This window comes from Bacillus sp. EKM206B, assembly GCF_011066015.1.
Taxonomy (GTDB): Bacteria; Bacillota; Bacilli; order Bacillales; family Bacillaceae; genus Bacillus; species Bacillus velezensis.
Map to the genome: position 1 here is coordinate 462,599 of NZ_JAAMNL010000001.1, position 57,671 is coordinate 520,269.

54 protein-coding genes and 1 pseudogene (2 of these 55 running past the window's edge) are annotated in these 57,671 nt (G+C 45.9%); 47 read left to right on the forward strand and 8 right to left on the reverse strand.

Annotated elements, in window-relative coordinates:
• The 7 genes from tuaC to G9F50_RS02345 form a co-directional block, all read left to right on the forward strand.
• Positions 1-466 carry the end of a teichuronic acid biosynthesis protein TuaC gene (gene tuaC / locus G9F50_RS02315; protein ID WP_165406489.1) on the forward strand. It extends 731 nt beyond the left edge of the window, so the window shows 466 of its 1,197 coding nt (coding positions 732-1,197); the start codon falls outside the window, past its left edge; the stop codon is at positions 464-466.
• A 4-nt stretch (positions 467-470) separates the two neighbouring features.
• Positions 471-1,811 carry a UDP-glucose 6-dehydrogenase TuaD gene (tuaD, locus tag G9F50_RS02320; protein ID WP_060562490.1) on the forward strand — a complete coding sequence of 447 codons (1,341 nt, stop codon included), beginning with the start codon at positions 471-473 and terminating at the stop codon, positions 1,809-1,811.
• 67 nt (positions 1,812-1,878) lie between these two features.
• Entirely contained in the window at positions 1,879-3,366 is a 1,488-nt protein-coding gene (gene tuaE / locus G9F50_RS02325; RefSeq protein WP_060562491.1) for a teichuronic acid biosynthesis protein TuaE, read from the forward strand.
• Positions 3,363-4,043, forward strand: a complete 681-nt coding sequence (gene tuaF / locus G9F50_RS02330) for a teichuronic acid biosynthesis protein TuaF (RefSeq protein WP_060562492.1) — start codon at positions 3,363-3,365, stop codon at positions 4,041-4,043. Before tuaE ends, tuaF begins: the two co-directional genes overlap by 4 nt.
• Before the next feature lie 23 nt (positions 4,044-4,066).
• Positions 4,067-4,825, forward strand: coding sequence for a teichuronic acid biosynthesis protein TuaG (tuaG, locus tag G9F50_RS02335; protein ID WP_003151380.1), 759 nt, complete (start codon positions 4,067-4,069; stop codon positions 4,823-4,825).
• Between the two features lie 19 nt (positions 4,826-4,844).
• Positions 4,845-6,041, forward strand: a complete 1,197-nt coding sequence (gene tuaH, locus G9F50_RS02340) for a teichuronic acid biosynthesis protein TuaH (RefSeq protein ID WP_060562493.1) — start codon at positions 4,845-4,847, stop codon at positions 6,039-6,041.
• 132 nt (positions 6,042-6,173) lie between these two features.
• Positions 6,174-7,250, forward strand: a complete 1,077-nt coding sequence (locus G9F50_RS02345; protein ID WP_003151382.1) for a glycosyltransferase family 4 protein — start codon at positions 6,174-6,176, stop codon at positions 7,248-7,250.
• A gap of 98 nt (positions 7,251-7,348) precedes the next feature.
• Here the strand turns inward: G9F50_RS02345 and G9F50_RS02350 are convergent, their stop codons facing one another.
• Positions 7,349-8,569, reverse strand: coding sequence for an LCP family protein (locus G9F50_RS02350; RefSeq protein ID WP_012118574.1), 1,221 nt, complete (start codon positions 8,567-8,569; stop codon positions 7,349-7,351).
• A gap of 4 nt (positions 8,570-8,573) precedes the next feature.
• Positions 8,574-9,221 (reverse strand): YigZ family protein, encoded by a 648-nt coding sequence (locus G9F50_RS02355; RefSeq protein WP_007614107.1) that lies wholly within the window; start codon positions 9,219-9,221, stop codon positions 8,574-8,576.
• A 222-nt stretch (positions 9,222-9,443) separates the two neighbouring features.
• Between G9F50_RS02355 and degS the strand changes: the two genes are divergently transcribed.
• The 26 genes and pseudogenes from degS (at position 9,444) to ftsX (ending at position 31,851) form a co-directional block, all read left to right on the forward strand.
• Positions 9,444-10,607 carry a two-component sensor histidine kinase DegS gene (gene degS, locus G9F50_RS02360; RefSeq protein WP_007407484.1) on the forward strand — a complete coding sequence of 388 codons (1,164 nt, stop codon included), beginning with the start codon at positions 9,444-9,446 and terminating at the stop codon, positions 10,605-10,607.
• Positions 10,608-10,683: 76 nt separating this feature from the next.
• Positions 10,684-11,373, forward strand: a complete 690-nt coding sequence (gene degU, locus G9F50_RS02365; RefSeq protein WP_003219701.1) for a two-component system response regulator DegU — start codon at positions 10,684-10,686, stop codon at positions 11,371-11,373.
• 97 nt (positions 11,374-11,470) lie between these two features.
• On the forward strand, positions 11,471-12,319 hold the full coding sequence (locus tag G9F50_RS02370; RefSeq protein WP_003151387.1) for a DegV family protein: 849 nt from the start codon (positions 11,471-11,473) through the stop codon (positions 12,317-12,319).
• 107 nt (positions 12,320-12,426) lie between these two features.
• Positions 12,427-13,811 (forward strand): annotated as a pseudogene (locus G9F50_RS02375) (ATP-dependent helicase ComFA).
• Between the two features lie 57 nt (positions 13,812-13,868).
• Positions 13,869-14,153, forward strand: coding sequence for a late competence protein ComFB (gene comFB, locus G9F50_RS02380; protein WP_003151389.1), 285 nt, complete (start codon positions 13,869-13,871; stop codon positions 14,151-14,153).
• Positions 14,154-14,158: 5 nt separating this feature from the next.
• Positions 14,159-14,848, forward strand: a complete 690-nt coding sequence (locus G9F50_RS02385) for a phosphoribosyltransferase family protein (RefSeq protein WP_197714552.1) — start codon at positions 14,159-14,161, stop codon at positions 14,846-14,848.
• A gap of 73 nt (positions 14,849-14,921) precedes the next feature.
• Entirely contained in the window at positions 14,922-15,341 is a 420-nt protein-coding gene (locus G9F50_RS02390; protein ID WP_025285352.1) for a TIGR03826 family flagellar region protein, read from the forward strand.
• Positions 15,342-15,410: 69 nt separating this feature from the next.
• Positions 15,411-15,677: a flagellar biosynthesis anti-sigma factor FlgM gene (gene flgM / locus G9F50_RS02395; protein WP_003151393.1), complete on the forward strand. Its 267-nt coding sequence runs from the start codon at positions 15,411-15,413 to the stop codon at positions 15,675-15,677.
• A gap of 14 nt (positions 15,678-15,691) precedes the next feature.
• Positions 15,692-16,174, forward strand: a complete 483-nt coding sequence (locus tag G9F50_RS02400; RefSeq protein ID WP_003151394.1) for a flagellar protein FlgN — start codon at positions 15,692-15,694, stop codon at positions 16,172-16,174.
• Positions 16,175-16,189: 15 nt separating this feature from the next.
• Positions 16,190-17,707 carry a flagellar hook-associated protein FlgK gene (flgK, locus tag G9F50_RS02405; protein WP_032869556.1) on the forward strand — a complete coding sequence of 506 codons (1,518 nt, stop codon included), beginning with the start codon at positions 16,190-16,192 and terminating at the stop codon, positions 17,705-17,707.
• A gap of 11 nt (positions 17,708-17,718) precedes the next feature.
• Positions 17,719-18,636, forward strand: coding sequence for a flagellar hook-associated protein FlgL (gene flgL, locus G9F50_RS02410; RefSeq protein WP_007407477.1), 918 nt, complete (start codon positions 17,719-17,721; stop codon positions 18,634-18,636).
• 90 nt (positions 18,637-18,726) lie between these two features.
• A complete protein-coding gene (locus G9F50_RS02415; RefSeq protein WP_007407476.1) occupies positions 18,727-19,296 on the forward strand; it encodes a DUF6470 family protein in 570 nt (189 codons plus the stop codon).
• Positions 19,297-19,325: 29 nt separating this feature from the next.
• Positions 19,326-19,757 carry a flagellar assembly protein FliW gene (fliW, locus tag G9F50_RS02420; protein WP_007407475.1) on the forward strand — a complete coding sequence of 144 codons (432 nt, stop codon included), beginning with the start codon at positions 19,326-19,328 and terminating at the stop codon, positions 19,755-19,757.
• Positions 19,751-19,975, forward strand: coding sequence for a carbon storage regulator CsrA (csrA, locus tag G9F50_RS02425; RefSeq protein ID WP_003151402.1), 225 nt, complete (start codon positions 19,751-19,753; stop codon positions 19,973-19,975). Before fliW ends, csrA begins: the two co-directional genes overlap by 7 nt.
• A 144-nt stretch (positions 19,976-20,119) precedes the next feature.
• Positions 20,120-21,115 (forward strand): flagellin N-terminal helical domain-containing protein, encoded by a 996-nt coding sequence (locus G9F50_RS02430; RefSeq protein ID WP_022553864.1) that lies wholly within the window; start codon positions 20,120-20,122, stop codon positions 21,113-21,115.
• A gap of 250 nt (positions 21,116-21,365) precedes the next feature.
• Entirely contained in the window at positions 21,366-22,886 is a 1,521-nt protein-coding gene (locus tag G9F50_RS02435) for a flagellar hook-associated protein 2 (RefSeq protein ID WP_060562496.1), read from the forward strand.
• A gap of 19 nt (positions 22,887-22,905) precedes the next feature.
• A complete protein-coding gene (gene fliS / locus G9F50_RS02440) occupies positions 22,906-23,307 on the forward strand; it encodes a flagellar export chaperone FliS (RefSeq protein WP_003151407.1) in 402 nt (133 codons plus the stop codon).
• The gene (fliT, locus tag G9F50_RS02445; RefSeq protein ID WP_007407472.1) at positions 23,307-23,651 is read left to right on the forward strand and encodes a flagella biosynthesis regulatory protein FliT; all 345 of its coding nucleotides are present in this window, start codon (positions 23,307-23,309) and stop codon (positions 23,649-23,651) included. The genes fliS and fliT overlap by 1 nt, the downstream gene beginning before the upstream one ends.
• A 9-nt stretch (positions 23,652-23,660) precedes the next feature.
• Positions 23,661-24,038 carry a DUF8042 domain-containing protein gene (locus tag G9F50_RS02450; RefSeq protein ID WP_003151412.1) on the forward strand — a complete coding sequence of 126 codons (378 nt, stop codon included), beginning with the start codon at positions 23,661-23,663 and terminating at the stop codon, positions 24,036-24,038.
• Positions 24,039-24,232: 194 nt separating this feature from the next.
• On the forward strand, positions 24,233-24,799 hold the full coding sequence (hpf, locus tag G9F50_RS02455; protein ID WP_003151413.1) for a ribosome hibernation-promoting factor, HPF/YfiA family: 567 nt from the start codon (positions 24,233-24,235) through the stop codon (positions 24,797-24,799).
• Between the two features lie 166 nt (positions 24,800-24,965).
• Entirely contained in the window at positions 24,966-27,491 is a 2,526-nt protein-coding gene (secA, locus tag G9F50_RS02460) for a preprotein translocase subunit SecA (protein WP_007407469.1), read from the forward strand.
• Between the two features lie 74 nt (positions 27,492-27,565).
• Positions 27,566-28,667 (forward strand): peptide chain release factor 2 gene (gene prfB, locus G9F50_RS02465; protein WP_096034905.1). Its coding sequence is split into 2 segments (ribosomal slippage): positions 27,566-27,637 and positions 27,639-28,667, totalling 1,101 coding nucleotides; the frame shifts between segments, so codons are not numbered across the junction.
• A gap of 170 nt (positions 28,668-28,837) precedes the next feature.
• Positions 28,838-29,686: a YitT family protein gene (locus G9F50_RS02470; RefSeq protein ID WP_007614078.1), complete on the forward strand. Its 849-nt coding sequence runs from the start codon at positions 28,838-28,840 to the stop codon at positions 29,684-29,686.
• Between the two features lie 35 nt (positions 29,687-29,721).
• Complete coding sequence (gene cccB, locus G9F50_RS02475; protein WP_003151417.1) at positions 29,722-30,063, forward strand: cytochrome c551; 342 nt, start codon at positions 29,722-29,724, stop codon at positions 30,061-30,063.
• A gap of 218 nt (positions 30,064-30,281) precedes the next feature.
• Positions 30,282-30,968: a cell division ATP-binding protein FtsE gene (ftsE, locus tag G9F50_RS02480; protein ID WP_007407465.1), complete on the forward strand. Its 687-nt coding sequence runs from the start codon at positions 30,282-30,284 to the stop codon at positions 30,966-30,968.
• Complete coding sequence (gene ftsX / locus G9F50_RS02485) at positions 30,961-31,851, forward strand: permease-like cell division protein FtsX (protein ID WP_007407464.1); 891 nt, start codon at positions 30,961-30,963, stop codon at positions 31,849-31,851. The genes ftsE and ftsX overlap by 8 nt, the downstream gene beginning before the upstream one ends.
• 46 nt (positions 31,852-31,897) lie before the next feature.
• On the opposite strand, the gene G9F50_RS02490 is transcribed toward ftsX, so the two are convergent.
• Complete coding sequence (locus G9F50_RS02490; protein WP_060562497.1) at positions 31,898-33,304, reverse strand: right-handed parallel beta-helix repeat-containing protein; 1,407 nt, start codon at positions 33,302-33,304, stop codon at positions 31,898-31,900.
• 209 nt (positions 33,305-33,513) lie between these two features.
• On the opposite strand from G9F50_RS02490, the gene ctpB reads away from it, so the two are divergent.
• The 5 genes from ctpB to G9F50_RS02515 all read left to right on the forward strand — a co-directional run bounded on the left by ctpB (position 33,514) and on the right by G9F50_RS02515 (position 39,033).
• On the forward strand, positions 33,514-34,872 hold the full coding sequence (ctpB, locus tag G9F50_RS02495; RefSeq protein WP_373271682.1) for a carboxy-terminal processing protease CtpB: 1,359 nt from the start codon (positions 33,514-33,516) through the stop codon (positions 34,870-34,872).
• Positions 34,873-35,244: 372 nt separating this feature from the next.
• Complete coding sequence (gene swrA / locus G9F50_RS02500; protein WP_014305920.1) at positions 35,245-35,598, forward strand: swarming motility protein SwrAA; 354 nt, start codon at positions 35,245-35,247, stop codon at positions 35,596-35,598.
• A gap of 74 nt (positions 35,599-35,672) precedes the next feature.
• Positions 35,673-36,863: a cell division topological determinant MinJ gene (minJ, locus tag G9F50_RS02505; RefSeq protein WP_007407459.1), complete on the forward strand. Its 1,191-nt coding sequence runs from the start codon at positions 35,673-35,675 to the stop codon at positions 36,861-36,863.
• A 278-nt stretch (positions 36,864-37,141) separates the two neighbouring features.
• Positions 37,142-38,209, forward strand: coding sequence for a DUF3810 domain-containing protein (locus G9F50_RS02510; protein WP_060562498.1), 1,068 nt, complete (start codon positions 37,142-37,144; stop codon positions 38,207-38,209).
• Between the two features lie 50 nt (positions 38,210-38,259).
• Positions 38,260-39,033, forward strand: a complete 774-nt coding sequence (locus G9F50_RS02515; protein ID WP_042635520.1) for a thioesterase II family protein — start codon at positions 38,260-38,262, stop codon at positions 39,031-39,033.
• 585 nt (positions 39,034-39,618) lie between these two features.
• Here the strand turns inward: G9F50_RS02515 and G9F50_RS02520 are convergent.
• The 3 genes from G9F50_RS02520 to G9F50_RS02530 all read right to left on the reverse strand — a co-directional run bounded on the left by G9F50_RS02520 (position 39,619) and on the right by G9F50_RS02530 (position 44,125).
• Positions 39,619-40,956, reverse strand: a complete 1,338-nt coding sequence (locus G9F50_RS02520) for an MFS transporter (RefSeq protein WP_007407455.1) — start codon at positions 40,954-40,956, stop codon at positions 39,619-39,621.
• A complete protein-coding gene (locus G9F50_RS02525; RefSeq protein WP_060562499.1) occupies positions 40,929-41,552 on the reverse strand; it encodes a TetR/AcrR family transcriptional regulator in 624 nt (207 codons plus the stop codon). Before G9F50_RS02525 ends, G9F50_RS02520 begins: the two co-directional genes overlap by 28 nt.
• Positions 41,553-41,623: 71 nt before the next feature.
• Entirely contained in the window at positions 41,624-44,125 is a 2,502-nt protein-coding gene (locus tag G9F50_RS02530) for a PEP/pyruvate-binding domain-containing protein (protein WP_060562500.1), read from the reverse strand.
• A 301-nt stretch (positions 44,126-44,426) separates the two neighbouring features.
• On the opposite strand from G9F50_RS02530, the gene G9F50_RS02535 reads away from it, so the two are divergent.
• The 3 genes from G9F50_RS02535 (at position 44,427) to uvrA (ending at position 49,705) form a co-directional block, all read left to right on the forward strand.
• Positions 44,427-44,663 carry a CsbA family protein gene (locus G9F50_RS02535; protein ID WP_003151438.1) on the forward strand — a complete coding sequence of 79 codons (237 nt, stop codon included), beginning with the start codon at positions 44,427-44,429 and terminating at the stop codon, positions 44,661-44,663.
• Between the two features lie 175 nt (positions 44,664-44,838).
• Entirely contained in the window at positions 44,839-46,824 is a 1,986-nt protein-coding gene (uvrB, locus tag G9F50_RS02540; RefSeq protein ID WP_003151439.1) for an excinuclease ABC subunit UvrB, read from the forward strand.
• A gap of 7 nt (positions 46,825-46,831) precedes the next feature.
• Positions 46,832-49,705, forward strand: a complete 2,874-nt coding sequence (uvrA, locus tag G9F50_RS02545) for an excinuclease ABC subunit UvrA (RefSeq protein WP_060562501.1) — start codon at positions 46,832-46,834, stop codon at positions 49,703-49,705.
• A gap of 25 nt (positions 49,706-49,730) precedes the next feature.
• Here the strand turns inward: uvrA and G9F50_RS02550 are convergent, their stop codons facing one another.
• A complete protein-coding gene (locus G9F50_RS02550) occupies positions 49,731-49,991 on the reverse strand; it encodes a hypothetical protein (RefSeq protein WP_012118557.1) in 261 nt (86 codons plus the stop codon).
• A gap of 197 nt (positions 49,992-50,188) precedes the next feature.
• On the opposite strand from G9F50_RS02550, the gene G9F50_RS02555 reads away from it, so the two are divergent.
• The 6 genes from G9F50_RS02555 (at position 50,189) to G9F50_RS02580 (ending at position 56,902) form a co-directional block, all read left to right on the forward strand.
• A complete protein-coding gene (locus G9F50_RS02555; RefSeq protein ID WP_003151444.1) occupies positions 50,189-50,515 on the forward strand; it encodes a hypothetical protein in 327 nt (108 codons plus the stop codon).
• 24 nt (positions 50,516-50,539) lie between these two features.
• On the forward strand, positions 50,540-51,637 hold the full coding sequence (locus G9F50_RS02560; protein WP_007614045.1) for a DUF4097 family beta strand repeat-containing protein: 1,098 nt from the start codon (positions 50,540-50,542) through the stop codon (positions 51,635-51,637).
• A 4-nt stretch (positions 51,638-51,641) separates the two neighbouring features.
• Positions 51,642-51,836 (forward strand): PspC domain-containing protein, encoded by a 195-nt coding sequence (locus G9F50_RS02565; RefSeq protein WP_007407447.1) that lies wholly within the window; start codon positions 51,642-51,644, stop codon positions 51,834-51,836.
• On the forward strand, positions 51,837-52,196 hold the full coding sequence (locus G9F50_RS02570; RefSeq protein WP_007407446.1) for a phage holin family protein: 360 nt from the start codon (positions 51,837-51,839) through the stop codon (positions 52,194-52,196).
• 93 nt (positions 52,197-52,289) lie between these two features.
• The gene (locus G9F50_RS02575; protein WP_060562502.1) at positions 52,290-56,159 is read left to right on the forward strand and encodes a metallophosphoesterase; all 3,870 of its coding nucleotides are present in this window, start codon (positions 52,290-52,292) and stop codon (positions 56,157-56,159) included.
• Positions 56,160-56,326: 167 nt separating this feature from the next.
• On the forward strand, positions 56,327-56,902 hold the full coding sequence (locus G9F50_RS02580) for a TetR/AcrR family transcriptional regulator (RefSeq protein ID WP_015418312.1): 576 nt from the start codon (positions 56,327-56,329) through the stop codon (positions 56,900-56,902).
• Between the two features lie 145 nt (positions 56,903-57,047).
• Here G9F50_RS02580 and G9F50_RS02585 read toward each other — a convergent pair whose 3' ends face one another.
• On the reverse strand, positions 57,048-57,671 hold the 3' portion of the coding sequence (locus tag G9F50_RS02585) for a GntR family transcriptional regulator (RefSeq protein WP_012118554.1). Its footprint extends 108 nt past the window's final position; 624 of the gene's 732 nt are visible here — the last part of the coding sequence; its start codon lies off the right edge, out of view — the gene reads right to left on this strand; its stop codon occupies positions 57,048-57,050.

Below are 57,671 nucleotides of genomic sequence, written 5' to 3' on the forward strand. Positions count from 1 at the left end.
GGATGAAAGATATGAAGCCGTCTTTGTCGGTGATGGTCCCGCCGCATCTTCATTGCGTGAAGCCGCTCATATCGTCACGGGGCAAGTGCCGAACGACAAGGTACAGGACTATCTGCTGGCTTCGGATGTAATGGCGCTGCCGTCCTACAGCGAAGGCATGCCGACTGTGGTCATTGAGGCGCTCGCTCTGAAGGTGTCGGTGATCTGTACCGATGTCGGAGGATTGGCTTCTTTATTCGGGAAACACCGGGGGTTGCTGATCAAGCCGGGTTCACCTGAGACGCTGGCAGAATCGATTCTGCAATATGACGAAGGAGAGGCTTGGACGCCGCAAACAGCCGAGGAACTTTATCAAACCGTCCGCACGTATTTTGACGCAAGCCAAAACGCGAAAGCGCTGAAAGAGAAATACCGATCCGTAATGAACCGGGCCGGGCAAGAGGAGAACCTTTCGAAAGAGGGATGAAGCTGTGAAAAAAATCGCTGTATTAGGAACAGGGTATGTAGGTCTTGTATCTGGAACTTGTTTTGCGGAAATCGGCCATCATGTGACTTGCTGTGACATCAATGAAGCGAAAATCAGAAGCTTGCAAAACGGAGTCATCCCGATATATGAACCAGGGCTTGAGGAATTAGCCGAAAAAAACGTCAGTGCCGGGCGCTTATCCTTTACGGCCGGCATTGAGCCGGCTGTGAAAGCCGCTGATATCATCTATATCGCCGTCGGTACGCCGATGTCAAAGACGGGTGAAGCCGATCTGACCTACATTAAGGCAGCGGCGCAAACAATCGGAGAACAGCTGAACGGATACAAAATCATTGTCACCAAAAGCACTGTTCCGGTCGGGACAGGAAAGCTCGTTTACCAAATCGTCAGCGAAGCGTCAAAGGGAAAATATCTGTTTGATGTCGCGTCAAATCCTGAATTCCTCCGCGAAGGTTCGGCGGTGCGGGATACGATGCAGATGGAGCGGGCGGTCATCGGCGCCACAAGCGAACATGCCGCTTCGGTCATTGAAGAGCTTCATAAGCCGTTCCGTACGAAGATCGTAAAGACCAATCTTGAAAGCGCGGAAATGATTAAGTATGCCGCAAATGCTTTTTTAGCCGCCAAAATATCTTTTATTAACGATATCGCCAATATTTGCGAACGTGTCGGGGCGGACATTTCCCACGTGTCAGAAGGCGTCGGTCTTGACAGCCGGATCGGGAATAAATTTCTCCAGGCGGGCATCGGATTCGGCGGATCCTGCTTTCCGAAGGATACAACGGCTTTATTGCATATCGCAAACGCCGCCGGCTATCCGTTTCAAATGATGGAAGCCGTCATTGAAACCAATCAGAAGCAGCGGGTCCGTATTACGGAAAAATTGAACCGCGCCATCGGTCCCTTAAAAGGGAAAACCGCGGCCGTACTGGGGCTGGCCTTTAAACCGCACACAAATGATGTCCGCTCCGCCCCGGCTCTTGATATCATCGCAAGTCTTAAAGAGCAGGGCGCTCACGTGAAAGCGTATGATCCGATCGCGATTCCCGAAGCGTCAGCGATATTAGGAGACGGCGGCATTGAATATCACACAGAGCTGTACAGTGCCATCAAAAACGCGGACGCATGCCTGATTACAACAGATTGGCCGGAAGTCAAGGAGATGGATCTTCAGAGAGTGAAGCAGCTGCTCAAACAGCCGGTCATCATTGACGGCAGAAATATGTTTCCGCTGGAGTATATGAGGATTTCAGGATTCACTTATCATTCCGTCGGACGTCCGGCGGTTCATGCCGATCGGCAAATAAAAGAACTGGCAAGATAGAAAAAGATTTGTCTTCAGGCTCTCGGCAGCCCGGCTCGGCTGCCGGTTTTGGAAAGGGGTTTGCCATGTGAGTATCAAACGTTCAGCGGCACATGTTCTTGTGCTGCTTGCCGCTCTCATTACAGGAGGATTCATCATGCTGGAGGCGGTCAGGGCGGATGCCGGCTTCGGAAAAATCACCGTGCTGCTGTTTGCCGCCATGATCGGTATTGCCGGACTTGCTTTGCTATCCGCCTTTACAACAAACGGTCAGATGTTTATGGGGCTCATTTATATCCTGATCGCGTGTACATTTTTAAACCAGGCCTTCTTTGCGGTCCATCTCGGATTTTTCAGCTTATTTATATACCGGCTGTTATTAATCGGAGCAGGCGCCCTTCACATCGCCGGCATCCTGACAAACCGTCATCATATTGACAGATGGAATCGGGTGAATGTAAAAGGGGTTCTGATGTTTTTCGCCTTATGGTTTACATACGGTCTCCTATCGTTATTGTGGGCAAAATCCGTGACGTACGGGATTAAATATTTAGCTTTAATGGGAATGGGCATGTTTTTGATTTATCTTATTGTCATGTTCATTCAGCGCTTTGATCAGCTGATGGTTTTTTACGGCATATGGCTTGTGATGACCATTTTTGTGATGGCGATCGGCTTTTACAACCATTTTACACACCACCATCTGCCGAGCTCCACGCTTTATAACGGCCCGCAGTACAAACAGCATTATCCGACGTCCGTTTTCTTTAATCAAAATGATTTTGCTACCTTTTTGTGCATCAGTTTCTTTCTGTATGCGGCGGCGGTGAAAAATATGAAAAACGGCTATGTGAAGGCCGTCAGCCTGCTCTTTGCGATCTGCGCTTTGTATTTAATCATTTTGACCGGTTCGCGCGCGAGTCTGCTGGGCATATGCGCGGGGGCGGCTGTATACGTCTTCATCCTGCTGCCTTCCCTGTTGAAAAAACTCGCGCTGTACGCAGCGGGAGCGGGTGCGGCGCTGTTTGCGGTTTTATTTGCGGGCCGTATCACCAATGCCGTCTTGAATCTGTTTTCAGCTCCGCAAGCGATGCCGGGACAGCAACCGCTTCCTTCCAACCTTGCGAGGGCGAATCTTTTAAAAAACGCCTTTCACTATGTGATTGATTCCTGGGGGTTCGGAGTGGGTGCCGGAAACGTCTCTTACTATTTAAAAGCGGAGCCCGTTTATGATACGGGCGGCGTAGTTGAGGTGCACAACTGGCTCGTCGAGATTATGGCGAACTTCGGCGTGCTTACGATGCTCGGTTACCTGACAGTCTATTTGTTCCTTTTTTGGACACTTTATAAATGTCATGAAAGAAAATCGGAAAATCAGTCAAGACTGATCACAGAAGGACTTATCACGGCGATGGCCGGTTTTTTGGTAAGCAGCATCAGCCCAAGCTCCGTATCAAATTTATTTTTCCACTGGGTATTTCTCTCGCTCGTGATCGCGGCGGTCAATATATTGAGGCGTTTACAAAAGGAGCCTGCCGTCACGGCGTACTATGAAAAACAGGGAGATGCGAGATGAAGGATATGTTGACAAGAATAACCCGGCGTATCAAAAAGAATATCATTTGGATCATTGCGCTGCCCGTTGTGTTAGGGGCGGCGGGATATGTATTGCCGTCAAAAATCAGCGGAAACGGCAGTTTTACATCAGAAGCCGCGATCGCCCCGGGAAATTATGATCATCCGCTTTATAACAATACAAAAGAAATCCCGCTCCTTTTGACGAGCGATGCCTTTTTAAAGCAGGCTTTGCCTGATAAAACAGACGAAGAAAGAGCGGCCGTGAAAAGTAAACTGACTGTCGAAACACAATCAGATTCATTGATCACGGTCAGCTACAGCGGCCAAAACAAACAGGAGACCGAATCGGTGTTTCAAGCCGTCATAACAACTTTTCTGAAGAATGATCAGGACCTGTTTGAAAAACGGGCAAAAGTAGTGCGGCAGAGTATTGCTGCGCTTGAAGGAGAAACCGTCAGCGCGGACGCCAAAGTGGATAAGGAACGATTTTTATACGAATTGAAAAATACGCAGCTGAACCTGAAAGCGGCCGGCATCATCAATTCAGAGCCGATGAATGAAACGGCGGGACAAGGCATGCCGCCGAAAAAGAAAGCGGTTCTGGGCGTTTTAATCGGCATTGCAGTTGCATTTATGTTCATTGTCATTCCTGAGTTTTTTAGAGAGTCCTTGTAAAAATCTGCGATGGAGATGTGACCATGACAAACTGGAAACCTTTCGTATCTGTCATTACACCGTCTTATAATGCAAGTGAATATATCGAAGACACGATTCAGTCTGTTTTACATCAAAGCCACCCGCATTGGGAAATGATTATCGCGGATGATTGTTCAACGGACGGAACGAGAGATATTTTACGGCAATATGAACAAAAGGATGAGCGGATCCGCGTCGTTTATTTAGATAAAAACGGGGGAGCCGCGGCTGCCAGAAATACAGCCCTTAAACATGCCAAGGGCCGTTATGTCGCATTTCTGGACAGCGATGACAGATGGAAAAAGGAAAAGCTTCAAAAACAGCTTGCGTTTATGGCAGAGCGGTCCTGCGCTTTTTCATTTACGGGCTACAGCGTCATGGAGCAGGACGGAACGCCGACGGACAAAACGATTCAAGCCCCTGAAAGCCTGTCATATGATGAAGCTTTAAAAAACACGATTATCGGGTGTTTAACGGTCATGATTGACAGAGAGCAGACGGGGCAGATTCAAATGCCTGATATCAGAACGCGGCAGGATTTAGCGACATGGCTTTCCCTGCTGAAAAGGGGATTTACGGCTTACGGCCTGAATGAGTGCCTTTCAGAATACAGGCTTGTGCAGAATTCGATTTCAAGCAACAAGTGGAAAGCCGCAAAAAAAACGTGGTTTGTTTATAGAGAAATTGAGCGCCTGCATTTTATCAAGGCTTCGTGGTGTTTTATGCAATATGCAAAAAACGCGGTCTTGAAAAGACTGTAGGCGTCAGAGGAGCTGGGTGATGAAGGTGGAACCGATTATTCACGTAATCGTCGGAGCAGCAGAATGGGGGCATGACCGGCTGAGATACAGACGGCACCGGCTGGCTGAATTTCTCGCCCGGCAAAAAGAAACGAAAAGCGTCATTTGGGTATGCCCGTCTCCGCGAGCCAATGATGGTCAGATGGCCGGGATCGCCGAGGGAATCCGGCAGTTCACTGTAAAGGATCTCATGCGGCAAAAAGCTTTCCGCTTCGGCAGGTATACAGACATGTGCTACAGGCATAAGCTTTCACCATTGGTGAACATGCTGAAGGAAGAAGGAGAAGGGGCCCGCTGCTGCTTATGGTACACCTTCCCCGGTTTTCCGCTGCTGGCAGATCTGTTTCCTTGGGATGAAGTGATTTACGATTGCAGTGATCTGTGGGCCGCTCCGATCAGCGGCCGGTCCGGGGTGCTGTCAAATGTTAGAAGAAACATCATTAAACAGGCGGAAATGAGAATCATTCAGCGTGCCGATTCCATTACGTGTACATCTGACTGTCTGCACCAGGAGGTCGGAAAAAAGCTGGAGAACCCGCACCAGAAAGTGTTCACCATTGAAAACGGAGTGGAATATGACCTGTTTTCACGGGAAAATAAACAGCCGGATGAAGACATTTTACGGGGACGGAACGGAACGGTTCTCGGTTTTATCGGCGGAATCAAACCGAAGCTCGATTTTGCGCTTATGGCGGAAACGGCAGATGTGAGGCCTGACTGGACGATTTTATTGGTAGGCCCGAACACGGCTCAGGACGATCCGGATTTCAAGTCGCTTCTGAAGCGTCCGAATGTCATTTGGACGGGACCTGCCGCGCCGAATGAGGTGCCGTCCTATATGCAGCTTGTCGACATCGGCATCATGCCGTATAAAAATTCACCTTATAATGACGCGGTATTTCCGCTTAAGCTTTTTGAATTTTTAGCCGCCGGGAAACCGGTTGTCGGCTGCAACCTTTCTTCTACGTCAAAAATCAAAAGGCCTTTCGTCTATGAATACGTTGAAGGGAGTGACCCCGCAGATTTCATCGCGGCCTGCGACGCGCTTCTGGCAGCGGACTGCAGCGGATCATATGAGGCTTTGCGCCGTGAATTGGCCCGGAGACGGGATTGGAATGTTTTATTCGGCCGAATGCTCGAATGCACGGGTATATTGAAAAATGCGCAATCCCATTAAAAGGGAAAGCGCATTTTTTGATTTGCGTGTTTCTTTTTGATGATGCTTGTTATAATAACTAGTAAGAATTATAATGGAAGGAACGGTTCAATATCAGAAAAGACTTCATATAATTCCAAAGGAGACTTCTTTATGCTTGACGAACGCATGTTTCGCATAGTTGTTGCGTTTTTTGTCTCTCTGCTAACGGTTTTAATCCTAACTCCTATCGTAAAAAAAATTGCGATCAAAATAGGTGCAGTTGACCAGCCCAGCAACCGAAAAGTACATGATAAAATAATGCCCCGTATGGGCGGCCTGGCCATCTTTATCGGCGTAGCGGCGGGTGTGCTCGCGGCCGGCATATATAATGAAACAAAAATGACCGCCATTACAGTGGGTGCGTTTATTATTGTTATTTTAGGAATCCTTGATGATAAATACCAATTAAGCGCAAAGGTAAAGTTTTTCGTCCAGCTGGCCGTGGCCATTATGATTGTGAGCACGGGACTGAAAATGGACTTTTTCTCCGTACCGTTTTTAACGGAACGTTTAGAATTGGGATGGGTCGCTTACCCGCTGACTGTGTTATGGATCGTCGGTATTACGAACGCGATGAACCTGATTGACGGTTTGGACGGACTCGCTGCCGGCCTGTCGGTCATCGGACTCTCCACTATCGCCGTTATGGCGTTGTCCGGAGGGAAAATCCTTATTCTGTCACTTTCACTTGTCGTGATAGGAAGCACACTCGGATTTTTGTTTTATAATTTTCATCCGGCAAAGATATTTATGGGAGATACCGGATCGCTCTTTCTCGGATACGTCATCTCAGTACTCTCATTATTAGGTCTTTATAAAAGTGTTACTTTATTCAGTATCATCATTCCGATCATCATTTTGGGCGTGCCGATTTTTGATACGACATTCGCCGTCATCAGGCGGATTTTAAACAAACAGCCGATCTCAGCGCCTGATAAGTCACATATACACCACCGGCTGATGGCCTTCGGGCTGTCACACCGCACGGCTGTCATTATCATTTATTTAATCGGCTTTATTTTCAGCGTCAGTGCCATCCTGCTGAAAAGCGCGACCATATGGCTTTCGCTGTTTATTATTTTTGTATTGATTGTATTTATGCAAATCATAGCAGAGGTCACAGGGTTAGTAAATGAACAATTTAAACCATTTACCAAGTTTTACAAGAGATTGGTAAAGAAAAATTAAAAAGAGCAGATCATGCGAATGGTCTGCTTTTTTGTGGATTCTGCTATTCTCTTATTATATAAAAAAACCCGATCCTGCTCAAAGGATCGGGTTTACTCTTAATAGCCTGTTGTGCCGCCGGACTGTGTGCTGTCCGTACCATTTGCACCGGCAGTACCGTTGGTTGAATCAGTGGTACCGCTTGTTCCTGCGCTGCCGGAAGTCGAATCAGCCGTACCGCCTGTTCCTGTGCTGTCAGAAGTCGAATCAGTCGTACTGTCCGTTCCGGTGCTGTCAGAAGCAGGATCGGACGCCGTGCTGCTTCCGGACGGGTAATCCAGGTGTTTCTGCAATTCCTGCCGTACTTTTTCGAGATTGGTCGGATCGGGCTGGAAATAATACGTTCCGCCCGTAGACGCGGTTCCGCCGCCGCCTAAATATAAATCTGATCCTGTTATGGTCAGTGTATCAATCTTTTTGCTGGTAAAGCCGTTGTAAATCTGCTGAAGGGCGAGTCCTTCAGTGATTCGAATATTCGTTTGGACATTATTGCTTGCTGTTTCAGCGATTTTATCGATTTTAGCAATGTTTCCAGCCTTAGACATTTGGTCGATCAGTGCATTTAGGATTTGCTTTTGGCGGTCATTACGGCCGAAGTCTCCGCGTTTATCCTGCTTTCTCATGCGTGCGTAAGCCAGAGCCTGCTCACCGTTCAAATGCATGTTTCCTTTCTTGAAGTAGATCCGTTTCTTTTTACTGACGTCACTCATCTCGTCGAAGTCAAAAGGCACTTTTACATTGACTCCGCCGACTTCATCAATAACATCCTTAAAGCCGTTAAAATCGACAGTGACATACTTATCAATCGGTATGCCTAATAAGTCTTCGACGGTTGAGACGGTTTCATCCGCCCCGCCTTTAGCAAAAGCCGCATTGATTTTTGATTTTTTACCGGTTGTATCGCCGGCAAGCGTCACCCGCGTATCACGCGGAATACTCAGCATTTTCATTGTTTTATTTCTCGGATCAAGGGTAACGACAATAAGAGAGTCTGATCGTCCGCCTTTTCCGCTTGTGGCATAATTTTCGATCCCCATAAACAAAATGGAGAACGGTTTTTTCTTCATATCGATGACTTTATCCCGAAGTTTTGATTTGTCTCCGCGGGAAAGGGCATCATATGCATTATCTGCCGCATTGATCGTTTTGTATACTTTGTATCCGCCAAACCCGGCAGCGACTAACAAAACGAGGGTAAGCAGCAGCAAAATTCGTTTGAATATGATCTTTCGTTTGCTTTTCTTTTTCTTTCGAACACGCACTCTTACACGTTCAGCCATTACATTAGTCTCCTTTAGGGCTGACGTCTGTTTCTAAATACGTCAGTTCTCCCTCTGTATTCTTACTCTTGCCGTTCGTCAGTTCTGTCATCCATTTTATAAACTCGTCTTTGTCTTTTTCTTCAACGTACGTTTCAAATTCGACATGATCCGCATAATGGATATCTTTCAGTAAAAAAACTGATTCTCTCAGTTCGTTCTCTATCTTGCCGAGCCACGTATAATCCGCTGATGTATGCATAATCCGCATCAGCTTCCGCTCCGTAACTCCTATATGATTTAAGCCTTCAGACACTGACTTCCCATATGCACGAATCAATCCGCCTGCACCGAGCTTTATTCCGCCGAAATACCGGGTAACCACCGCGCAGGTATCTTTCAGACCGCGTTTTTTCAGCACTTCCAGCATGGGGACGCCGGCTGTGCCGCTTGGTTCTCCGTCATCATTCGCCTTTTGTATATGGTCGGTTTCGCCGATCAGATAAGCTGAGCAGTTATGAGTCGCATTCCAGTGCTGTTTTTTTATCTTTTGTATAAATTCCTGCGCTTCCTCTTCAGAAGCAGCACGGCTCAGGTGACAGATAAAACGCGATTTTTCAATCACAATCTCATGTTCACCCGTTTCTTTAACTGTTAAATAGCTGTGCAGCATGATTGCTGGACCCTCCTGACAAGCATTAAAAGACTTGTTTCTACAAATTCGAACAGACTTTAGAATTTTTGCGCATATTTTGGTATCATGAAAGAGTAAGATACTATATAAAAATGTTTTTTTCTAGAATATACGCATTCTTTCATTATAATTCGACATAAATTGCAGTTCAATTACATTTATAATAAAAATACATAACAACACCGTTACGGAGGGAGACAGATGAATAAATCGAAGATGGACTCCAAAGTTTTGGATTCTATACTTATGAAAATGCTGAAAACCGTGGACGGGAGTAAGGACGAGGTTTTTCAAATCGGAGAGCAGTCGCGCCAGCAATATGAGCAGCTGGTTGAAGAACTCAAACAGATCAAACAGCAGGTCTACGAAGTCATTGAGCTGGGCGACAAACTTGAAGTTCATACGCGGCACGCACGAAACCGCTTGTCTGAAGTAAGCAGAAATTTCCATAAGTTCAGCGAAGAAGAAATTCGCAACGCCTATGAAAAGGCGCACAAACTTCAAGTGGAACTGACGATGATCCAACAGCGTGAAAAGCAGCTGCGGGAGCGCAGAGATGATTTAGAACGCCGGCTTTTAGGTCTTCAGGAAATCATTGAACGGTCAGAATCGTTGGTCAGCCAAATAACCGTCGTTCTGAATTACCTGAATCAAGACCTTCGCCAAGTAGGGCTTCTTCTTGCCGATGCGCAGGCTAAACAAGATTTCGGTTTAAGAATCATTGAAGCCCAAGAGGAAGAAAGAAAAAGAGTTTCCAGAGAAATTCATGACGGTCCCGCGCAAATGCTGGCAAATGTCATGATGAGATCTGAATTAATTGAACGGATCTTCCGCGACCGCGGCACGGAGGACGGATTTCAGGAAATCAGAAATCTGCGGCAGAATGTGCGGAATGCCCTTTACGAAGTCAGAAGGATTATATATGATTTAAGACCGATGGCATTGGACGATCTCGGGCTGATTCCGACACTGAGAAAATATCTTTATACAACTGAAGAATACAACGGAAAGGTGAAAATACATTTTCAGTGCATCGGAGACACGGAGAACCAAAGGCTTGCCCCGCAATTTGAAGTGGCGCTTTTCCGTCTCGCTCAGGAAGCCGTCACAAATGCACTCAAGCATTCAGAATCAGAGGAAATTACAGTAAAAGTGGAAGTAACCGCTGATTTTGTCGTTCTCATCATTAAGGACAATGGAAAAGGCTTTGATATTAAGGATGCTAAACAAAAGAAAAACAAGTCATTCGGCTTGCTGGGAATGAAAGAAAGAGTAGATCTGCTTGAAGGAACGATAACGATAGACTCTAAAATAGGTCTTGGGACATTTATCATGATTAAGGTTCCGTTATCTCTCGGCCTATAATTTGTTAAATAGAGCCAAAAGACATATTGACCGAACAGCGGCGTATATAGAACAATAGGATAAGGAGGCGTAGCGTGTGACTAAAGTAAATATTGTTATTATCGACGACCATCAACTATTCCGTGAGGGTGTAAAAAGAATATTGGATTTTGAACCTACCTTTGAAGTGGTAGCAGAAGGTGACGATGGAGATGAGGCGGCTCGAATCGTCGAGCATTATCATCCCGATGTTGTCATAATGGACATCAATATGCCGAATGTAAATGGAGTAGAGGCTACTAAACAGCTTGTTGAGCTGTACCCTGAATCTAAGGTGATTATCCTCTCCATCCATGATGATGAAAACTATGTGACTCATGCTTTAAAAACAGGTGCAAGAGGCTATCTCCTGAAAGAGATGGACGCAGATACTTTAATCGAAGCAGTGAAAGTGGTAGCCGAGGGAGGTTCTTACCTTCACCCGAAAGTAACCCACAATCTTGTCAACGAATTCCGCCGTCTTGCGACAAGCGGAGTTTCTGCTCATCCTCAGCATGAGGTTTACCCGGAAATCCGGAGACCATTACATATATTAACGAGACGGGAATGTGAAGTGCTGCAAATGCTTGCAGACGGAAAAAGCAACCGCGGAATCGGTGAATCATTGTTTATCAGTGAGAAAACAGTGAAAAATCACGTGAGTAATATTTTGCAGAAAATGAACGTTAATGACCGGACACAAGCCGTTGTCGTAGCCATTAAAAACGGCTGGGTAGAGATGCGTTAGTCATGTGTGAGAAGACTTGCCTGTTATGGCAAGTCTTTTTTTACAGCTGCATATCTATTAAAATACTTATTAAGTACTTAATAAGGCAGGTAAAGTGATGAAGATTGCAGTTGTAACAGACAGTACAGCATATATTCCGAAAGAGATGAGAGAAGAACATCATATTCATATGATCCCTCTCCAAGTGGTTTTCGGTGAAAAAACATTCCGCGAAGAAACAGAACTCGACTGGAGAAGTTTTTATAAAGAAGTAAAAAATCATGATGAGCTGCCGACTACGTCCCAGCCTTCTTTCGGTGAATTAATCGCATTGTACGAAGAACTGGGCAAAACATATGACGCAGTCATAAGCATACATTTGTCCAGCGGAATCAGCGGAACTTATAACAGCGCCGCCTCGGCAAACACTATGGTTGATCATATTAAAGTTTATCCCTTTGATTCAGAGATCAGCTGTTTGGCACAAGGTTTTTATGCATTAAAGGCAGCACAGCTCATTAAAGACGGTGTTGACTCACCGGAAGAGATTATAAAAGAGCTGGAAGAAATGAAAAAAACAGTCCGTGCGTATTTTATGGTGGACGATTTATCACACCTCCAGCGGGGCGGGCGTCTAAGCAGTGCTCAGGCTTTTATCGGCGGTCTGTTAAAGGTAAAGCCTATTCTTCATTTTGACAATAAGGTAATTGTTCCTTTTGAGAAGATTCGGACACGCAAAAAAGCGATTTCGAGAATTTTTGAGCTGTTTGGGGAGGATGCAAGTAAAGGAATCCCAATGCGGGCAGCTGTCATCCATGCAAACAGGGAAGAAGAAGCGGCGGATATTATACAGGAGTTAAGCGGTAAATATCCTCATGTCGAATTCTATAACAGCTATTTCGGTGCCGTGATCGGAACCCATTTGGGCGAAGGCGCCATCGGAATCGGCTGGTGCTTTAAAAACTAAGTGAAAATCTCCGTTTTCAAGGGCGGAGATTTTTTTATTATTAAGTTTTCGTGATTCGACAAAAAAATTCCCGGCAGGCATACTTTGAGCAGAAAGGAGGCAGGGAGATGTCCGAAGGTGCTTCAGAATTTTCAGAGGTGCGGGATTTCTTTTACGGCCGGCATTTATTGAGATCTGAGATACCGTTTTCAGATCATCGCATCAAGCGTTTTACAGAAAAAGAATATATAACGGCCGAGCCGTCAATCATCCGCCGGAAAAACCGTTACGTCTGCCAACGATGCGGTCAGTCTGATCAAGCCAGCTTTGCGGCTTTTTGGGCGCCCTCTGCCAAAAGGCAGATTACCTATTGCCGTGCCTGTGTCATGATGGGAAGGGCTGATGAACTGACATCATTATATTCTTGGAATCAAACCCCTGAAAACAGCTGGGAGCCTGTAAAGCTTTCTTGGGAAGGAACACTGACAGACGGACAGAAGCGGGCGGCCGCCGCGCTTACAGATGCGATAAAAGAGAGACAAGAGCTGTTAGTATGGGCGGTTTGCGGATCAGGGAAAACAGAGATGCTGTTTCCGGGTATCGAGTTTGCGCTGAATCACGGTTTGCGCGTCTGTGTCGCGACTCCGCGTACAGATGTCGTACTTGAACTGCTGCCGAGACTGAAAAAAGCATTTGAGAAAGTCGAAGTTTCTGCTTTGTACGGCGGCAGCGAAGAAAAAGGCTGCTTGACTCCGCTGATGATTTCAACCGCTCACCAGCTGATGCGCTACCGAGACATTTTTGATGTCATGATAATAGATGAAGTAGATGCGTTTCCTTTTTCAGCCGATGAGACATTAAGATTCGCTGTTGATAAAGCGAGGAAGAAAAACAGCGCCCTTGTTTATGTAACGGCGACTCCTTCAGACACATTAAAAAAGAAGGCTGAAGCCGATTTGCTGAAAAGCGTCCGCATACCGGCCAGATATCATCGGAAACCCCTTCCGGAGCCGCGTTTTTTGTGGTGCGGAAATTGGAAGAAGAAGCTTCAGAAAGGAAAACTGCCTCGCTCTGTAACGGATTGGGTCCGCCAAAAACTTCAATTACAGCTGCCGGTTTTCTTATTCGTTCCGTCTGTACATGTATTGAAAAAGACAACGGATTATTTTCGGAAATTAAACATACGGGCAGAAGGCGTACATGCGGAAGACACATTCAGAAAGGATAAAGTGAAACGGTTCAGAAACGGCCGGCTTGACCTGCTGGTAACGACTACGATTTTAGAAAGAGGGGTTACCGTGCCCAAAGTTCAGACATGTGTCCTCGGCGCAGAAGCACCTATCTTTACTGAGAGCGCGCTCGTACAGATCGCGGGCAGAACGGGAAGGCATTATAAACATTTCAGCGGTGATGTCGTCATGTTTCATTTCGGAATTACAAACGGAATGAAAAAAGCAAAAAAACATATAGAGCATATGAACAAATTGGCACAAAAAGTAAATTGTTGGACTAGTTAATTTCAGAAAACGTGATACAGTATACTCATACTTTCCTATGAGGAGCTGTCAGCATGCTTGTCAATTCTAAAGAAATCATATTAAAGGAACTTCTCGACCGCCATATGCCTAAGCTTCATATGAAATGCACATGCCGGGTATGCAAAAATGATGTACTGGCACTTTCACTAAACCGGGCTGAACCGGCATATGTTACAGATAAAAAGAAAGTTGCTTATGCAAAAGCAGAGATAGTTGATAAACAGAAAAATACGGCGCTGCTTGTCATTCTGGCTGAATCAGCGGCGATTGTTTCGGTTAATCCAAGCGAGTTCTGTGAAACTCGGGAAGGAGCGTAATATCTCTGAATTGTTTATTGTGTGATTCACCAATTTCAAGTTCATTGACTTGGAGATCTCTGTTTTCTCTGGCGCCGGGGCAAGAGGTATGCAGCATATGCAGCAGCCAATTCGAAAAAATTGAAGGTCCCGTATGCAGTATATGCGGGAGGCCTCAGGAGTCAAATGAAAAATGCGCTGATTGTGCGGCCCGGGAATCAAAAACGGAAAAGCGCTTTTTGCTGCGGCAAAACCGTTCGGTATATTTGTATAATGATGCGATGAAGGACTCATTGGCCCGGTTTAAATTCAGGGGTGATGCGAAAATCATTCAAGCATTTGAACGTGACTTTGCTGCCGGCTTTAAAGCGGCATATCCATCAAATACACATACTCTCATCCCTATTCCGCTGAGCGGCGAACGGCTGGCGGAACGCGGATTCAATCAATCCGAGCTGCTGGCCTCTCTGCTCGGAATGCCCGTCATTTCCCCCCTCATCCGACTGAACAATGAAAAACAATCCAAAAAGAGCAAAACAGAAAGGCTGTCCGCAGAAAAAAAGTTTTCAGCAGCCGAAAACTCCGCCGAAGGTATGAACGTCATCTTAATAGACGATATTTATACGACGGGCGCCACACTGCATCAAGCCGCCGAAGTCCTGCTGACAGCGGGTAAAGCGTCATCGGTCTCCTCTTTTACTTTAATCAGGAGCTAAATCATTCTTTTTTTCTGCCGATATAATTGATAGAAATATAAGGCAGATTAAAGAAGGAATAGGAGTTAATACGATGGGTGAATTGGCGAATTGTCCAAAATGCAATGCTTTATTTTTTAAAACGAACCTGCAGACCGTATGCCAGGCATGTATTAAAGAAGAAGAAAAAGCATTTGAAACCGTCTATAAATTTTTGAGAAAGCAGATCAACAGACAGTCGACGATGCAGCAGATCACTGAGGAAACAGGTGTGGATGAAGAGCTGATCCTTAAGTTTATCAAACAAAAAAGGATTCAGATCAGCCAGCTTCCGAATTTGGCATATCCTTGCGAAAGGTGCGGAAATCCAATCAGGACGGGGAAATTTTGCAAGTCCTGTCAGACAGATATTGAGTCGCAATTAGACCATATGAACCAAAAAACAGCCGCTGAATTCGAAGATAAAAACAGTACAAAAGACACATACTATGCCTATAATACCAAAAACACCTGATTCCCTAAACTAACTGATAACGCAGTCGATAAAAGAATTAGACTGCGAACAGAAAGCGAGAGGAATCCTATGAAAATCAATCAGTACGGAACACAATCCGTTAATCCATACCAAAAAAATTACGAAAAGCAAGCCGTACAAAAAGAGGCTGCAAAGCCGAAGGACAAAGTGGAAATTTCTTCTCATGCAAAAGAGCTTCAAAATGCGTCAGATGCGGTCACTAAAACACGTCAGGAAAAAATCGCTCAGCTTAAAGCGGATATAGAGAGCGGAACATATAAAATAGATTCAAACAGCATCGCTGAAAACATAGTAAATTTCTATAAAAAGCAATAAAAAGGAGAAAGCCAATGTCAGCAAAGCCAATTATTGATCAACTGAAGCGACTTTGCGCACTGCATGAACATCTGCTCACGCTGTCTGAGGAGAAAACGGAAGCGCTGAAAGCAGGTAAAACAAAAGAGCTCTCCAACATATTGACCAAAGAGCAAAAGTATATTCAGGCAATCGGGCAGACTGAGGAAGAACGAATCAGGTTAACTTCTCAGTTTCTCAGCCGCGGTGAGGACAATACAATTGCTGCATGCATCTCCAGAACTTCAGGCAGTGAAAAACAGGAGCTTGAAGGGTTATTTCACTCTTTGTCTGCGCTTCTTGACCGTCTGAAAGAAGTGAATGAGATGAACAAACAGCTCACGATTCAGGCTTTACAATTCATCTCCGGGGCATTCGATATGATCATGCCGGGTGAAAAAGAGAATATGAATTATAAAGAGCCGCAAGCGGCGCGCAAGCCTGTCAGCCGTTTGACATTATTCGATTCAAAAGCTTAGAACGGAGGATTTTCAATGCCATCGACTTTTATGGGGCTGGAAACAGCAAGGCGTGCATTGAGTGCGCAGCAGACTGCATTGAGCACAGTTTCAAATAACGTTGCAAATGCAAATACAGAAGGATACACGAGGCAGCGCGTCACATTACAATCGACGAGCCCTTATCCCGCAGTATCAAAAAACAGTGATCTGACGGCCGGCCAAATCGGAACAGGAGTAAAAGCCGGTTCAGTTGAGCGCGTCAGAGACAGTTTTTTAGACTATCAGTACAGAACTGAAAACACAAAATTAGGGTACTATACAGCCCGTTCCAATTCCTTGTCGCAAATGGAAGGCGTCATGAAAGAGCTTGACGATAACGGATTAAACGGATCGCTCAGTTCGTTTTGGAATGCCCTTCAGGATCTGGCGACGAATCCGGAAAATACGGGAGCGCGCTCAGTTTTGCAGGAGCAGGGGAAATCTCTTGCCGAAAGTTTTAACTATATATCTACCTCTTTGACTAACATTCAGGGTGATATTAAAAAGAACCTGGATAACACAGCGGATCAGGTCAATTCCATTCTCAATCAGCTGAATGACCTTAACAATCAAATTGCAGCAGTTGAGCCGAGCGGTATGCTCCCTAATGATTTGTATGACCAAAGAGACAGATTGATTGATCAATTATCTTCTATGGCAAATATAAAAGTTTCATATAATAAGTCGGGCGGACATGCCTTGGCGACTGCTGAGGGCACGGTTAACGTCGAATTGCTGAACGGAAACAACAATTCTCTCGGTACGCTGCTCGACGGTAACACAAAAACAGTTTCAGAAATGAAAATCAACTACGACAAGGACAGCGGCCTCGTGTCGAGTGTGTCAGTCGGCAGCAATACGGTCAATGCGGATGCATTTACCGGAAAAGGCTCACTTTTAGGTCTTATTGAATCATACGGCTATATGTCAAATGGAGAAGAAAAAGGTCTTTATCCTGAAATGCTGACGGCTCTTGACAATATGGCGCTGTCCTTTGCTGACGCGTTTAATGCAGTTCATGAAAAAGGGAAGACCTATACAGGCGAACAGGGTGCAGCATTTTTTGATTTCAGCGGTGGTGAAGCGGTGCCGGCAAAAGGTGCGGCAGCGAAAATAAAAGTCAGTGACAAAATCCTTGCGTCTACTGATAATATCGCAGCGTCGTTAAACGGAGAAAAAAGTGACGGCACCAACGCGACAAATCTTGCAGCCGTACAGAACAGCAAGCTGACTATTAACGGTGAAACCACTACAATTAATGACTTTTATGAATCCCTTATCGGAAAGCTGGGCGTTAATTCACAAAAAGCGGCCAATCTTATGAACAACTCTGAAAGCAACACCCTTTCAGCCGATGAACGGAGACAATCAGTCAGTGCAGTGTCTTTAGATGAAGAAATGACAAATATGATTCAGTTTCAGCACGCTTATAATGCGGCTGCGCGGATTATAACGATGCAAGATGAAATATTCGATAAAATTATTAACGGTATGGGCACCGGAGGAAGATAGGAGATAAGTAAATGAGAGTAACTCAAGGGATGATCGCAAAAAATTCTCTTCGATTTATCGGCTCAAGTTATGACAAGCTCGATCGGCTTCAGCAGCAAGTGTCTACGGGGAAAAAAATCACGAAAGCTTCTGATGATCCGGTCGTTGCAATGAAGGGAATGCAGTACCGTACTCAGCTTGCGCAGGTAAACCAGTATCAGCGGAATGTTTCGCAAGGCTTTACATGGCTGGAAAACTCGGAATCAAGCGTAAACTCGGAAACGGATATTATGGGGAAAATCCGGGACTTGATGGTTCAGGCGAAAAGTGATTCGAACGGTGAAACAGAATTGAAAGCAATCGGTACAGAAATCGGCCAGCTGAAAAAGCAGCTCGTTTCTGTCGCGAATACTCAGGTAAACGGACGTTACCTGTTTAACGGAACAAATTCAGATGTCCCGCCGATCACTGAAAATGCCGACGGCACATATACGTACAACTATGAGAATTATACAGGTGCTTCGGATGTTAACATCAACATCTCGAACGGAGCAGTGTTGAAAGTGAATTCTGATCCGAACTCAGCTTTCGGAGGCGTCGCACAAAATGGAGATAATGTTTTTGAATTTCTTAACTCCTTAGAAGCTTCTTTAAGCAAAGGCACGCTGTCCGAAGCAGATTCAGATCAAATTCTGTCAGATATTGACGGTTTTACTGATAAAATGAATGCTGAAAAATCCAATATCGGCGCACGCACAAACCGGTTGGAACTCATTCAGACAAGATTGGAATCACAAGCGGCAACCGCTGAAAAAGTATTGTCCGATAATGAAGATGTAGAAATGGAAGATGTAATTGTTGATTATTTATCTCAACAGACGGTTCATAGAGCAGCGCTGTCAGTGAATGCGAATATCATTCAGCCATCACTGATTGACTTTCTGAAATAATATAACTGACCGTCTTCAATATATAAAAAAGCGACTCACACCAGGGAGATCGCTTTTTTTACTAAAATACTATAAATAGGAGGGATCTCTGTGCAGATGCCGAGATTGATTATTGACAGTGTGCCTGCTAAAATCGGTATAACCTTTCAAAAGGAAGAAATCGAGATGGAACAGCCGCCCGCTGACCTGGAAATCGAGCAGCCGCCGGCAGAGCTGAACATTGAAAGCACGCCGGCCAAACTGACGATTGACCAGACGAGGGCGTGGGAGAACTTGAATCTCAAATCATTTGAAAAGCTGAACGCTGAAGCCGCTCAAAAAGGTGCGGAAGCCTGCAGCGAGTTTATCGCAAAAACAGTCAGGGAAGGGAAGGAAATGGCGGCTATCGAAAAGAAAACGGGCAATGTGATGGCCCGGCAGGCAGCAGATGTCAGACCGCCCGATCCATTCGGCGAATTCAGCGACTTTCTGCCTGCGCAGTTTCTCGTCGACATTGACTGCATTCCTTCAAAGCTTACGATTGATATTGAAGCCCGCAAACCTTCAATTGAAGCAGCCGTCAATAAACCTGTATGGAATTATACGCCGGGGAAAGTTCAGATTGATATGATGCAAGACCCTAAGGTGACGATTTCGGTTGACGATGGCAACGCAGAATAAAAGATGAAAGTGGTAAAGGATTGTGAAGCATGATAATTAAAACAAAATATCACGGAGAAATCAGAATAGACGAAGGGCAGATTATCTCATTTGAAAACGGCCTGCCGGGATTTAATGACGAGACTCAATTTGTTGTTCTTCCTTTGTCGGAAGATTCACCGTTTTTGGCGCTGCAGTCTGTCAAACAGGAGCACATCGCCTTTATTGTCGCCAGTCCGTTTATTTTCTTTAAAGGGTACGAATTTGACATTGACCATGCGACGCTTGAACTTTTGCATATTGAAGATATAGAGGACGTCGAAGTGATGGCGATTTTAACGCTGGAAGAGCCTTTTGAAAACACGACCGCCAATTTAAAAGCGCCGATTATCGTCAATAAAAAGGAAATGAAGGCGAAACAAATCATTTTACATGATGCTTCCTATGAAACAAAACATCTGATAGGAGGAGGATCATGCTAGTTCTCTCAAGAAAAGTGAATGAGTCCATTCAGATCGGGCCGGATATTGAAATAAAGGTGATCGCCATCGAAGGAGAACAAGTGAAGCTGGGAATTGAAGCGCCTCAGCACGTAGATATTCACAGGAAAGAAATCTACTTGTCGATCCTGGAAGAGAACAACAGAGCTGTATCTTTTAATACTGATTTATTACTTAACCTATCCTCACAAAAAAAGTGAGGATTTTTTTATTTTCAATATAAACAATAGAAGCGGCCATCCGATATATATAGTGTAGCCAATGAGAGGAAAAATTTTCTTCGGAAATGACGCTGCACAAATGCACAAGGACGTGCGAAAAACAATTCAGGGAGGAAATACACAATGAGAATCAACCACAATATCGCGGCTCTTAACACTAGCCGTCAGCTGAATGCAGGTTCAAACTCTGCTGCAAAAAACATGGAAAAGTTATCTTCAGGTCTTCGCATCAACCGCGCTGGTGATGACGCTGCGGGTCTTGCGATCTCTGAAAAAATGCGTTCTCAAATCCGCGGTTTAGACATGGCGTCTAAAAACGCTCAAGACGGAATCTCTCTTATCCAAACATCTGAGGGTGCATTGAACGAAACTCACAGCATTCTTCAGCGTATGAGCGAGCTTGCTACACAAGCGGCGAACGATACAAACACTGATTCTGACCGTTCTGAGCTTCAAAAAGAGATGGACCAATTATCATCTGAAGTAACAAGAATCTCTACTGACACTGAGTTCAACACGAAGAAACTTCTTGATGGAACTGCAAAAGATCTTACGTTCCAAATCGGAGCTAACGAAGGTCAAACCATGACTTTGTCTATCAATAAAATGGACTCTGAAAGCCTGAAAGTTGGTACGACTTATACAGCTCAAGCTGATGGAACACTTAAATCAGGTGATGGAAATAGCACTGCTACTTGGGCAGATGAAGAAGTAACAGACGGTAAAGTTACAAAAGAAGCTGGTTATTATGATGATAAAGGTGCTCTAGTAGGAAGTGAAAAACTAGAAGAAGGCGAAAAGTTATCTAAAGGTATCGACATCTCATCTTCAGCTAAAGCTGCGTCTTCAGCTCTTACAACAATCAAAACAGCTATCGACACAGTATCAAGCGAGCGCGCTAAACTTGGTGCGGTTCAAAACCGTTTAGAGCACACAATCAACAACCTTGGTACTTCTTCTGAGAACCTGACTTCTGCTGAATCACGTATCCGTGACGTAGACATGGCTTCTGAGATGATGGAGTACACGAAAAATAACATCCTTACTCAGGCTTCTCAAGCTATGCTTGCGCAAGCTAACCAACAGCCTCAGCAAGTTCTTCAATTGCTTAAAGGTTAATGACGGAAAGATCCTGGTTCTCCAGGGTCTTTTTTTTATTTCTTCAGCTATCTCCCCCTTCAGCAAGCCAAAGAACCCTATTGACAAAATGAAACATTATATTTTGCAGTTAAATTATTGAAAACCTTTTAATATGACCGATATAAGAATAAGATCATACATTTATGGAGCTGTGATATGATAAACAGTCGGAAACTCACTGTTGTCATAGAGCCGTATACGACTAAACGCCGAAAAGGAGAGGGTACATATGGTCACAAGAATCACAGGCCTTAATTCCGGTCTTGATGTAGATTCTCTGGTGAAAAAAATGATGGATGCCGAAAAGCAGCCGCTTAATAAATTAAACCAGCAAAAGCAGACGCTTGAATGGAAGCGCGATGCTTATCGGGAAGTGAATACCCAGATTGCCGACATGTATTCTACGACATTTAATAATATGCTGATGTCCACAAACTGGAATAAAAAAACAGTAACAAGTTCGGATTCCAGTGTCAGCGCGGTGGCTGTCAGTGCTGAACAGAATATTTCAACGAGCATGTCTGTACAGCAGCTGGCCACACCGACGACTTATAAATCATCAGGGGCCATCAATTTCACTTCGGGTCAGAGCCAAACATTGAAATTCAATGTCACAAATCCGGGTGAAACGAAGCCGACTGAGGTAAACGTCACGATCGCCGCGACCGATACGATTGACGATGTCATTTCCAAACTGAACAGCTCGGGCCTCGGGGTGACGGCTTTAAAAGAGAAAATTTCCAACGGCACGGATTATGTAGATACGATTGCGTTCACTTCCAATAAAACGGGGGAAGGATTTACTCTTTCAGCAGGTGATGACGCAACCAAAAGCTTTCTGAAAGATCAGCTCGGTTTTGCCGTTGATGATGCAACAAATGAACTGACGGCCAATGCCGAAGGGAAAAACGCGAAGTTTACGTTCAACGGGCTTGAAATGACAAAAACGTCCAATAACTTTACGATCAACGGCATCAAATACACGCTGAACAGCGTGACGGACAGCAATAAAACGGTTACGATTAACAGCACGACTGATACGGACGGCATTTTTAACAACATTAAAGATTTCGTTGATAAATACAATACGTTAATTAAAAGTGTAAACGAGAAGGCGTCGGAATCAAAATACCGTGATTATAAGCCGCTAACCGATGAACAAAGAGAAGCGATGACCGATAAGCAGATTGAGCAGTGGGAAGCAAAGGCCAAAAGCGGTTTATTACGGAGCGACAGCACGCTGCAGAACGGTTTGGCGGAGATGCGGCTTGATCTGTACTCAACGGTTACGATTGACGGGAAAAAATATCAGCTTGCCGATTTCGGAATTGAGACGTCTGATAGTTATACGGATCAAGGAAAGCTTGTCATTAAAGACGAAGCGAAACTGAAACAGAAAATTACCGAGAATCCTGCTCTCGTGGCTAAACTGTTTAATGCAGACAGCCCTGATACAGCGAAAACCAAAAACCCGGAGGAACAGGGGATTGCCCGGAGATTAAAAGACACTTTAAACAAAATGCAGACCCAAATTTCAAAACAGGCGGGTACGGAAAGCTCGGTATCAACCAGCTTTGCCATCGGAAAAAGCCTGAATGAAATAGAAACAAATATTTCCAATATGAAAACGAAGCTGGATGACATCGAAACGAGATATTATAAAAAGTTCAGCGCACTGGATACGGCATTGGAGAAATTGAACAGCCAATCTTCATATCTCACGTCAATGTTAGGATCTTCAACATCATAACCTTGGAGGTTTTATAAAAATGGCAATAAATAATCCTTTTGCTGCTTATCAGCAGACATCCGTCTTTACAGCCGCTCCGGAAGAGCTGACTCTTATGCTTTATAACGGCTGCCTGCGATTCATTAAGCTGGCCAGGCAGGCGATGAAGCAAAACAACCTTGAAGCCAAAAATGAAAATATCGTAAAGGCGCAAAACATCATTCAAGAGCTCAGCATCACGTTAAACCGGGAGATTGAGATTTCTGAACAGATGTCATCCATTTATGATTACATCCGCCGCCGGCTGATCGACGCGAACGTGCAGAATAACGGAGAATTTTTAGATGAAGCGGAAAAACTCGTTACTGAATTTCGCGACACGTGGAAGCAGGCCATGCAGAGTGAACGGAAAAACAGCCATGGCGCGGGCGGCCTTGCCTGATGAACAGCAATGTCTTTTCTTTGTATAACGAAACGAAGAACATGTACGCCGCACTGAAGGACGCCCCGGAAAGCGATGGTCTCATCAGCAGCGTTACGGCATTTACGGAGAAAAGGGAGGAGATGCTTGCGGGCATTAAGCCGCCTTTTTCCGAAGAAGAAAAAACGCTGCTTCAGCAGGTGGCCGCGATGGACCGCCTGATTACCGGCGAAGTGAAACGGATTCAGGATGGTATCCGAAATGAAATAAAAACGCTTAAGAAAAAACGAATCTACCATAATACGTATTTCAATCCGTATCATCAAACGACAAGTGACGGCCGTTATTACGACAAACGCAAATAGGTGAGTGTTTTGAGAAGTTTGAACGATTACCATTTGGTGTCAGCCTATTACCAGCTTCTTTTTACGATTGATGAGGGGCTTTGCTACCTGTTGGACACGCAGGATGATTTTTTTAAGACGGAGGGCGAGCGGATTTACAACGATTTGATTCAGGCTTTTTTTCATCTCGATTCCTCTCATGCGCTTCTGCTGTCTATCATTGAGTGCCGATGCGTGGAGACGGCGATCCGCTCATTTGACGAGATCTTTCAGGATTTCAGCATGTTAAATGATTATGATTTCCCGTCCGCCCCTTTTCAGGAGTTTTTAAAAACCATCTTTCTGCCGCATTATAAGCTGTGGATGGAGCAGACGCACGACTGCATCAAACCGTATGTTCTTCACTAGACCTGCTGCAAGCGGCAGGTCTTTTGCCTGCGTCCTCCGCATATACTTATAATCCTGGCGGAAGCTGCCGGATAAAACCGACACCATTCGTCATCGTTCACCGAATTTACACATTATTTTAACGTTTCAGCAGGGATCAGAAGGGGTAAAAGAGAAATAGTTACATATCCTTAGATAAAGGGAGGCGTTCTTTGATGAACTACAATATCAGAGGAGAAAACATTGAGGTTACACCTGCGTTAAAGGATCATGTGGAGAGAAAAATCGGCAAGCTGGAGCGATATTTCGAGCAGAGCGTCAATGCCGATGTGAACGTCAACTTAAAATTCTATAATGATAAGGAATCCAAAGTTGAAGTCACCATTCCGATGACTGATCTGGCGCTTCGTTCTGAAGTGCATAACGAGGATATGTACAATGCAATTGATCTCGCAACAAACAAGCTGGAACGTCAAATCCGAAAGCACAAAACAAAAGTCAACCGAAAATTCCGCGAGCAGGGTCTTCCGAAACATTATTTCGAGAACGGCAGCGCTGCTGATACGGGCGTAGCGGTTCAGGACGAAATTGAAGATGACAGCCCGGAAATTGTCCGTCAAAAGCGTTTTAATTTAAAACCGATGGATAATGAAGAAGCGATTCTCCAAATGAATATGCTCGGACATAATTTCTTCGTATTCACCAACGCGGAGACGAATCTCACAAACGTCGTTTACCGCAGAAATGACGGCAAATACGGATTAATTGAACCGACTGAATAAACCCATCCAGCCTTCCGTGAACGCGCGGAAGGTTTTTCTCTATCTTTATCTGCAAATTCTTTGGAAATGGCAAAAGGTATGTTATGATAATGAGAGGTATACATGGACAGAAAATTATCATTTATTCCATGCAAAATCTGCATGTGAACATAGAGGAGCGTTATAGATGCTTGGGATTTTAAATAAAATGTTTGATCCGACCAAACGTGCGCTGAACAAATACGAAAAAATAGCAAATGACATTGATGCCGTAAGAGGAGATTATGAAAATCTCTCTGACGAGGCGCTTAAACATAAAACGGCAGAATTTAAAGAGCGGCTTGAAAAAGGAGAAACGACGGATGACCTTCTTGTCGAAGCGTTTGCCGTCGTTCGTGAAGCTTCACGCCGCGTAACCGGCATGTTCCCGTTTAAAGTGCAGCTGATGGGGGGCATCGCCCTTCATGAGGGGAACATCTCCGAAATGAAAACAGGGGAAGGGAAAACGCTGACGTCCACGCTTCCCGTGTATTTAAATGCGTTGACGGGAAAAGGCGTTCACGTCGTAACGGTCAACGAATATCTGGCGAGCCGTGATGCCCAGCAAATGGGAGAAATTTTTGCGTTTCTCGGGCTTACAGTCGGCCTGAACCTGAATTCGATGTCAAAAGACGAAAAGCGCGAAGCTTACGCAGCCGATATCACGTATTCAACGAACAATGAACTCGGCTTTGATTATTTGCGTGACAACATGGTGCTCTATAAAGAACAAATGGTGCAACGCCCGCTTCATTTTGCCGTTATTGATGAAGTCGATTCAATTTTAGTCGATGAAGCGAGAACGCCATTGATTATTTCCGGACAAGCTCAGAAGTCCACAAAACTGTACGTGCAGGCAAATGCGTTTGTCCGCACACTCAAGAAAGATCAGGATTATACGTATGACGTCAAAACGAAGGGCGTTCAGCTGACGGAAGAAGGAATGACGAAGGCTGAAAAAACGTTCGGCATCGACAACCTGTTTGATGTCAAAAACGTGGCCTTGAACCACCATATCAACCAGGCTTTAAAAGCCCATGCGGCGATGCAGAAAGACGTGGATTATGTTGTTGAGGACGGCCAGGTCGTCATCGTTGATTCCTTCACCGGCCGTCTGATGAAAGGACGCCGCTACAGCGAAGGTCTTCACCAGGCGATTGAGGCGAAAGAAGGCCTGGAGATTCAAAATGAAAGCATGACATTGGCGACGATTACGTTCCAAAACTATTTCCGTATGTACGAAAAGCTGGCCGGTATGACCGGTACCGCAAAAACGGAAGAGGAAGAATTCCGAAATATTTATAACATGCAGGTTGTATCCATCCCGACCAACCAGCCGGTCATCCGTGACGACCGTCCGGACTTGATCTACCGCTCAATGGAAGGGAAATTCAAGGCGGTGGCGGAGGATGTCGCCCAGCGCTACATGACCGGACAGCCGGTTCTTGTCGGTACGGTTGCCGTTGAAACGTCTGAATTGATTTCTAAACTTCTGAAAAACAAAGGGATTCCGCATCAGGTGCTGAATGCCAAAAACCATGAGCGTGAAGCTCAGATTATTGAAGAAGCGGGACAAAAAGGCGCTGTCACGATTGCGACCAACATGGCGGGACGCGGAACCGACATTAAACTCGGCGAAGGCGTAAAAGAGCTTGGCGGCCTTGCAGTCGTCGGTACGGAACGCCACGAATCCCGCCGGATTGACAATCAGCTCCGCGGACGTTCAGGACGTCAGGGAGACCCGGGCATCACACAATTTTATCTTTCAATGGAAGATGAATTGATGCGCCGTTTCGGAGCTGAACGGACGATGGCGATGCTTGACCGGTTCGGTATGGATGACTCCACGCCGATTCAGAGCAAAATGGTGTCACGCGCCGTGGAATCATCTCAAAAACGTGTCGAAGGAAACAACTTTGATTCACGTAAACAGCTTCTTCAATATGACGACGTGCTCCGTCAGCAGCGCGAAGTCATTTACAAGCAGCGTTTTGAAGTCATTGACTCTGAAAACCTGCGTGACATTGTGGAAGGCATGATCAAGTCTTCTCTGGAGCGTGCGATTGCCGCTTATACGCCGAAAGAGGAGCTTCCGGAAGAATGGAATCTTGACGGCCTCGTGGAGCTGGTGAATTCAACGTATCTTGATGAAGGCGCACTTGAAAAGAGCGATATCTTCGGAAAAGAACCGGATGAAATGCATGAGATGATCATGGACCGCATCATGACGAAATATAATGAAAAAGAAGAGAATTTCGGCACAGAGCAGATGCGTGAATTTGAAAAAGTCATCGTATTGCGTGCCGTTGATTCAAAATGGATGGATCATATTGATGCGATGGATCAGCTGCGTCAAGGGATTCACCTCCGCGCTTATGCGCAGACAAATCCGCTGCGTGAATATCAAATGGAAGGCTTCGCAATGTTTGAGCACATGATTGAGTCTATTGAGGACGAAGTTGCGAAATTCGTCATGAAGGCCGAGATTGAAAGCAATCTGGAACGCGAAGAAGTTGTTCAGGGCCAAACGACGGCTCATCAGCCGCAGGACGGCGATGAGGCCAAACAAGCGAAAAAAGCGCCGGTGCGAAAAGTTGTGGATATCGGACGCAACGCGCCTTGCCATTGCGGCAGCGGAAAAAAATATAAAAATTGCTGCGGCCGGACAGAATAGTCTCGACTGTATGAAGCGAACATGACCGGGTCTGCGTCTTATGGCGCCCCGGATCTTTTAATGAGGTGAATGGAATGGAATTATCAGAAATCAGGGCAGAGCTCGAAAATATGGCTTCTCGTTTAGCGGACTTCAGGGGGTCTCTTTGACCTCGAATCAAAGGAAGCCCGCATTGCAGAATTAGATGAAAAGATGGCGGAACCGGAATTCTGGAATGACCAGCAGAAGGCCCAAACCGTCATCAATGAAGCGAACGGTCTGAAAGAATACGTGAACTCCTATCATCAGCTGAGCGAGTCTCACGAAGAGCTGCAAATGACACATGATCTTTTAAAAGAAGAACCTGACCAGGACCTTCAGCAAGAGCTTGAAAAAGAGCTGAAGTCATTAACGAAGGAATTGAATGAATTTGAGCTTCAGCTGCTGCTCAGTGAACCATATGACAAAAATAACGCGATTTTAGAACTTCATCCGGGGGCCGGCGGTACGGAATCCCAGGACTGGGGTTCCATGCTGCTCAGAATGTATACCCGCTGGGCGGAAAGACGCGGTTTCAAAGTTGAAACGCTTGATTATCTCCCGGGAGATGAAGCAGGAATTAAGTCAGTCACACTGCTTATTAAAGGCCACAATGCATACGGCTATTTAAAAGCGGAAAAAGGCGTACACCGTCTCGTGCGGATTTCTCCATTTGATTCATCAGGCCGCCGTCACACGTCATTCGTGTCATGTGAAGTCATGCCTGAATTCAATGAAGAAATCGACATTGATATTCGTACCGAAGATATTAAAGTTGATACGTACCGGGCGAGCGGTGCCGGCGGACAGCACGTCAATACGACTGATTCAGCCGTTCGGATCACCCACCTGCCGACAAATGTAGTCGTCACGTGCCAGACGGAACGTTCACAAATCAAAAACCGCGACCGGGCGATGAAAATGCTCAAAGCGAAGCTGTATCAGCGCAGAATTGAAGAACAGCAGGCGGAGCTTGACGAAATCCGCGGCGAACAGAAAGAAATCGGCTGGGGCAGCCAAATCCGCTCGTACGTCTTCCATCCGTACTCCATGGTGAAAGATCACCGCACCAATACCGAAATGGGGAACGTGCAGGCGGTTATGGACGGAGATATCGATATCTTCATTGACGCCTATTTACGTTCTAAACTGTCGTAATCCGGGAACACACCTGCCTTTGGCAAGGTGTGTTTTTTTTATCCGTTCTCTTTTTCCATTTTTCACAACAGCGCTTTAGCAAATTAATACGGTATTTGGCTGTTATTTACTTCTAAGCCGGGAAGACTTAAAATGCTATCGAGAGAAAATCGGAGAACGGAGGATTTTGCATGGATGTGAATCACAATAAGCCGCTCCGTCTGATCAAAGATTATATATACATCATGATCGGCGCGGCGATTACGGGGGTCGTGTTTAACGTATTTTTGCTGCCGAACCGTATAGCAGCGGGGGGAGTAAGCGGGATCAGCACCATTTTAGAAACGTTTGGTTTTGAACCGGCTTACGTGCAGTGGATTATTAACATCCCTTTGTTTATCGCCGGAGTGATCATTCTTGGCGGGAAGTTCGGAATGAAGACACTGGTCGGTTCCATCGTTCTGCCGCTCGCCGTCTATTTAACAAGAGATCTGCCTGCCGCGACGACCCATGAACTGCTGGCGGCGATTTTCGGAGGCGTCGGGATCGGAACGGGAATCGGCATCGTGTATCTCGGCAAAGGCTCCACGGGGGGAACGGCTCTGGCGGGGCAGATCATTCACAAATACACGGGGCTTTCGCTGGGAACGTGCCTTGCCATCATGGACGGATTAATTGTGCTGAGCGCGATGCTCGTTTTCGGAGTGGAGCAGGGACTGTATGCGATGCTCGGGGTATTTATTTCAAGCAAAACGATTGATGTCGTGCAGGTCGGGTTCAACCGCTCCAAAATGGCTTTAATCATTACGCAGCATGAAGAAGCCGTCAGATCGGCTGTGTTTAAAGAAATCGACAGGGGCGTGACGAAGATTTCCGCAGTCGGCGGGTATACGGAACATGACCGGCCGATCTTAATGTGTGTCGTCGGCCAGACCGAATTCACAAAACTGAAACAAATCGTCAAACAAATTGATGAGTCAGCCTTTGTCATTGTCGCAGACGCAAGCGAGGTGCTCGGCGAGGGTTTCAAACGCGCGTAAACGGGGTTATAATAGCGAAGGGGTGCATCTTACATATGAAATCAAAATGGGCGCTGCTGGCGCTGGTTCTGACCATGTCCGTCCTGCTGGCGGCATGCGGCGGATCCAATGAATCGAAAAAAGAAAGCTCTGACAGCTCAGGCGGATCAAAAGCATCTGCGTCAGCAGGAGAAGAGCTTTATCAGCAAAGCTGTATCGGCTGTCACGGAAAAGACTTAGAAGGCGGCGGAGGCCCGAATTTACAGGAAGTCGGCGGGAAGTATGATGAAGCTAAAATTGAAAGCATCATTAAAAACGGACGCGGCAATATGCCGAGCCATCTTGTAAATGATGAGGAAGCCGCGAAGATCGCAAAATGGCTGTCACAGAAAAAATAACAGAAAAACCTTGCCTGTTATAGGGGCAAGGTTTTTTCACGGTCTGGGAATGAAAAGAAACTGTAATAGTAATATGTCTAAATTTGACGTATAATGAAGTGTACTGAGGAAAAGGAACTTTCAGATTTTTCATCTGTTTCCTGGTAAATCGGCCATAAACCGCAGTATTTTTACGAACTCTATGGCTGCAAGACATAATTAAAAGATTAGGTGATTTCATGATAGAGATGAAAGAAGTATATAAATCCTATCCGAACGGTGTAAAAGCGATTAACGGGCTGTCAGTCATGATTCATCCCGGAGAATTTGTATATGTCGTGGGACCGAGCGGAGCCGGTAAATCTACTTTTATTAAAATGATTTACAGAGAAGAAAAACCGACAAAAGGACAAATATTGATTAATCATAAAGATCTCGCGTCTGTAAAAGAAAAAGAGATTCCTTTCGTACGGCGTAAAATAGGTGTTGTTTTCCAAGATTTCAAACTTCTTCCGAAACTGACGGTATTTGAAAACGTCGCGTTCGCGCTTGAGGTTATCGGAGAGCAGCAGTCAGTCATTAAAAAACGCGTGCTCGAAGTGCTCGATCTTGTGCAGCTGAAGCATAAAGCGCGGCAGTTTCCCGACCAGCTTTCCGGAGGAGAACAGCAGCGTGTTTCCATCGCAAGATCTATCGTCAACAATCCTGACGTCGTGATAGCTGACGAACCGACGGGCAACCTTGATCCGGTAACATCATGGGAAGTCATGAAGACGCTGGAAGAGATTAATAACCGCGGAACGACCGTCGTGATGGCGACACACAATAAAGAAATAGTAAACACCATGAAGAAACGGGTCATCGCGATCGAAGACGGAATTATTGTGCGTGATGAGTCAAGAGGGGAGTATGGTTCTTATGATTAAAATTCTCGGGCGCCATTTGCGTGAGAGTTTTAAATCTCTCGGAAGAAACACATGGATGACATTTGCATCCATCAGCGCCGTTACCGTTACATTGATTTTGGTCGGCGTGTTTTTAGTCATTATGCTGAATTTAAACAACATGGCTAAAAATGCTGAAAAAGAAGTGGAAATTAAAGTATTAATCGATCTGACGTCCAATAAGAAAACGCAGGATACGCTGCAGAATGAGATTAAAGACATCTCGGGAATCCAAAGCGTAGAGTTTTCATCTAAAGATAAAGAGCTTGATCAATTGGTCAAAAGCTTCGGCGACAGCGGAAAGGCCATGAAAATGCAAGATCAGGAAAACCCGCTGAACAACGCGTTTATCGTCAAAACGACAGATCCGCATGATACGCCGAAAGTCGCGAAAAAAATTGAGAAGCTGGATCATGTGTATAAAGTGACATACGGGAAAGAAGAAGTCAGCCGTCTGTTTAAGATCGTCGGGGTGTCACGCAACATCGGGATTGCGTTAATCATCGGCCTTCTGTTCACGGCGATGTTCTTAATTTCAAATACGATTAAAATCACGATTTTCGCCAGAAGAAAAGAGATTGAAATCATGAAGCTTGTCGGCGCGACAAACTGGTTTATCCGCTGGCCGTTCTTCCTGGAAGGGCTGCTGCTGGGGGTATTCGGTTCTATCATACCGATCGCTCTCGTGCTGAGTACGTACCAGTCGATGGTCGCTTGGGTGGCCCCGAAAGTTCAGGGCTCATTTGTTTCACTTCTGCCGTACAGCCCGTTTGTGTTCCAAGTATCACTTGTGCTCATTCTGATCGGCGCGGTTATCGGAGTATGGGGAAGTCTGACTTCCATCCGGAAATTCCTTCGTGTATAAATACAAAAGCCAGTCTGATATAGACTGGCTTTTTTTAATGGTTTCGTTACTGAATGACGGGCAGGGCCGGTGATCCGGGCTTTAATGTAAAGTCATAAGACGATTCGTCACGGTACATCGGGTTCGCATAAATGGAATCCGAATCGTTTGCCGTTCCTTTTCGGTAAGCAGAGAATGAGTCGTATTCTCTGTTCTTCCAATTCCAAATGCCGTCTTTTCCGGCTTCTTTGTGATAGACGTTATGATTAACAGTATTGCCTTCGTTTTTCGTATAATCATTTGCGATAAAAATCCGTGAACCGCTTGCCGCCATGATGTTTTTTTCGATCGTGTTCCCTTTTGTGCCGTACTGCAGCAGCAGCTGGCCGCCGTCAAGGTCCTTCGTGTCATTTCGATACATAATGTTATGAGCGATCACCGAATTGATGGTGCCGCCGCGTTTCGTGTCATAGCCTCCGATTGAAATACCGGTGTAAGCATTGCCGTACACCTTGTTATCCGTAATCCGGATATCTCGTGCGTATTTCCCTCTATGTTCGGAAGTGGCTTCAATGCCGAGGTCATTGTTGTAAACGGTGTTCTTCTTAATGTCCACATGTTCTGCGCCGTCAACGTAAATACCGCCCGCTGAATATTCATCTCCGTAAGCGGGATTTCCGTAAGAAGAGTTATGGCTCACCGTATTGTTTTCAATGACGCCGTTTCGCGCATAGTCGTTTTGCTTGGACGTTCCTTCGTATCCGATCACGTCAATCCCGATATTGTTATTGTCCCGAATGGTATTGCCGGCAATCTTAAATCCGTCAACATCCCCGTTCAGCACGACCGCTTCGCTTGCGCCGAGCGTCAGTTTTTCAACCGTATTATTTGTGATGCTGACATCCTTCATGGCGCCTGTGCCGTAAAACGCGATGCCGTGTGCATTTCCCTCATCAGCCGTAGTTTTAATGTTTCGGATATGGTTGCCGTCAATGTTGATATGACTGCTTGATCCGGTGACGCAGATCCCCATGGCAGTCGCATCTTCTGATGATACGGAGAGGTTCTCAAGCGTAACGCCGTGAATGGTAATGTACTGTTTATTGCGGATTTGAATTAACGGAGTTTCAGAATCGCTTTTTGGCGCAGATTTGCCGCTGATTGAGACATGCTCATTCTGATAGTTCCGAAATGTAATCGGCTTTTCGGCCGTGCCGCTGTGCTTTACTTCAAACGTTTCATCGTACGTCCCTTCCCGAATCAATACGGTTGTCCCGGCCTCTGCCTTTTCAGCCGCATGTTTTAATGTGCGGAACGGCTTTTCTTTCGTTCCTTCATTTTGGTCACTGCCTGCGGGAGAAACATACAAGGCGTCCGTCTGCGTTTTTTCATTGGCCTCTGTTTTTGGCCAGACAAAGGCGGTAATGCCTGCGGCCAGAACCGCCGCGGATAAAATCGATAATTTTATTTTCATATCGCATTCTCCTGTATATTTAATGAATTGCATACAAAATATTATACGTTACCCATATATATGTAACAATCTCGCGTTTTCATTTTTTTGTTGCCGTTACATGAATTCTTTGCAATTTACACATACTATCTCCAGGTTTTCGTAAAAGGACTAAGAGGAGGTAAACGATGAAGCAGAAAATGATCGCAGTGATAGCGGCCGTCAGCATCATGTGCGGCGGAGCTCATATTGCCGGGGCGGCACAGCCGAATTCAACAGACGCAGAAAGAAGCCGGGCAATGGAAAAAATCGAAAAAGCATATGAGCTGATCTCGAACGAATATGTGGAAAATGTAGATAAAGAAAAGCTTCTTGAAGGAGCGATTCAGGGGATGCTGTCTACATTAAACGACCCTTATTCCGTTTATATGGACAAGCAGACCGCTAAGCAGTTTTCCGATTCTCTTGATTCTTCTTTCGAAGGGATCGGCGCTGAAGTCGGTATGGAGGACAATAAAATCATTATCGTATCACCGTTTAAGCAATCTCCGGCGGAAAAAGCGGGACTCAAGCCGAATGATGAAATCATCAGCATAAACGGTGAGTCAATGAACGGGAAAGGTTTAAACGAAGCCGTGCTGAAAATCAGAGGAAAAAAAGGATCGAAGGTTTCTATTAAAATACAGCGTCCGGGTACTGATAAACAGCTGTCATTCCGGATTAAAAGAGCGGAAATCCCGCTTGAAACCGTATTTGCTTCCCGCAAAGAATCAGGCGGTCATCATGTCGGCTACATCGGAATATCGACATTTTCCGAGCATACCGCCCAGGACTTCGCCGCGGCGCTGAAAAAGCTTGAAAAACAAGGGATTGACGGTCTCGTCCTTGATGTAAGAGGGAATCCCGGCGGCTACCTTCAAAGCGTCGAACAAATTTTAAAGCATTTCATCACAAAAGACATGCCGTATATCCAAATTGCGGAGCGTAACGGCGATAAAAAACAATATTTCTCAACCTTAAAACATAAGAAGCCGTATCCCGTCAATGTCATCACGGATAAAGGAAGCGCCTCCGCTTCAGAAATTCTTGCGGGTGCGTTAAAAGAAGCGGGACATTATGACGTTGTCGGTGACACTTCTTTCGGTAAAGGAACGGTTCAGCAGGCCGTGCCTATGGGAGACGGGAGCAACATTAAATTGACGCTTTACAAATGGCTGACACCGAAAGGCAATTGGATCCACAAAAAAGGCATTGCTCCGACAATTGCTGTGAGCCAGCCGGATTATTTTGCGGCGGGACCGCTTCAGCTGAAACAGCCGCTTCAGCCTGATATGAACAGCGCGGATGTCAAACACGCCCAAATCCTGCTGAAAGGCCTAGGCTTCGACCCGGGCAGAGCAGACGGCTATTTCAGCAAAACAATGAAAAAAGCCGTTCTGGCGTTTCAAGACCGGTACAAGCTTGATAAAACAGCGGTCATTGATAAAAAGACAGCGGAAAAAATGAATCAGCTGATGAATGAAAAGAAATCTGACGAAAAAAATGATTTACAGCTGCAAATGGCGTTAAAATCATTATTTGTAAAATAAATGAAAAGGAGGCGTTTTTTTCGTCTCCTGTTTCTTTTGTCATGCCCTAAAAATGAACTAAAAGACATATAATTATGTCGGTTTTGACAAGATATTAAAAAAATTTTCACATTTAAACATTTATAAAGGACAAACATTACCCGATATTTATAGAGAAGAGAGACTTTATGCCGAGTTAATATGTATTCAAAATGAAACTTTTGAAAGTTGCCTCAGTCAGTTTTAGTTCTTACAATAAAAGAAGGTTCTAATAGAGAACAGTTTTAGTTTGGCAGCTGCATTTCAGTATCGAAAGCAGAAGTGTTTGCGGCGCTTCAGCACGGCAGCTGTAATCACCCGTGCTTATCTGGATAAAAAAATGGGGGTTCACAATTGAAGAGGGCAAGTATTGTGCGTGAAAAAAAATATTATGAATTAGTGGAACAACTAAAAGACAGAACAAAAGACGTCACATTTTCATCAACAAAAGCACTAAGTCTTCTTATGCTGTTCAGCAGATACCTGGTCAATTACACAAATGTTGAATGCGTTCACGAAATCAATGAAGAGTGTGCGAAGCATTATTTCACTTACTTAATGAAAAACCATAAACGTTTAGGAATCAATCTGACGGATATTAAGCGGTCCATGCTTCTGATCAGCGGCGTGATCGAGGTGGAGGTTGACCACTATCTGAAAGATTTCTCTCTCTCAAATGTAACGCTGTGGATGACGGAAGAGAGATAGACGTTTGAGATATTCAAGCCAATGATTATTTGGTAGAATAGAATTAAAATGTTTGGCTTGAGGCGGTGAAAGCAGTGTCTGTTCAATGGGGAATTGAACTTCTGAAAAGTATCGGTCTGTTTTTTTTGCACCCGATGTTCTGGTTTTTTATCATCATAAGTCTCGCATGCGGATATTTGCGGATCAAACGTGAACGCCATACGTTTCATACAAAAATCGCGGATATGTATGACGAGCTTATCTTTACATACATAAAAGGACTTATACCGGGTATTCTTCTCTCCATATTATTTTTTGGACTGGGAATTTCGATTCCATTCGGTCTTCTCGGCATAATCGCGGCCGTGACGGCTTTGGCTTCGCTGACGTTCCGTATGAATTGGCTGTCATCAGCTTATATTGTCAGCGCCGGCATGTTCATTGCGTTTCTCCTTCAGTATACCCACACAGTGCCGTTTGCGGATCGGTTTCCGCAGGCATTCGGCGTGAATTGGGCATCGGCGGCCGTGTTTATGGGCCTTTTGATTATCACGGAGGGAGCGGCTGCCTGCCGTTCAGCGCATCTGAAAACATCTCCGGCGCTTGTCGTCAGCAGCAGAGGACTGCCCATCGGCCGACAATTGGCGAATCGCGCATGGCTGCTTCCGCTTTTCTTATTGGTGCCGGGCAGCGGGCTTGAGTCACACCTTTCTTGGTGGCCTGTCTTTACCGTGCCGGGCGGCTCTTTCCATTTGATCTGGATTCCTTATATCGCCGGCTTCGGACAGCGTGTGCAGGGGTCACTTCCGGAAGTCAGCATAAGGATAACGGCGAAACGTGTCATGATTCTCGGGGTTATCGTGACCGCATTCGGGGCAGCGGCCCTTTGGTGGACTCCGCTTGCCGGAGCTGCCGCTTGTATTGCGGTGCTCGGACGCCTGTTTTTATCATTAAGACAGCGGCTGAACGATAACGCGGCTCCGTTTTATTTCTCTAAGCGGGATCAGGGCTTAATGGTGCTCGGCATCATTCCGAATACACCTGCGGACGATCTTGAGCTGAAGATCGGTGAGATTATTACGAAAGTAAACGGCATCCCCGTGAAGCATGTGTCGGATTTTTATGAAGCACTTCAAAAAAACCGCGCATTTGTAAAAATGGAGATCATCGGCCTGAACGGTGAGATCCGGTTTGATCAGCGCGCGTCCTATGAAGGCGAACACCATGAATTAGGTATTTTATTCGTGCAGGATGAACACGAGCACGAAGAAATGACAGCATTATAATGTGATTTTTCATAATTATTCGGAATAGTTTCAAGAACTCCTAAACTAGATTTCAAAATAAAACAGCTAAGAAAATTATATTTTCTTAGCTGTTTTATTTTGAAATAATAAAAAAATAAATGAAGGAGAGGTATGGCTTATTGGAAAGGTTATTGCTAACTCCAAAACCTTTAGAAGATGAATCTTTAGCAGGATATATATTAAGAATAACTGATTATAATGGTTATGTTGGATAGGGGGAGTACATTATAAAAAAGTTTTTACTTAAGAGATTACCGTTGATTTCACTTGGAGTTATAGCTTACATACTGACAAAATACGCGCAGAACCATCAGGATTGGGCGGAGAAATACAGTAGGTCTGTATATCCGTTATTGTCAAAAACAGTAGGACTTGTACCTTCTTGGGTCACGTTTTCTGTTAGTGAATGGCTCGTCGTGTTGGTTGTGTTACTTTTTCTATTTTATATCGTTTATTATGTGCGCAAGGTTATCATGAGTAAAGGTGCACGTAGGATGGTAGTTTATCGTGGTGCTCTAGGAATCGTTACGATCTGTAGCGTGATATATTTTTGTTATACTATTTTGGGTGGAATAAACTATTACAGATATTCTTTTTTGTCTTATACCGAATATAAAGAAGAGAACTACAGCAAGGAGGAACTGGTCAAATTGAGTAAGTCGCTTGCCGTTGAAATGGAATTGGCAAGGGAAAAGTTAGCGGACACTGATCTTTTGGCTCAAGTACCAGAGGTTTTTGATTATTATGCACAACACGCAGTGTTCTCGATGCAAATGTTATCAAAGAAATATCCTGTTTTGGAGCATTCGTATTCAACACCAAAACCAGTGGTGATGTCAAAACTAATGTCGCATGCAGGGATACATGGTATTTTTGTCCCTTTTACTTATGAATCCAATATCAATGTTAATGTGCCCGTTTTCTTGGTGCCTGCTACTATGGCACATGAATTGGCACATCAGAGTGGTTTCATGCATGAGGATGAGGCAAATTTTATAGCATATCTGGCATGTAAGCAGCAGGATGATCCAATGATACTTTACAGTGGTTTTTTTCTAGCATTTGATTATTCTATATCTGAGCTAAAGAAAGTGGATCCAGATCAGGCGTCTGATATAATGTCCAGTCTGTCCAAGGCGGTGCAGCATGATATAGAACAAAATGAGCAGTACCGGGATAAGTATGAGGGTGTTATTTCAAGTATTTCAAGAAATGTAAATGATGTATATCTGAAGGCAAATAATCAGACAGACGGTTTGAATAGCTATAGTGATATGGTGAATTTGTTGCTGGCAGAGCAGCGAGAGATAGAGAAGTACAATTAAATGTATTTTGAATACTTATAGGTTTATATAGTAATGATAGTGGGCTCAAGTTGAACATAGGAGTGAGTGAAATAAATAAAATAAAAGTATTTCCTATTCCATATGCTGGAGCGTCGGTAAATGCATATTATGAATGGAAAAAACTACTGCCGGATAGATATGAATTGTGTATATGTGAATTGGCTGGAAGAGGAACTCGATTCACAGAGCCTTGTTACCAGTCTGTTGGTGAAGCAAGTGAAGATATCGCCAAAAGAATAAGTGAACAATTAGAATATGACGATGAATATGTTATATTTGGACACAGCATGGGAGCCTTATTGACTTATGAGATATATTATAAACTTAAGCAAATGGGAACTAAGGAACCAAGGCATCTGTTTTTTTCTGGGCGAGATGCTCCACATATTTTTGAAAAGAGAGAAGACATTGAAAATATGACTAATGAAACTTTCTTGACAAAGGTGGAACAATATGGGGGAATACCAGAGGAGTTTTATACAAAAGAGATTATGGATATGTTTCTTCCGATTTTGCGAGCAGATTTTATAATTTTGGACAATTATAAGTTTCAGCCCAAAGCAGAAAAAATAAGTTGTGGAGTAAGCGTTTTTTATGCGGATAGCGATTTTTCGACTCATATCAATGAAATGCATAAATGGAGTGAAGTTGTTGAAGGAAACGTGAAATTTCATAAGTTTAAAGGAGAACATTTTTTTTTGAATCGGTATCCTAATGATATTGTAAATACTATTGTTAAAGATACAGAGACTCAAAATATTTACCAGGCCACCCACCTGGATCGCCTGGAAATACGGGGGTAATCTCCCCCATTAATTCTATTTTGAATTAATTCAAATGAGAGAAACGTTAAAGTCTCAAGTAGTGGTGTAAAAAAGAACTGTGCCTTTTGACAAGGGAAGCCACGGTATGATTCTACTAAAGTGACGCGACTCAACTTTAGAAGGAGGATCAATGTGTTTTGAAATATTATATTTAAAATAAATTTTATCAGTCTGAGAATCCTTCAATGATTGTTACTTAATTTTGCTTAATTATAAAAGTAATATTCAATAATTGTTTTAGGTAGGTTTTAGTAAGGAGAATTATGAAAAAAATTAAGAAAAAACATTGGAAATAATAAGCTTTCAGTTTTATTAATTATGAAAAATCACATATAAAAAGCCTGGTGCCGCTAACAACACAGCGGCCGGGCTTTTTTTACGGCCGGATTACGATGTCAGCGCCGAACTTGATCGGAACTCTCAGCCATTTACATTCACCTTTTCTCTTGTAAATCAAAAGATTCTCATAGAGCAAACGGCATTGCGGTGACACTTTGAGAGAGAAAATGAAGAAGGAAAACTAGAAAAGGTTCCGGAAAGCAGATGCTTACGGAACCTTTTTCGTTATGCCGAATGGCTTTTTTTCGTCTGAACGGTTTCCCCGGACTTGATACCAAGCGATACGAACAAGCCGATCACAGAAACTCCGATCAATATGATAAACAGAATATGAAACCCGGAGATTAAACCGATCAGCGCTGAAGAAATAATGCTTCCGAAATAACGGAAGGTGGAGAAAATCCCGGATGCGATGCCGGACATGCCCGGTTCTACCGTCGCAAGAGAAGATACCTGCATGCTCGTCAGCCCCGCACCTGACGCGATGCCTCCGACAATAAGCGATGCCATAAGAAACGGAACGGAATGGGAATAAACCAAAAGCAAAAATAAGAGATTGGCTACGGCCATCAGCCCGAAGGACAGAAAAATCATTCTTCGCGCGCCCCATTTCTGATGCAGCTGAGCTCCGCCCCAGTTGCTGGCGGACATGAAAACAGAAAAGACTGACAGCGCCATGCCGCTGTGTGACGTATTCATGCTGAAGTGGCCGGTCATAAAGAGCGGCATAATCAATAACACGGCGTACATCATTAAATTGCTTAACAGAACCGACAGATTGGCGCTCGTAAAGGTCGTGTTTTTAAACAGGTCAAAATCAATAATCGGATGTTTCGTGCGCAGCTCCCGCCTGAAAAATAGCGGAACAAATACGAGAATGAGCAGTGCGTACACCCAATAGCCCAAAGAGCTTTCATTTTTCGTCAGAAGAATAATAGATACAATGCTTCCGGCAAGCAAAACGGACCCGATGATATCAAGCGGAGCGTCAGACGTTTCTTCTTTATATTTAGGAAACATCACTAATGCCGTCACGAGTGCGATTGCAAGAAACGGAATGTTGACCCAAAAGATCGAATGCCAGCTGAAGCTCTCAATTAAAAGAGAGCCGATAAACGGACCGAGAGCCGCGCCCAGCCCGGCACCGAGGCCGAAAAAGCCGAATACTTTCGGAAGCCGTTTTTCCGACACGACATGGCGGATGATGGCGATGCTGTTTGGCGTAAGCAAAGCGCCGCCGGCAGCCTGAAGCGCCCGGAAGAAAATCAATAAGAAAAGACTTGGCGAGAGGGCGCACCCCAATGATGCGATGAGAAAAAGGCCGACGCCCCATAAATACATTTTTTTGTTTCCGTACATATCACCGAGTTTGCCGGCAATGGGCTGTGTCACGGCCATCACGATTAAATACACGGTCACTACCCATGTGATGCTGGCAATTGATTCGCTGAATGAGCGGGAAATGGATGAAAGGGCGACTGCGATCATCGTAGAATTGATGGGAACGAGTATGGCTCCCAGCAAAAGCGAAACGATCAGCGCCCATTCTTTCTTTGAACCCATCCTTCATCCTCCTTGGAGCCGGAAAATGACCGGCCGGTAATGCCTTTCATGAAAATCTCAGTGCTGTGTTTCAGCATCGTTTCCTCAGAGAGAGTGATGACTCTTTTCCCCAGCTGCAGCCGGTGTATAAAATAACCGAAAATCATCGTCATAAAGACGTCTGCATTAGCTTCTTCGCTGCCGGGGGTTATCATATTTTTCTTTGTCAGCTCCTTAAAGTAAACGATTAAATGCTTTTTCACGGATTGCGGATATACGACAATATCCTGCAGGACGTCTTCGAATAGTTCCGGTTCGCGCAGGCAGATGCGGAATACTTCTTTTTTTTGTTCCAATTGCTGCAGAAGGGTCGCGGCGAAATGAAGAAGATCCTCATACAGATCGCCTTCCGCCTTGGTGATCATGCTTTCCGGAACCGGCGTCTGCTGTTCAATCATGGCTTTCATTAATCCTTGTTTGTTTTTAAAATTACGGAAAATCGTTGCTTCGCTTACTTTTGCTTTTTCTGCGATTTCTTTTGTTGTCGCTGCGCGGTATCCTTTTTGGATGATCAGATTCATCGCGGCGTCAATAATTCTCTTGTTCGTCGTTCTCAACATGTTTCACCTCGCGTAAATACTGGCAGGACAAGTATACACCCGCCCTGCCCGTCAATAAAGAGGGAAACCTAGCATGAAGCGCGTTTGACAATCGTAATCTTGCCGTTTGTCCCGTCCACCGTGACGATATCTCCGTCGTTGAGCCTGTCAGTCGCGGCACGTGTGCCGAGAACGGCCGGGAGCCCGTATTCCCTCGCGATGATCGCCGCATGTGACAGGATGCCGCCCGTGTCCGTAATGACGGCCTTTGCATCCTGGAACAGACTGGTCCACAGCGGTGTCGTCATTTTGCAGACAAGCACGTCTCCTGTTGAAAAACAGGAAAATTCACTTGCGTCACGAATGACTTTCACCGGGCCGCTTGCGATTCCGCTTGACGCCGCAAGTCCGTAAATTTGATGTTCAGTGTTTTTTTCATCTTCTGTGATGGAGCCGGTAATCTGTTCAGCCGTTTTCAGCTGTTCCGAAGTCGGAGTCCCGAGATAAGCGGGGGCTTCAAGCAATTGATATTGCTGGAAGAGCTGTTTTCGTTCAGCGGCTTTTTCCTGCATCGGAACCGGCGACACGAGCGCTTTCTCGACTTCATCGCTGTATAAGTACCACATATCCTCCCGATCATCGATTACGCCTTGTTTTTGAAGCAGCTCGCCGATTTTCAGAAGGCAAAGGCGCGCTTTGGCGTCCAGCATCGCATCAATATAAAAATGGTGATCATCTTTGATGACGGATGAAGACAATGTCCACTGATAATAGCGGTCAAACGTCTCCCGGAAGCCGTCATCTTCAATTCTATCCATAAAGTCGGCGTAGAGCTGTTTTCGTTTTTCTATCGTTTTATGAAACTCACTGTCAAAATCGTATCCGTTCCGGACATAGTTCTGAATGTTGGCCAAAGCGAAATAAGGGTTTTCCGCCCAAGTTTCTTCAATCAGATCATGACTTTTCACAGATCTCCAGCCGTATTCCTGTAAAAATTCACCGACTTGTTCGAGAAAGCGTTTTCCCTCATTTGATTGCAGAAGCGTCTGATGCAGCTCATCGGCATGAGAAACCGTAAAAACGCGCCGCAGCTCAGGGCTGTCTTTTACTTGTCCGGAAAGCAGCCAGAGCTGTCTGTCGGTCTCCAATGACTTATTCATGACGCCAGCCAGCATTTCGTACAGAAGGGAGGTGTTTTCTTTCTCAACCTGTCCGTACATAGATTCCAGCATCATGTTTAACGCAACCTGCGGAAAGATAATATTGAAATGTTCTGCGTATCCTTTTAAATAGAAGTCTTGCAGGTTTCGGAACGCATCAAGGGCAGTCTCCGGCGTATGGTCTGTATGCGCCAGTTCGTCCAGCTTTTGATAAAAAGGCAGAAAGGTTTCCTGAATAATATCGTACATGCGGTCAGCCAAGACGGGGAAAAGCGCTTCTAACTGTTCTGCAGGCAGCTTGTCGTCCGTCTTATGCTGTCTGGAAAAAACACGGCCCTGATGAAGTTTGACACGCTCGATTTCGATGCCCATTACAGGGAATGCCTTCGTGCTCTCTTTGAGGCCGTATTCCAAAGCCGGCACAATGAGTGAGGCGAATAACGGGCTGACGGGGCCTTCTATATTGGCCTCCATATTGAGCCAAAAATCTTTCTGATCCCGGGGCGTCATGATAAATTCCCGTTCTTCGTCTGCCGCTTTCTGATCCTGCACGATCGTTGTAATCGGCCTGGCCTGAAGCAGATACAGCTTATTTTCGGCAAATCCGAATTCAAGATCCACGGGATAACCGTACAGTTCTTCCGTCTTTATCGTCAGCATGGCAAGCTCTTTGACGCTCTCGTCATCAAGGCAGAAGCGGCTTCTCATGTCAGCGGACGTCTCTTTTTCCGTCACGCCTTCGTCTTTAGAAACGATATACATTTCTTTTAAGCCGATTTCTTTTTCAATCTGAAATGTATCTTTATTGACGATAAATGTGTCGGGCGTCACGCTGCCGGAGACGATTGCTTCTCCGAGACCGTAGCTCGCGCTGATCATCAGCTCTCCGTCATCGTGCGTGACGGGGTTGCGGCTGAAAATGACCCCTGAAACCTCGGAATTGATAAGCCCTTGCACGACAACGCCCATTAACGGTTCTGCGGTGTCATTGTTCATTTTCTCTTTATAACCGCTGACCCGCGCCGAGAAGAAGGAAGCCCAGCATTCTTTCACTTTTCCGAGAAACTCTTCTTCTGTTTTGATATTTAAATAGGTTTCGTACTGGCCCGCGAAAGAAGCCCCTTCAAGATCTTCGGACGCGGAGGAGGAGCGTACGGCGACAGAGGCGTATGATTCTCTCAATTCATAAAACGACGCGGTCAGTTCCTCCCGAAGCTCTTTTGAAAACGTGCCGTTCATAATGGCGCGCTCCATCTGTTCCTGATCTGCTTGAAGCCCGTTGTCTTCCATAAAACGTGTCAGGGCATTCGTCTGAATGATGAAACCGCCGGGAACGGGCAGCCCGTTTTTCGTCAGTTTAATCAGGTTCATTCCTTTTGCTCCTGCAGAGCGGCTCGATTCTTCCGCTTTTTGAAATCGCACTGAATACATGCGGTATGACCCCCTTTTTTTCTTCATCCAAGAAAAATGATAGTAAACACTATCATTACATTGTAAAGAGGGAGGAAGAAACTGTCAAAGATACAAAGACCTAAACCTTCTCATCCTTTCGGCTGAAGAAAGGTAATTCGATTCATCTGGTTAATGGTTCAATGGATTTATATTCACATTTTTTTTGACAGATGATTGAAGACTGCTGAAAAAGGGTATTGTGATAGCAGGGGAACGATTGTCCGATTCTTCATTTTTTACTATAATCAGATGAGATGAAGAATTCCCGAGGAGGGTTTTTGTGATTACAAAAGCCGTTTTTGCATTATGTTTCCCTTTTATGCTGGTCGTCCTTTTTACGCGCGTCACGTTTAACCACTATGTGGCGATCGCTCTCACAGCAGCACTGCTTTTCGCATCCTATTTAAAGGGTTACACCGAAACGTATTTTATCGTTGGATTGGATGTCGTATCGCTGGTGGCCGGAGGGCTGTACATGGCCAAAAAAGAAGCAGACAAAAAGAAAGACAATGCCTGACATGGTGAATATGAAATAGAATGCCTGCTTTTACGCCATAAAAGCAGGTTTTTTATACAAAAATTGACTTGGTAAAAATAAACCATCGAACTTTAGTTCGTATTTTTAGTGATTTTGCCCGTCATTGTGTTACTATATCAATAGGAAGATTTCGTAAAGAAACGGAGGCTTTTTTGTGAAAGATCGTTTTGAGTTAGTCTCGAAATATCAGCCCCAGGGAGATCAGCCGCAAGCGATTGAGAAGCTTGTCAAAGGCATACAGGAAGGCAGAAAACACCAGACTCTCCTGGGTGCGACAGGGACGGGCAAAACCTTTACCGTGTCCAATCTGATTAAAGAAGTGAATAAACCGACACTGGTCATTGCCCATAACAAAACCCTTGCCGGACAGCTGTACAGCGAGTTTAAGGAGTTTTTCCCGAACAACGCTGTCGAATATTTTGTCAGCTATTACGATTACTATCAGCCGGAGGCATACGTGCCTCAAACGGATACTTTTATAGAGAAAGACGCAAGCATTAATGATGAAATTGATAAACTGAGACACTCCGCGACATCCTCTCTGTTTGAACGGAGAGATGTCATTATTATTGCGAGTGTGTCATGCATATACGGTCTCGGTTCGCCTGAAGAATACCGGGAAATGGTCGTGTCGCTCAGACCGGAAATGGAGATTGAGCGGAACGAGCTGCTGAGAAAGCTTGTGGATATCCAGTATGCCCGCAATGATATCGACTTTCAGCGCGGGACGTTCCGCGTGCGCGGAGACGTTGTGGAAATCTTCCCGGCTTCCCGTGACGAACATTGTATCAGAGTGGAATTTTTCGGAGATGAAATTGAGCGGATCAGAGAGGTCGACGCTTTGACCGGAGAAATTCTCGGCGACCGTGACCATGTCGCGATTTTCCCGGCTTCCCACTTCGTCACCCGGGCGGAAAAGATGGAAAAAGCGATTCTGAATATTGAACAGGAGCTTGAGGAGCGCTTGAAAGTCATGCACGAAAACGGCAAGCTCCTTGAAGCGCAGCGGCTTGAGCAGCGGACGAGATATGATCTTGAAATGATGCGGGAAATGGGTTTTTGCTCAGGGATCGAGAACTATTCAAGACATTTGACACTCCGTCCGCCGGGCTCTACGCCGTATACGCTGCTTGATTATTTCCCGGACGATTTTATGATTGTCGTTGATGAATCACATGTGACGATTCCGCAGGTGCGCGGCATGTTCAACGGTGACCAGGCGAGAAAACAGGTGCTTGTCGATCACGGGTTCCGCCTGCCGTCAGCGCTTGACAACCGTCCGCTCCGATTCGAGGAATTTGAGAAACACATGCACAATATCGTGTACGTGTCGGCGACTCCGGGACCGTATGAAATTGAGCATACGCCGGAAATGATCGAGCAGATCATCAGACCGACGGGACTCCTCGATCCCCTTATTGACGTCCGGCCGATCGAAGGACAGATTGATGATCTGATCGGCGAGATTCAGGCGAGGATAGAACGGAATGAACGCGTTCTCGTGACGACTTTAACGAAAAAAATGTCAGAGGATCTGACCGATTATCTCAAGGAAATCGGCATCAAGGTCAATTATCTGCATTCCGAGATTAAGACGCTTGAACGGATTGAAATCATCCGTGACCTCCGCCTCGGAAAACATGATGTGTTAATCGGCATCAACCTGCTGAGGGAAGGGCTTGATATTCCGGAAGTGTCACTTGTCGCCATTCTCGATGCGGATAAAGAAGGCTTCCTCCGTTCTGAACGTTCGCTGATTCAGACGATCGGACGGGCGGCCAGAAACGCGGAAGGCCGCGTCATCATGTATGCCGATAAAATCACGAATTCGATGGAAATCGCGATTAATGAAACGAAGCGCCGCCGGGAACAGCAGGAGCGCTTTAACGAAATTCACGGCATTACGCCGCAAACGATCAATAAGGAAATCCGCGATGTGATCCGCGCGACGCAGGCCGCTGAGGATAAAGAAGAATATAAAACAAAAGCCGCGCCTAAACTGGCGAAGATGACGAAGAAAGAACGCCAGAAAGTCGTTGAGCAAATGGAGCACGAAATGAAAGAAGCGGCCAGAGCGCTTGATTTCGAGCGGGCGGCAGAGCTTCGTGATTTACTGTTAGAGCTTAAAGCGGAAGGATGATGAACACATGGCAATTGACCGGATCGAGGTGAAAGGCGCAAGGGCGCACAATTTAAAAAACATTGATGTAACGATTCCGCGGGATCAGCTCGTCGTCGTGACGGGGCTGTCCGGATCGGGAAAATCATCCCTTGCCTTTGACACCATTTACGCGGAAGGACAGAGGCGGTATGTTGAATCGCTTTCTGCCTATGCGCGCCAATTTTTAGGGCAGATGGATAAGCCGGACGTTGATGCGATCGAAGGGCTTTCTCCGGCGATCAGCATTGACCAGAAAACGACAAGCCGCAATCCGCGGTCAACCGTCGGAACGGTAACGGAGATTTATGATTATCTCCGGCTGCTGTACGCGAGAGTCGGGAAACCGCACTGCCCGGAGCACGGCATTGAAATTACGTCGCAAACGATTGAACAGATGGTTGACCGGATTCTTGAATATCCGGAGCGGACGAAGCTTCAAGTGCTTGCGCCGATCATCTCAGGCAGAAAAGGCGCCCATGTCAAAGTGCTTGACCAAATCAGAAAGCAAGGTTACGTAAGAGTGCGGATTGACGGAGAAATGGCCGAGCTTTCCGAGGATATTGAACTTGAAAAAAACAAAAAGCATTCCATTGAAGTAGTCATTGACCGGATCGTTGTCAAGGAAGGGGTTGCCGCCCGGCTTTCCGACTCGCTGGAAACCGCGCTCCGCTTAGGGGAAGGCCGTGTCATGATAGATGTCATCGGTCAGGAGGAGCTGATGTTCAGCGAGCATCACGCCTGTCCGCTGTGCGGTTTTTCTATCGGAGAGCTTGAACCCCGGCTGTTTTCGTTTAACAGCCCGTTCGGCGCCTGTCCGACTTGCGACGGTCTCGGCTTGAAGCTGGAAGTGGACCCTGAGCTCGTCATCCCCAATCCCGAGCTGTCATTAAAGGAACACGCCATCGCGCCGTGGACGCCGATCAGTTCACAATATTATCCGCAGCTGCTTCAGGCGGTCTGCCGCCATTACGGCATTGATATGGAGACTCCTGTCAAAGACCTGCCGAAGCATCAGCTTGATAAAGTGCTGTACGGCAGCGGCAATGAACGGATTTACTTTAAATACGAGAATGATTTCGGACAAGTGCGCGAAAATGAAATTGAATTCGAAGGTGTGCTGCGCAATATTGAGAGACGGTATAAAGAGACAAGCTCCGATTATATCCGTGAACAGATGGAGCAGTACATGTCACAGAAGTCGTGCCCGACGTGCAAAGGCTACCGGCTGAAGAAAGAAGCGCTTGCCGTTTTGGTCAACGGGCGTCATATCGGAACCATTACGGAGCTTTCCGTCGGCGATGCGCTGGAATTTTTCAAAAACCTGACGCTGTCGGAGAAAGATATGCAGATTGCCGATTTAATTTTAAGAGAGATTGTGGAGCGGCTCAGCTTCTTAGATAAAGTGGGTCTTGATTATCTGACGCTGAGCCGGGCGGCGGGCACGCTGTCAGGCGGAGAAGCCCAGCGCATCAGGCTTGCGACGCAGATCGGCTCCCGTTTGTCAGGCGTCCTGTACATTCTTGATGAGCCGTCCATCGGCCTTCACCAGCGTGACAATGACCGTCTGATCAGCGCGTTGAAAAACATGAGGGATCTCGGCAACACACTGATTGTCGTGGAGCATGATGAGGATACGATGATGGCTGCCGATTATTTGATAGATATCGGTCCGGGCGCCGGCATTCACGGCGGCCGCGTCATATCGGCGGGGACGCCAGAAGAAGTGATGAATGATGCGGACTCTCTGACCGGACGCTATTTGTCAGGGGCTCAATTCATCCCGATGCCTCCGGAGAGAAGAAAGCCTGACGGCCGGTTCATTGAAATCAAAGGTGCTTCAGAAAACAACCTGAAAAAAGCGAACGCCAAATTCCCGCTCGGCACTTTTACGGCGGTGACAGGTGTGTCCGGTTCCGGAAAAAGCACGCTTGTGAATGAAATTCTGCATAAGGCGCTTGCGCAAAAGCTTCATAAAGCCAAAGCGAAACCGGGAAGCCATAAAGAAATCAAAGGCCTTGACCACCTTGATAAGGTGATCGACATCGACCAGGCGCCGATCGGCCGGACACCGAGATCAAACCCGGCAACTTATACGGGTGTGTTTGATGATATCCGCGATGTATTCGCGCAGACAAATGAAGCAAAGGTGCGCGGCTATAAAAAAGGCCGGTTCAGTTTTAATGTAAAAGGCGGGCGCTGTGAGGCCTGCCGCGGCGACGGCATCATCAAAATTGAGATGCATTTCCTTCCTGACGTGTACGTCCCGTGTGAAGTGTGCCACGGCAAACGTTACAACCGGGAGACGCTGGAGGTCACATACAAAGGAAAAAGCATTTCTGACGTTCTGGATATGACGGTGGAAGATGCTCTGTCTTTCTTTGAAAATATCCCGAAAATCAAACGCAAGCTTCAAACGCTTGCCGATGTCGGACTCGGGTATGTGACGCTCGGTCAGCCGGCAACGACGCTGTCAGGCGGAGAAGCGCAGCGCGTCAAGCTTGCTTCCGAATTGCATAAGCGTTCCACAGGCCGGACGCTGTATATTCTGGACGAACCGACGACAGGCCTCCACGTTGATGATATCGCAAGGCTATTGGTTGTGCTTCAAAGACTCGTCGATAACGGTGATACCGTTTTGGTCATTGAACACAATCTCGACATCATTAAAACGGCGGACTACATCGTAGACCTGGGACCTGAAGGCGGAGCGGGCGGCGGCACGATCGTAGCCTCCGGGACGCCTGAAGAAGTTGTCGAAGTGAAAGAATCATATACGGGCCGCTATCTGAAACCGGTAATGGAACGTGATAGAAAACGGATGAAAACATTGCTGGCCGAAAAAGAAACGGCAGCCACATAATAGATCAATAAAAACAGCCCAAAACTCACCGGTTTTGGGCTGTTGTGTTACAGGCTTTTTTCTGTTGGGGAAGCTGTTTGCTTAAATGCATTAAGTCCTGCAGAATATGGGTGCTGCTGCTGTCCAGCAGCACTTTTATATATTGGATATCATGGGAAATGGGAAGAGGGGCTGCTTTGATCTGTTCCAATTCAGCCAGCATTTCGCTGTTCATTCTTTTCTGTTCGCGAATTAAATTTCGCAGACTCTCTTCCGTTACTTGGGCGTTTTCGGGATCTTTCTCCATTTGTATGTCCTCCTTGCATACGGTCAGGCTTTGTTACATATTGTAATCGGTTCGGGGAAAAGATTCTATAGTGAAATCTCTGAAATCAAAAATTACGTATAACGAAGCATGTCCTTAGCATGAAAATGAAACCCGCCCATTCGTCATACGTATGTATAAGGAAGGGTTTTTACATCAAGGCACAGGGAGTGTTTTTATTGAACCGAAATCAAGCGATTATCGCATCAATCTGTTATTTCAGCGTGTTTCTCGCGCCGCTCATTCTTCCGATTGTGGCTTACTTTGTCGTCGATGAAAAAGAGACGAAGCGGCATGCCATGCGAGCTCTGATTTCCCATATCATTCCGTTTGCGGGATTGCTGATTGTGACCGCGGGTGTTGTCGGCGGATTGATTACGGCTCAGGGGGAGAGTATGGTGCCCGTTTTTGTTATGATAACAGGAGCAGCTGTTTATTTTCTGATCCTCATCGGAATGGTCATTTGGAATATCGTGCAGGGAATTAAGGTGTTACGCCAGGTGTAAGAAAAGTCGGGGGAGGAGTTTTGTATGAAACAGGAGAAAGAACGGATTTTAAAGCTTGTGGAAGACGGCATGCTGACGGCGCAGGAAGCACTGACGCTCATTGAAAAACTGGATCATGAATATAAAGAAAAAGAAGAGCAGATCACCGCATTATCTGCGGAGGTCCAGGAACCTGCGGAAGATTTCGAAAGCGGGGCAAAAGGAAGCCAAAAGCCGTCGCTCGGGGCGAAGCTGTTCGACTGGATTGATTCTGCAGTCAAAAAAGTGAAGGAAGCGGATCTTGATCTGAATTTCGGCCACGCACACGAAGTGCAGCATATTTTTCAATTTAAAGACAGTGAATTCTCGGCCATTGATATGCAGATCGCAAACGGCAGCGTCAATATCGTGCCGTGGGCGGATGAAGATATCAGAGCGGAGTGCCAGGCGAAAGTGTACCGGGCGGACAGTCAGGAGGCGGCGCGCACCGCATTTCTTCAGCACATTGAGTGTGAAGTGAAGGGCAATAAGTTTTTTGTCCGCACGGAAAAGAAAACGATGAAAACCAATGTCACGCTTTATGTTCCCCAGAAAGAGTACGATAAGATAAGAGTGAAGCTGTTTAACGGACCGATCAGAGGGGAACATTTACATGTAAAAGAATTCTCGGCGAAAACGACAAACGGCGTTCTGTCATTCTCACATTTGACGGCTGATAAAGCGTCGGCGGAAACGGCTAACGGACAAATCAAGCTGGCCGGACATCAATGCGGCGCGATTGAAGCGGAAACGATCAACGGCTTGATTGATTTGCGCGGATCGAGTGAATCCATTGACGTTCAAAGCTTTAACGGCAATATCATGCTTACCGTGACAGCGCCGCACTGCCGCTCCATCTACACGAAAACGACGACGGGAAACGTGGATATCGCTCTGCCTGATGATTCGGCGGTGAAAGCGGAGCTGAAAAGCAATCTCGGCTCTCTCAGCCATGAGCTGATTGATGCGGAAATTTTAAAGGAAAAGAATGATACCATTCAAAAAGAACTGATGCTGGCATCAAATCAAGGCCATGATCAGCATCTCTCGATTTTCTCAGAATCGTTAACAGGAGCCATTAAGCTCAAGCATACTCAGAGGTGATTGGATGAAAAGACTTTACCGTTCAGAAAAAAACCGTAAAATCGCCGGCGTCGTCGGCGGTTTGGCGGAGTACGTCAATATGGATGCGTCGCTTTTACGCATTATCACCGTTGTATTAGCGCTTGTCACGAGCGGAATCGTGCCGATTGTATATATTATCTGGTGTTTTGTTGTACCTTTAGAAGGAGATTTGAAATAAATGATCAAATGGGCAGTCAGCATTTTAGTAAATGCTTTATTATTAATCGTTATCGCGGGATATTTTGATTCCGTCCATATCAGCAGTATCGGAGCGGCTGTCATCGCCAGTGTGATTCTTTCTGTGTTAAATGTGCTGATCAAACCGATCATCGTCATATTGACATTGCCTGTCACGGTTGTGACCCTCGGCCTCTTTCTGTTTGTCATCAACGCCATTACGTTAATGATGACCGCAGCCTTGATGGGAGACAGCTTTCAGATTGATGGGTTCGGCACCGCCATTTGGGCATCCGTCGTGCTGTCCGTTTTCCACTTGCTGATCCAAAAAGGCATATTGGAGCCGCTTAGAAAAAGGTAAAAAACGAGCTGTCCCGAGAGGGCAGCTTTTTTATGTGTGATTTACATAAGCGGCAGCCTCCTGACGCAACATAATGCATAGGGAGGTAATGAGATGAAACTTGTGATGACGCTCTTTTTTCTGATTGGTTTGCTTTGTGTAAGTCCTTCTGCGGATGCGGCGCGCAAAGAATCGGCAATCCCCGTGAATCAGCAGGAATTCGGACAGCCGCCTCATTACATACCGCTTCTGGAGAATCCTCCCCAAATCGAAGTAAAGGCGGAAATGAAAAGAAACCTGTTCATACAGGCTCATGTACGGAATGCTGACTATCAAGCGTTTTCGGCGTTTCTTTTTTATAAACAAAGCAATGAGCTGGGGTTTAAAATGGTGCCGATGGAGCCCGCGCCAGGCGCAATCCGGCTGTTTACGGCCCAGGTTTCAAAACGGGATATCTGGAATGGAGAATTGGAATATTACCTCGTTTTCACCAACGGCAGACAGCGGGCGGAATCGGAGAAAAAGCGGCTGAAGCTGGACGGCTATCAAGCTGATTTGAATCATATTCCCGAGCTGATGATTACGGAGCTTGCGGTTGATACGAAAAATGAAGACGGCGCTGATGCCTATGAATTTATCGAGGTGTATAACACGACGGACAGGCCCATTCATTTTAAAGACTATCACATCCGCTACCGCTATCCGAAGGAAGGGCCGGAATCAGACATGATATGGAGGCCGAAAGAAGATACCGTCATTCCGTCAGGCGGGACTTACGTGTTTTGGCTGAGGCGCGCCGCATCAGAACTGACGATAGATGATTTCAACCGCTATTACGGGACACGCCTGAAGGAGGGAAAACATCTCGCCGTCATCGAAGGGACGGACGGAATGTCCAACGGCCGCCCGCGTACGGTGGTGCTGTCGACAAATACCGGCAAGGATATCGCCTCAGCGCAATACCGGAAACACGCTTTCCGCCGGCTGACTTCTTTGCTGTACAAATACCCGCTGAACGGAACGGGAGAATTGCTGAAGATCTCCACGAGCGAGCATAAGCCGTCACCGGGCTCCGTTTTTCAGGCGCAGATTCCGCAGCAGAAAAGGGTGATAAAACCCGACAAGGAAAAACCGGTCATCGAAGACCTTACAGACAGAAAGCCCGTCCGGCCCGCTGAAAGCATTGAATTAAAGGCTGACATAAAAGACAAAAACCTTGTCAAAACAGCCGCGTTTTATTACCGGACCAATGAGAAAAAACCATTCAAACGAATTCTGGCCGAAAAAGACCGCAACGACAGCTTATACCATCACATTCTTTATTCCCCGGAACTGCTCGGCCAGGATCAGCTTGAGTATTATATCGCAGCCAGTGATGGAGAAAATGAAGCAAAAACGCCCATCAAGATGATTGACATTGAACAGACGAGCAAATCACACGGACTCAGAATGAATGTTGAACCCGAAGATACGATATCCGGCACCTATCTGCTCAAAGCGACTTCCGACGTCAGCGCCGATAAGATCAAGCTGTGGATTGACGGCAAGCGGCAGGAGACCCGGCCGGCGCTGGAAAAAGAGGTCTATTTCGCCTTCGATGCCCGGAAAACGAATCTTTATTTTCAAAACACCGTCATAATGGAAAATGAGGTGCTGCACATTTTTGACGATCCGTCTCACCGCTACAGAACGCACTCGGTTCTCCTTCCGGAACGTCTGCTGCAAAAAGGGGGCAAAACGCAGAAAGTATCCATCCGTTCGGGCTCAAAGGTTTCTCCGTATGACACGGGAGAGAATCGGGATGATTTTGTCGTGAAACATGCCCGTCTGGTGCTTTCGGACGGAACGGTGATCAAAGACGGGAAGACGGATCCGGCTGAGCAGCTGTTTATCGGTGACGGCAGGCGGGCGAATCAGCAGAAGACCTTCTCATTCAGCCTGCCGGATCATTTGTTTACGTCACGGCTGCTGCCGTGGAACACGGCGAAGCTTTCTGAAGGCTATCACCATATTTTTGTTAGCGACGGTGAGGAGCAGCTGAGCCAATCTGTGCGGGTGGACAATACGGGGCCGAAGATTGTCCCGGGTATCAAAGAAGGCGCGGCGCTGAAAGGTAATGTTGAGCTGAATGCGGACATCCGTGACAAATGGAGCAAAGTGGAAGAGGTCAAAGCGTTTTTGGACGGAGAAAGCATTACGCTCCCCCATCACACGTCATCAGCCGATCTCAAGCCCGGAAAACATACCCTTACTATCATTGCGGCAGACCTTGCCGGAAATGAAACAACGTCCGTCCGCACCTTCCATATCAAACGGGAGGAGCCGAACCAGCCGGAGCTTGCCGATCAAAAAATCGGCTCCCACAAAGCAAAGCTGTCCGTCCGGGTAAAAGACCCGACGAAGGATGACATGAATGTATCATTTTATCGCGGCTTCCGTTATACCGCGCGGAATCCGGGCAGCGTGAAAGTGTATAAACACGCCTCATTAACGGAACCGCCGAGGGGCATAAAAGAAAATGAAATGCCGTTTACCCTGCCGGAAATGAACCGCATCTCGGCAAATGACGGAAAAACCGTTTCGGCGGAAAGTATGGAGCGTTTTCCTTATCACCGATTCGAAGTCTCCGTTGACCCGTCTATCGACGAAACGGATCTGGCCGAGGCGGTCTGGAAAGGAAGCTCTCTCCCTGGCCGAAAGGTAACCATGTATATTTGGAATTACCGGACAAGCCGTTGGCAGGAGGCGGACAGCGTTCTTGCCAAAGATAAAAAGCCGTTTACATTAAAAGCCGCCGTTTCCGCAGCGGATGTGGTGAAGAACTCAAAAATGAATGTCATCGTGCAGGATCAAATACCGGCGAAAGGCAATTACACGTTTGTCTGGATGTCGGATACACAGTATTACGCACAAGGGCACCCGCACATTTTTGACAAAATGACGGAGTGGATCAAAGAAAATAAGGAAAAGCACAATATTAAATATGTCTTTCATACCGGTGATATCGTCGATGATTCAATGGTGATGAAACAGTGGAAAAACGCCGATCACTCCATGCGGACGCTTGACAAGGCGGGGATTCCGTACGGAGTGCTTGCAGGCAATCACGACGTCGGCCATAAAGACGGCACATACCGAACCTTCGGGGATTTCTTCGGGAGCCGTCGGTTTGAACAGAACATGCATTACGGCGGATCATACAAAAATAACCGCGGGCATTATGACCTGCTGTCGGCAAGCGGGAACGATTTTATTATGATTTATATGGGCTGGGGCATTGCGGAACAAGAGATTGACTGGATCAATCAAGTGCTAAAGCGGTATCCGGACCGAACCGCCATCTTATGCTTTCATGAGTACTTGCTTGTGAGCGGAAATCGAAGCCCGATCGGGGAAACGATCTATCGAAAAATCGTCAAGCCGAATCGCAATGTGGCGATGGTATTAAGCGGCCATTACCATAACGCCATGAAAAAAACCGATGCGCTTGACGATGACGGAGACGGAAAACCGGACCGCCTCGTCCACCAAATTCTGACCGACTACCAGGACGGTCCGGAAGGGGGGCAGGGCTTTATGCGCATGATGCAATTCGATCAGGCCGCCAATCAGGTTCACATGTTCTCCTACTCGCCGTACACGGATGACATCAATTACTATGACACCGATCTGTTCGCTGATAAAGACGAATTCTCAGCAGAAATGGATTTACAGCCGAAGAGGAAAAGGGTAGCGACCGATTATTTTGAATGCAACGTCTATACGAACGAACTGCTCGGTCATAAAAAACACGTAAAAAGCGGAAAAACCGCAAATTGGGTCTGGGACGGCCTGCAGCCTGATTCCGTTTATTACTGGTACACCGTCTTGAAGGACCCGTACAACGGCAAAACAATATCACCGTTGTGGATGTTCAAAACGGGAAATACGCCGTATCGCCCGGCTCCGGATCAGTTTGATTTCAGGCATGCCTCAAACCCATAACGAAAAAAATACAGCCTGCTGATCGTCCAGAAGAAAATCTGACGGTCAGCAGGATTTTTTCTGTGCGTAAATGGCGGCGCCCTGCTGTGATAAGTGCTTTTGACTTTTTTATGTCCCTTTTCTATACTAAAATCGATTGGTTTTCGTAATATGCAGGAGGAAACATAATGAACAGTAAAACCGGGACAAAAGAAAGAATTATTCAAACCTCTGCATATCTTTTTCAGATTCAGGGATACCATGCGACTGGTTTGAATCAAATTATAAAAGAGAGCGGAGCACCCAGAGGGTCTGTGTATCATCACTTTCCAAACGGAAAAGCAGAACTCGCCATTGCGGCGATCAAATATACGGGAAGATGCGTTGAAAAGCAAATACAGAATAGTATGTCTCAATTCGCGGACCCTATAGAAGCGATTCAGCACTTTATTCATGTAACGGCTGAACAGTTTAATGATCCGCAGAATATTGAGGGCGTGCCGGTTGGATTGCTGGCGGGTGAGACCGCTCTGATCAATGAAACGTTAAGATGCACATGTGTTGAGGTGTTCAAGAAGTGGACGGATGTGTTTGCGGCAAAATTTCTTGAGCATGGGTTTGAACAAGAGGAAGCGGAGAAGCTCGGGGTGACAATCAACTCGATGATTGAAGGCGCAATCATGTTTTCGCTGGCTCATAAAAACAAAGAACCGCTGCTGCTGGTTTCAAAGCAGGTTCCGTATATTGTCCAAAACAGAGGGTAGCATTTTATTACTCTTTTCTTTATAAAAATAGATACCAGAACCACAGCCTCTTCGTTTTGACAGAGTCATAGAGAACATTCACCGGCTTGATTTGAAAATGGCAGATCAAAAAAACATTCTCCAACCCGTAACGGTTGGAGATGTTTCATTTCACCCTGTCCATATAATGCACGAATGTGTAGCGGTCGCCTCTGTAGGCGGATTTGACGTGCTCAAAGGCAGTGCCGTCCTGCAGATAAGTGGTCCGCTTGATATAGAGGACGGGGGCGCCGGGCTGGATACCGAGCAGCTCAGCTTCTTCCTCGGAAGCGGCTCCCGGTTCAAGCTCTTGTTTTGCCCGTGAGATCGGCATCTGATTGTACGCTTCAATATGCTCATACATGGATGATTGAAAATGGGAGGCGTCCAGTTTTCCCGCCTTGTCAAACGGGATGTACGAGGCCTCGATCGCCATCGGGATATCATTTGCCAGCCGGACGCGGATGATTTTATGAAGCGTTGCCGGATAGCCGCATCCCAGGATAGAAGATAATTCTTCCGTCGCCTGAATCAGCTGGTATTCGGCAAGTCTGCTCCCCGGCTTCATGCCCCGGCTTCTCATATCTTCCGTAAAGCTTGTCAGCCCTTGAAGCGGCTGTTCCATCTTCAGTTTGCTGACGAACGTTCCCCGGCCTTTCTGCCTGTATAAAAATCCTTCATTCACCAGATTGGAAAGCGCCTGGCGCACCGTCATTCGGCTGATGCCGAATTGTTCGGCGTATTCCCGCTC

Excerpts from the sequence above, each read along its gene's own strand:
- tuaF (WP_060562492.1), top strand. The coding sequence starts at position 3,363 with ATGAAGGATATGTTGACAAGAATAACCCGGCGTATCAAAAAGAATATC.
- tuaG (WP_003151380.1), top strand. The coding sequence starts at position 4,067 with ATGACAAACTGGAAACCTTTCGTATCTGTCATTACACCGTCTTATAAT.
- tuaH (WP_060562493.1), top strand. The coding sequence starts at position 4,845 with ATGAAGGTGGAACCGATTATTCACGTAATCGTCGGAGCAGCAGAATGG.
- G9F50_RS02345 (WP_003151382.1), top strand. The coding sequence starts at position 6,174 with ATGCTTGACGAACGCATGTTTCGCATAGTTGTTGCGTTTTTTGTCTCT.
- G9F50_RS02350 (WP_012118574.1), bottom strand. The coding sequence starts at position 8,569 with ATGGCTGAACGTGTAAGAGTGCGTGTTCGAAAGAAAAAGAAAAGCAAA.
- G9F50_RS02355 (WP_007614107.1), bottom strand. The coding sequence starts at position 9,221 with ATGCTGCACAGCTATTTAACAGTTAAAGAAACGGGTGAACATGAGATT.
- degS (WP_007407484.1), top strand. The coding sequence starts at position 9,444 with ATGAATAAATCGAAGATGGACTCCAAAGTTTTGGATTCTATACTTATG.
- G9F50_RS02370 (WP_003151387.1), top strand. The coding sequence starts at position 11,471 with ATGAAGATTGCAGTTGTAACAGACAGTACAGCATATATTCCGAAAGAG.
- comFB (WP_003151389.1), top strand. The coding sequence starts at position 13,869 with ATGCTTGTCAATTCTAAAGAAATCATATTAAAGGAACTTCTCGACCGC.
- G9F50_RS02390 (WP_025285352.1), top strand. The coding sequence starts at position 14,922 with ATGGGTGAATTGGCGAATTGTCCAAAATGCAATGCTTTATTTTTTAAA.
- flgM (WP_003151393.1), top strand. The coding sequence starts at position 15,411 with ATGAAAATCAATCAGTACGGAACACAATCCGTTAATCCATACCAAAAA.
- G9F50_RS02400 (WP_003151394.1), top strand. The coding sequence starts at position 15,692 with ATGTCAGCAAAGCCAATTATTGATCAACTGAAGCGACTTTGCGCACTG.
- flgK (WP_032869556.1), top strand. The coding sequence starts at position 16,190 with ATGCCATCGACTTTTATGGGGCTGGAAACAGCAAGGCGTGCATTGAGT.
- flgL (WP_007407477.1), top strand. The coding sequence starts at position 17,719 with ATGAGAGTAACTCAAGGGATGATCGCAAAAAATTCTCTTCGATTTATC.
- fliW (WP_007407475.1), top strand. The coding sequence starts at position 19,326 with ATGATAATTAAAACAAAATATCACGGAGAAATCAGAATAGACGAAGGG.
- csrA (WP_003151402.1), top strand. The coding sequence starts at position 19,751 with ATGCTAGTTCTCTCAAGAAAAGTGAATGAGTCCATTCAGATCGGGCCG.
- G9F50_RS02430 (WP_022553864.1), top strand. The coding sequence starts at position 20,120 with ATGAGAATCAACCACAATATCGCGGCTCTTAACACTAGCCGTCAGCTG.
- G9F50_RS02435 (WP_060562496.1), top strand. The coding sequence starts at position 21,366 with ATGGTCACAAGAATCACAGGCCTTAATTCCGGTCTTGATGTAGATTCT.
- fliS (WP_003151407.1), top strand. The coding sequence starts at position 22,906 with ATGGCAATAAATAATCCTTTTGCTGCTTATCAGCAGACATCCGTCTTT.
- fliT (WP_007407472.1), top strand. The coding sequence starts at position 23,307 with ATGAACAGCAATGTCTTTTCTTTGTATAACGAAACGAAGAACATGTAC.
- hpf (WP_003151413.1), top strand. The coding sequence starts at position 24,233 with ATGAACTACAATATCAGAGGAGAAAACATTGAGGTTACACCTGCGTTA.
- secA (WP_007407469.1), top strand. The coding sequence starts at position 24,966 with ATGCTTGGGATTTTAAATAAAATGTTTGATCCGACCAAACGTGCGCTG.
- G9F50_RS02470 (WP_007614078.1), top strand. The coding sequence starts at position 28,838 with ATGGATGTGAATCACAATAAGCCGCTCCGTCTGATCAAAGATTATATA.
- cccB (WP_003151417.1), top strand. The coding sequence starts at position 29,722 with ATGAAATCAAAATGGGCGCTGCTGGCGCTGGTTCTGACCATGTCCGTC.
- ftsE (WP_007407465.1), top strand. The coding sequence starts at position 30,282 with ATGATAGAGATGAAAGAAGTATATAAATCCTATCCGAACGGTGTAAAA.
- ftsX (WP_007407464.1), top strand. The coding sequence starts at position 30,961 with ATGATTAAAATTCTCGGGCGCCATTTGCGTGAGAGTTTTAAATCTCTC.
- G9F50_RS02490 (WP_060562497.1), bottom strand. The coding sequence starts at position 33,304 with ATGAAAATAAAATTATCGATTTTATCCGCGGCGGTTCTGGCCGCAGGC.
- ctpB (WP_373271682.1), top strand. The coding sequence starts at position 33,514 with ATGTGCGGCGGAGCTCATATTGCCGGGGCGGCACAGCCGAATTCAACA.
- G9F50_RS02520 (WP_007407455.1), bottom strand. The coding sequence starts at position 40,956 with ATGGGTTCAAAGAAAGAATGGGCGCTGATCGTTTCGCTTTTGCTGGGA.
- G9F50_RS02530 (WP_060562500.1), bottom strand. The coding sequence starts at position 44,125 with ATGTATTCAGTGCGATTTCAAAAAGCGGAAGAATCGAGCCGCTCTGCA.
- uvrA (WP_060562501.1), top strand. The coding sequence starts at position 46,832 with ATGGCAATTGACCGGATCGAGGTGAAAGGCGCAAGGGCGCACAATTTA.
- G9F50_RS02550 (WP_012118557.1), bottom strand. The coding sequence starts at position 49,991 with ATGGAGAAAGATCCCGAAAACGCCCAAGTAACGGAAGAGAGTCTGCGA.
- G9F50_RS02560 (WP_007614045.1), top strand. The coding sequence starts at position 50,540 with ATGAAACAGGAGAAAGAACGGATTTTAAAGCTTGTGGAAGACGGCATG.
- G9F50_RS02565 (WP_007407447.1), top strand. The coding sequence starts at position 51,642 with ATGAAAAGACTTTACCGTTCAGAAAAAAACCGTAAAATCGCCGGCGTC.
- G9F50_RS02570 (WP_007407446.1), top strand. The coding sequence starts at position 51,837 with ATGATCAAATGGGCAGTCAGCATTTTAGTAAATGCTTTATTATTAATC.
- G9F50_RS02575 (WP_060562502.1), top strand. The coding sequence starts at position 52,290 with ATGAAACTTGTGATGACGCTCTTTTTTCTGATTGGTTTGCTTTGTGTA.
- G9F50_RS02580 (WP_015418312.1), top strand. The coding sequence starts at position 56,327 with ATGAACAGTAAAACCGGGACAAAAGAAAGAATTATTCAAACCTCTGCA.